The sequence below is a fragment of the Burkholderia sp. LA-2-3-30-S1-D2 genome (assembly GCF_001523915.2).
GTDB lineage: Bacteria > Pseudomonadota > Gammaproteobacteria > Burkholderiales > Burkholderiaceae > Burkholderia > Burkholderia diffusa.
This window is the reverse complement of record NZ_CP013384.1, coordinates 1,719,720-1,775,012: the sequence shown is the minus strand read 5'-3', so window position 1 is coordinate 1,775,012 and position 55,293 is coordinate 1,719,720. Positions and strand designations below refer to the sequence as shown.

General features: G+C 68.6%; 57 protein-coding genes and 1 riboswitch (1 of these 58 cut by a window edge). Of the genes, 36 read left to right on the top strand and 21 right to left on the bottom strand.

Translation table 11 applies throughout. The annotated features are described in order from the left end of the window. Window positions 1-9 precede the first annotated feature (9 nt). Both WS66_RS21020 and WS66_RS21015 read left to right on the top strand, forming a co-directional pair. Window positions 10-591 (top strand): DUF1993 domain-containing protein, encoded by a 582-nt coding sequence (locus WS66_RS21020; protein ID WP_059606762.1) that lies wholly within the window; start codon window positions 10-12, stop codon window positions 589-591. Between the two features lie 36 nt (window positions 592-627). Next, window positions 628-954 carry a low molecular weight protein tyrosine phosphatase family protein gene (locus WS66_RS21015; protein WP_059606764.1) on the top strand — a complete coding sequence of 109 codons (327 nt, stop codon included), beginning with the start codon at window positions 628-630 and terminating at the stop codon, window positions 952-954. Between the two features lie 15 nt (window positions 955-969). Here the strand turns inward: WS66_RS21015 and WS66_RS21010 are convergent, their stop codons facing one another. Next, entirely contained in the window at window positions 970-1,398 is a 429-nt protein-coding gene (locus WS66_RS21010) for an NUDIX hydrolase (RefSeq protein ID WP_059606765.1), read from the bottom strand. Window positions 1,399-1,558: 160 nt separating this feature from the next. After that, entirely contained in the window at window positions 1,559-1,804 is a 246-nt protein-coding gene (locus tag WS66_RS21005) for a hypothetical protein (protein ID WP_059606767.1), read from the bottom strand. A gap of 270 nt (window positions 1,805-2,074) precedes the next feature. On the opposite strand from WS66_RS21005, the gene WS66_RS21000 reads away from it, so the two are divergent. From WS66_RS21000 to WS66_RS20985, 4 genes are all read left to right on the top strand, one after another. Beyond that, window positions 2,075-3,241: a CaiB/BaiF CoA transferase family protein gene (locus tag WS66_RS21000; protein WP_059606769.1), complete on the top strand. Its 1,167-nt coding sequence runs from the start codon at window positions 2,075-2,077 to the stop codon at window positions 3,239-3,241. 102 nt (window positions 3,242-3,343) lie between these two features. After that, window positions 3,344-4,645, top strand: coding sequence for a CitMHS family transporter (locus tag WS66_RS20995; RefSeq protein WP_059606771.1), 1,302 nt, complete (start codon window positions 3,344-3,346; stop codon window positions 4,643-4,645). Between the two features lie 104 nt (window positions 4,646-4,749). After that, window positions 4,750-5,916: an acyl-CoA dehydrogenase family protein gene (locus WS66_RS20990; protein ID WP_059606773.1), complete on the top strand. Its 1,167-nt coding sequence runs from the start codon at window positions 4,750-4,752 to the stop codon at window positions 5,914-5,916. A 53-nt stretch (window positions 5,917-5,969) separates the two neighbouring features. Continuing rightward, complete coding sequence (locus WS66_RS20985) at window positions 5,970-6,713, top strand: IclR family transcriptional regulator (protein WP_059606775.1); 744 nt, start codon at window positions 5,970-5,972, stop codon at window positions 6,711-6,713. A gap of 109 nt (window positions 6,714-6,822) precedes the next feature. Here the strand turns inward: WS66_RS20985 and WS66_RS20980 are convergent, their stop codons facing one another. From WS66_RS20980 to cobG, 5 genes are all read right to left on the bottom strand, one after another. Next, window positions 6,823-8,178, bottom strand: a complete 1,356-nt coding sequence (locus WS66_RS20980; protein WP_059606777.1) for a chitinase — start codon at window positions 8,176-8,178, stop codon at window positions 6,823-6,825. A gap of 252 nt (window positions 8,179-8,430) precedes the next feature. After that, window positions 8,431-10,155: a precorrin-3B C(17)-methyltransferase gene (gene cobJ, locus WS66_RS20975; protein ID WP_059606779.1), complete on the bottom strand. Its 1,725-nt coding sequence runs from the start codon at window positions 10,153-10,155 to the stop codon at window positions 8,431-8,433. After that, window positions 10,152-10,886, bottom strand: a complete 735-nt coding sequence (locus WS66_RS20970; protein WP_059606781.1) for a precorrin-2 C(20)-methyltransferase — start codon at window positions 10,884-10,886, stop codon at window positions 10,152-10,154. Before WS66_RS20970 ends, cobJ begins: the two co-directional genes overlap by 4 nt. Next, window positions 10,883-11,509, bottom strand: coding sequence for a precorrin-8X methylmutase (locus WS66_RS20965; protein ID WP_059606783.1), 627 nt, complete (start codon window positions 11,507-11,509; stop codon window positions 10,883-10,885). The genes WS66_RS20970 and WS66_RS20965 overlap by 4 nt, the downstream gene beginning before the upstream one ends. Further along, a complete protein-coding gene (gene cobG / locus WS66_RS20960) occupies window positions 11,502-12,902 on the bottom strand; it encodes a precorrin-3B synthase (RefSeq protein WP_236872939.1) in 1,401 nt (466 codons plus the stop codon). The genes WS66_RS20965 and cobG overlap by 8 nt, the downstream gene beginning before the upstream one ends. A 68-nt stretch (window positions 12,903-12,970) precedes the next feature. Next, a riboswitch (cobalamin riboswitch) is annotated at window positions 12,971-13,162 on the bottom strand. Between the two features lie 204 nt (window positions 13,163-13,366). Between cobG and WS66_RS20955 the strand changes: the two genes are divergently transcribed. Genes WS66_RS20955 through cobM form a run of 4 tightly spaced genes read left to right on the top strand, consistent with a single transcriptional unit; the run spans window position 13,367 to window position 17,190 of the window. Continuing rightward, window positions 13,367-14,602, top strand: a complete 1,236-nt coding sequence (locus tag WS66_RS20955; RefSeq protein WP_059606954.1) for a bifunctional cobalt-precorrin-7 (C(5))-methyltransferase/cobalt-precorrin-6B (C(15))-methyltransferase — start codon at window positions 13,367-13,369, stop codon at window positions 14,600-14,602. Next, the gene (locus WS66_RS20950) at window positions 14,602-15,690 is read left to right on the top strand and encodes a cobalt-precorrin-5B (C(1))-methyltransferase (RefSeq protein ID WP_059606787.1); all 1,089 of its coding nucleotides are present in this window, start codon (window positions 14,602-14,604) and stop codon (window positions 15,688-15,690) included. The genes WS66_RS20955 and WS66_RS20950 overlap by 1 nt, the downstream gene beginning before the upstream one ends. Further along, window positions 15,687-16,418 carry a cobalt-precorrin-6A reductase gene (locus WS66_RS20945; protein WP_059606790.1) on the top strand — a complete coding sequence of 244 codons (732 nt, stop codon included), beginning with the start codon at window positions 15,687-15,689 and terminating at the stop codon, window positions 16,416-16,418. Before WS66_RS20950 ends, WS66_RS20945 begins: the two co-directional genes overlap by 4 nt. Window positions 16,419-16,461: 43 nt before the next feature. Then, a complete protein-coding gene (cobM, locus tag WS66_RS20940) occupies window positions 16,462-17,190 on the top strand; it encodes a precorrin-4 C(11)-methyltransferase (protein ID WP_059606792.1) in 729 nt (242 codons plus the stop codon). 208 nt (window positions 17,191-17,398) lie between these two features. Here the strand turns inward: cobM and WS66_RS20935 are convergent, their stop codons facing one another. Beyond that, on the bottom strand, window positions 17,399-18,583 hold the full coding sequence (locus WS66_RS20935; protein ID WP_059606795.1) for an MFS transporter: 1,185 nt from the start codon (window positions 18,581-18,583) through the stop codon (window positions 17,399-17,401). Between the two features lie 131 nt (window positions 18,584-18,714). On the opposite strand from WS66_RS20935, the gene WS66_RS20930 reads away from it, so the two are divergent. Continuing rightward, window positions 18,715-19,227, top strand: coding sequence for a MarR family winged helix-turn-helix transcriptional regulator (locus WS66_RS20930; protein WP_059606796.1), 513 nt, complete (start codon window positions 18,715-18,717; stop codon window positions 19,225-19,227). 134 nt (window positions 19,228-19,361) lie between these two features. On the opposite strand, the gene WS66_RS20925 is transcribed toward WS66_RS20930, so the two are convergent. From WS66_RS20925 to WS66_RS20915, 3 genes are all read right to left on the bottom strand, one after another. Further along, the gene (locus WS66_RS20925; RefSeq protein WP_059606798.1) at window positions 19,362-20,066 is read right to left on the bottom strand and encodes a glutathione S-transferase N-terminal domain-containing protein; all 705 of its coding nucleotides are present in this window, start codon (window positions 20,064-20,066) and stop codon (window positions 19,362-19,364) included. 215 nt (window positions 20,067-20,281) lie between these two features. Further along, a complete protein-coding gene (locus WS66_RS20920; protein ID WP_059606799.1) occupies window positions 20,282-21,406 on the bottom strand; it encodes a porin in 1,125 nt (374 codons plus the stop codon). A 249-nt stretch (window positions 21,407-21,655) separates the two neighbouring features. Then, complete coding sequence (locus tag WS66_RS20915) at window positions 21,656-24,349, bottom strand: LuxR C-terminal-related transcriptional regulator (protein WP_059606801.1); 2,694 nt, start codon at window positions 24,347-24,349, stop codon at window positions 21,656-21,658. A 253-nt stretch (window positions 24,350-24,602) separates the two neighbouring features. Here WS66_RS20915 and WS66_RS20910 point away from each other — a divergent pair, with 253 nt between their 5' ends. The 13 genes from WS66_RS20910 (at window position 24,603) to WS66_RS20850 (ending at window position 37,322) form a co-directional block, all read left to right on the top strand. Further along, a complete protein-coding gene (locus tag WS66_RS20910; protein ID WP_059606803.1) occupies window positions 24,603-25,499 on the top strand; it encodes a universal stress protein in 897 nt (298 codons plus the stop codon). Window positions 25,500-25,532: 33 nt separating this feature from the next. Continuing rightward, window positions 25,533-26,513, top strand: coding sequence for a quinone oxidoreductase family protein (locus WS66_RS20905; RefSeq protein ID WP_059606806.1), 981 nt, complete (start codon window positions 25,533-25,535; stop codon window positions 26,511-26,513). A gap of 10 nt (window positions 26,514-26,523) precedes the next feature. After that, a complete protein-coding gene (locus WS66_RS20900) occupies window positions 26,524-27,372 on the top strand; it encodes a TauD/TfdA dioxygenase family protein (protein ID WP_059606808.1) in 849 nt (282 codons plus the stop codon). A gap of 119 nt (window positions 27,373-27,491) precedes the next feature. Further along, complete coding sequence (locus tag WS66_RS20895; RefSeq protein WP_059606809.1) at window positions 27,492-28,547, top strand: 3-keto-5-aminohexanoate cleavage protein; 1,056 nt, start codon at window positions 27,492-27,494, stop codon at window positions 28,545-28,547. Between the two features lie 156 nt (window positions 28,548-28,703). Further along, window positions 28,704-30,032, top strand: a complete 1,329-nt coding sequence (locus WS66_RS20890; RefSeq protein ID WP_059606811.1) for an MFS transporter — start codon at window positions 28,704-28,706, stop codon at window positions 30,030-30,032. Between the two features lie 22 nt (window positions 30,033-30,054). Continuing rightward, the gene (locus tag WS66_RS20885) at window positions 30,055-30,630 is read left to right on the top strand and encodes an RBBP9/YdeN family alpha/beta hydrolase (protein WP_059606814.1); all 576 of its coding nucleotides are present in this window, start codon (window positions 30,055-30,057) and stop codon (window positions 30,628-30,630) included. Window positions 30,631-30,892: 262 nt separating this feature from the next. Continuing rightward, window positions 30,893-32,059 (top strand): ABC transporter substrate-binding protein, encoded by a 1,167-nt coding sequence (locus WS66_RS20880; RefSeq protein ID WP_059606816.1) that lies wholly within the window; start codon window positions 30,893-30,895, stop codon window positions 32,057-32,059. Between the two features lie 49 nt (window positions 32,060-32,108). Continuing rightward, window positions 32,109-33,188: an ABC transporter ATP-binding protein gene (locus tag WS66_RS20875; protein ID WP_059606818.1), complete on the top strand. Its 1,080-nt coding sequence runs from the start codon at window positions 32,109-32,111 to the stop codon at window positions 33,186-33,188. A gap of 46 nt (window positions 33,189-33,234) precedes the next feature. Then, on the top strand, window positions 33,235-34,107 hold the full coding sequence (locus WS66_RS20870) for an ABC transporter permease (protein ID WP_059606956.1): 873 nt from the start codon (window positions 33,235-33,237) through the stop codon (window positions 34,105-34,107). After that, window positions 34,107-35,030, top strand: a complete 924-nt coding sequence (locus WS66_RS20865; RefSeq protein ID WP_059606820.1) for an ABC transporter permease — start codon at window positions 34,107-34,109, stop codon at window positions 35,028-35,030. The genes WS66_RS20870 and WS66_RS20865 overlap by 1 nt, the downstream gene beginning before the upstream one ends. Window positions 35,031-35,212: 182 nt before the next feature. Further along, a complete protein-coding gene (locus WS66_RS20860; protein WP_059606958.1) occupies window positions 35,213-35,650 on the top strand; it encodes a hypothetical protein in 438 nt (145 codons plus the stop codon). 250 nt (window positions 35,651-35,900) lie between these two features. Continuing rightward, entirely contained in the window at window positions 35,901-36,113 is a 213-nt protein-coding gene (locus WS66_RS20855) for a hypothetical protein (protein WP_059606822.1), read from the top strand. A gap of 381 nt (window positions 36,114-36,494) precedes the next feature. Then, the gene (locus WS66_RS20850; RefSeq protein WP_059606824.1) at window positions 36,495-37,322 is read left to right on the top strand and encodes an alpha/beta hydrolase; all 828 of its coding nucleotides are present in this window, start codon (window positions 36,495-36,497) and stop codon (window positions 37,320-37,322) included. Window positions 37,323-37,392: 70 nt separating this feature from the next. Here the strand turns inward: WS66_RS20850 and WS66_RS20845 are convergent, their stop codons facing one another. Then, on the bottom strand, window positions 37,393-38,568 hold the full coding sequence (locus WS66_RS20845; protein ID WP_059606826.1) for a hypothetical protein: 1,176 nt from the start codon (window positions 38,566-38,568) through the stop codon (window positions 37,393-37,395). Window positions 38,569-38,714: 146 nt separating this feature from the next. On the opposite strand from WS66_RS20845, the gene WS66_RS20840 reads away from it, so the two are divergent. The 7 genes from WS66_RS20840 to WS66_RS20815 all read left to right on the top strand — a co-directional run bounded on the left by WS66_RS20840 (window position 38,715) and on the right by WS66_RS20815 (window position 44,839). Beyond that, window positions 38,715-39,641: a LysR family transcriptional regulator gene (locus WS66_RS20840; RefSeq protein ID WP_059606828.1), complete on the top strand. Its 927-nt coding sequence runs from the start codon at window positions 38,715-38,717 to the stop codon at window positions 39,639-39,641. Between the two features lie 118 nt (window positions 39,642-39,759). Further along, a complete protein-coding gene (locus WS66_RS20835; RefSeq protein ID WP_059606829.1) occupies window positions 39,760-40,962 on the top strand; it encodes a YbfB/YjiJ family MFS transporter in 1,203 nt (400 codons plus the stop codon). Then, window positions 40,959-42,218: an MFS transporter gene (locus WS66_RS20830; RefSeq protein ID WP_108064709.1), complete on the top strand. Its 1,260-nt coding sequence runs from the start codon at window positions 40,959-40,961 to the stop codon at window positions 42,216-42,218. Before WS66_RS20835 ends, WS66_RS20830 begins: the two co-directional genes overlap by 4 nt. A gap of 264 nt (window positions 42,219-42,482) precedes the next feature. Next, window positions 42,483-43,583, top strand: a complete 1,101-nt coding sequence (locus WS66_RS20825; RefSeq protein ID WP_059606831.1) for an NAD(P)H-dependent flavin oxidoreductase — start codon at window positions 42,483-42,485, stop codon at window positions 43,581-43,583. 168 nt (window positions 43,584-43,751) lie between these two features. Beyond that, complete coding sequence (locus tag WS66_RS20820; RefSeq protein ID WP_059606833.1) at window positions 43,752-44,123, top strand: GFA family protein; 372 nt, start codon at window positions 43,752-43,754, stop codon at window positions 44,121-44,123. After that, entirely contained in the window at window positions 44,120-44,263 is a 144-nt protein-coding gene (locus WS66_RS34100) for a hypothetical protein (RefSeq protein ID WP_170296424.1), read from the top strand. The genes WS66_RS20820 and WS66_RS34100 overlap by 4 nt, the downstream gene beginning before the upstream one ends. Before the next feature lie 120 nt (window positions 44,264-44,383). Continuing rightward, complete coding sequence (locus tag WS66_RS20815; protein WP_059606835.1) at window positions 44,384-44,839, top strand: MarR family winged helix-turn-helix transcriptional regulator; 456 nt, start codon at window positions 44,384-44,386, stop codon at window positions 44,837-44,839. Between the two features lie 111 nt (window positions 44,840-44,950). Here WS66_RS20815 and WS66_RS20810 read toward each other — a convergent pair whose 3' ends face one another. The 5 genes from WS66_RS20810 to WS66_RS20790 all read right to left on the bottom strand — a co-directional run bounded on the left by WS66_RS20810 (window position 44,951) and on the right by WS66_RS20790 (window position 47,797). Continuing rightward, window positions 44,951-45,694: a GNAT family N-acetyltransferase gene (locus WS66_RS20810; protein ID WP_059606962.1), complete on the bottom strand. Its 744-nt coding sequence runs from the start codon at window positions 45,692-45,694 to the stop codon at window positions 44,951-44,953. A 149-nt stretch (window positions 45,695-45,843) separates the two neighbouring features. Continuing rightward, the gene (locus tag WS66_RS20805) at window positions 45,844-46,173 is read right to left on the bottom strand and encodes a DUF4148 domain-containing protein (RefSeq protein ID WP_059606837.1); all 330 of its coding nucleotides are present in this window, start codon (window positions 46,171-46,173) and stop codon (window positions 45,844-45,846) included. Between the two features lie 72 nt (window positions 46,174-46,245). Further along, entirely contained in the window at window positions 46,246-46,572 is a 327-nt protein-coding gene (locus tag WS66_RS20800; RefSeq protein ID WP_059606964.1) for a DUF4148 domain-containing protein, read from the bottom strand. Between the two features lie 66 nt (window positions 46,573-46,638). Continuing rightward, window positions 46,639-47,058 carry an organic hydroperoxide resistance protein gene (locus WS66_RS20795; protein ID WP_059606839.1) on the bottom strand — a complete coding sequence of 140 codons (420 nt, stop codon included), beginning with the start codon at window positions 47,056-47,058 and terminating at the stop codon, window positions 46,639-46,641. Window positions 47,059-47,332: 274 nt separating this feature from the next. Next, entirely contained in the window at window positions 47,333-47,797 is a 465-nt protein-coding gene (locus WS66_RS20790) for a RidA family protein (RefSeq protein WP_059606840.1), read from the bottom strand. A gap of 354 nt (window positions 47,798-48,151) precedes the next feature. On the opposite strand from WS66_RS20790, the gene WS66_RS20785 reads away from it, so the two are divergent. After that, window positions 48,152-49,084: a LysR family transcriptional regulator gene (locus WS66_RS20785; RefSeq protein WP_059606842.1), complete on the top strand. Its 933-nt coding sequence runs from the start codon at window positions 48,152-48,154 to the stop codon at window positions 49,082-49,084. A 111-nt stretch (window positions 49,085-49,195) separates the two neighbouring features. Here WS66_RS20785 and WS66_RS20780 read toward each other — a convergent pair whose 3' ends face one another. After that, window positions 49,196-49,909 (bottom strand): SDR family NAD(P)-dependent oxidoreductase, encoded by a 714-nt coding sequence (locus WS66_RS20780; RefSeq protein ID WP_059606843.1) that lies wholly within the window; start codon window positions 49,907-49,909, stop codon window positions 49,196-49,198. Window positions 49,910-50,475: 566 nt separating this feature from the next. On the opposite strand from WS66_RS20780, the gene WS66_RS20775 reads away from it, so the two are divergent. Continuing rightward, a complete protein-coding gene (locus WS66_RS20775) occupies window positions 50,476-51,363 on the top strand; it encodes a HEAT repeat domain-containing protein (RefSeq protein ID WP_218928988.1) in 888 nt (295 codons plus the stop codon). A 345-nt stretch (window positions 51,364-51,708) separates the two neighbouring features. Here WS66_RS20775 and WS66_RS20770 read toward each other — a convergent pair whose 3' ends face one another. Next, a complete protein-coding gene (locus WS66_RS20770) occupies window positions 51,709-52,197 on the bottom strand; it encodes an aminoacyl-tRNA deacylase (RefSeq protein WP_044848239.1) in 489 nt (162 codons plus the stop codon). A gap of 452 nt (window positions 52,198-52,649) precedes the next feature. Between WS66_RS20770 and WS66_RS20765 the strand changes: the two genes are divergently transcribed. Next, window positions 52,650-52,937: a YciI-like protein gene (locus WS66_RS20765; RefSeq protein WP_059606847.1), complete on the top strand. Its 288-nt coding sequence runs from the start codon at window positions 52,650-52,652 to the stop codon at window positions 52,935-52,937. Window positions 52,938-52,949: 12 nt separating this feature from the next. Here WS66_RS20765 and corA read toward each other — a convergent pair whose 3' ends face one another. Continuing rightward, window positions 52,950-53,927 carry a magnesium/cobalt transporter CorA gene (corA, locus tag WS66_RS20760; RefSeq protein WP_059606849.1) on the bottom strand — a complete coding sequence of 326 codons (978 nt, stop codon included), beginning with the start codon at window positions 53,925-53,927 and terminating at the stop codon, window positions 52,950-52,952. Window positions 53,928-54,106: 179 nt separating this feature from the next. Between corA and cydX the strand changes: the two genes are divergently transcribed. Together cydX and WS66_RS20750 are read left to right on the top strand one after the other, a co-directional pair. Next, window positions 54,107-54,253 carry a cytochrome bd-I oxidase subunit CydX gene (gene cydX, locus WS66_RS20755; RefSeq protein WP_082729050.1) on the top strand — a complete coding sequence of 49 codons (147 nt, stop codon included), beginning with the start codon at window positions 54,107-54,109 and terminating at the stop codon, window positions 54,251-54,253. After that, window positions 54,250-54,867: an AAA family ATPase gene (locus tag WS66_RS20750; RefSeq protein WP_059606851.1), complete on the top strand. Its 618-nt coding sequence runs from the start codon at window positions 54,250-54,252 to the stop codon at window positions 54,865-54,867. Before cydX ends, WS66_RS20750 begins: the two co-directional genes overlap by 4 nt. 118 nt (window positions 54,868-54,985) lie before the next feature. Here the strand turns inward: WS66_RS20750 and WS66_RS20745 are convergent, their stop codons facing one another. Further along, window positions 54,986-55,293 carry the 3' end of a saccharopine dehydrogenase family protein gene (locus tag WS66_RS20745; RefSeq protein ID WP_040144221.1) on the bottom strand. The gene runs 793 nt beyond the window's last position, so only the last 308 of its 1,101 coding nucleotides appear in the window; its start codon lies off the right edge, out of view — the gene reads right to left on this strand; the stop codon is at window positions 54,986-54,988.

Below are 55,293 nucleotides of genomic sequence, written 5' to 3'. Positions count from 1 at the left end.
AGAGCATGGATGTCACCGACCCAACTTCTCGTTCCGACCTTCACCCAGATGCTGCGCGCGCAATCCGCGTGGCTCGACAAGGCCGCCGCGCACCGGCAGGCCGAGGGCAGCGCGCCCGATGCATTGCTGACGCTCAAGCTCGCGCCCGACATGTATCCGCTCGCCGCCCAGGTGAGGTTTTCGTGCTTCCAGGCAATGGAGCCGGTCTATCGTCTGCGCGGCGAACCGCTGCCGGACGCGCTGCTGGCGTTGCGGGAAGCCGGCTGGCATGCCGACGCGCAGCCCGGCACGCTGAGCGACGCGCAAGGGATCGTCGCCGGCACGATCGCATTCCTCGGGGAACTCGCGCCCGACGCACTCGACGCACTCGACGGCGGCGCCGCGCGGCCGATCGCGCTCGAAATGCCGAACGGCATCGCGTTCGACATGACGGGCGAACAGTACGCGCGCGACTGGGCGTTGCCGCAGTTCTACTTTCACGCGATCGCCGCGTACGCGATCCTGCGCCATCACGGCGTCGAGCTTGGCAAGGCCGACTACGTGCCGCACATGCTGGCCTACGTGCGGCCCGGCACGATTCCGCAGGGTTGAACGGTTGAACGGACGATCCGGCCGTCGTGCACCGGCATGACACGGGCCCTGTTCATCTGTAGCCGCAACCGGCTGCGCAGCCCCACGGCCGAGGCGGTGTTCGCCGCGTGGCCGGGCGTCGAAACCGACTCCGCGGGCCTCGCGCCCGACGCGCAGACGCGCTTGTCCGCCGAGCAACTCGAATGGGCCGAGATCGTGTTCGTGATGGAGCGTGCACACAAGACGAAGCTGTCCGCGCGATTCGGCATCCGGCTGAAGCACAAGAAGATCGTCTGCCTCGACATTCCCGACCGCTACGCGTACATGCAGCCCGAACTGGTCGCGCTGCTCGAGCGCAAGGCCGGTCCGATGCTGCGCACCTGAGTCGCGCGGGCCGGTTCAGCGCTCGCGGAGCCGCCCGTCCGCGAGCGCGGGAAAGCGGTCGAGGTGCAGCAGTTCGATGATCTTGCGGGTCGGCACGCTGGCGCGCAGCGTCTCGAGCTGTTCGACGTCGAACCACTTGCAGCGCGCAATCTCGTTGCTCGCGCGCGGCGTCAGGTGTTTCGGCACGTCGGCCACGAACACGTGATGGAGCTTCGTGAGGCCGCCGAACTGCACCGCATAGTCGAGCGCGAGCCCCTCCAGCCGCGTTTCCTCCGCCAGTTCCCGCTGCGCGGCCTCCAGCGGCGTCTCGCCGCGCCGGATCGTGCCGCCCGGCAGCGACCAGCGCGCCGCGGTGCGGGCGACCAGCAGCACGCTGCTGCGCTGGCGGCACACGATCGTGGCGCGTTCCTTGATGCTGGCGACGGTATCCGGCCCGATATTCATGTTCGGCAAAACAGGTGCTGAATCGTGGAGGAAATGTAGGTCGACCGGCGTTGCCGGCCTGTCGCCCGATCGTCGGGCACGACGGCATGCAAGCCGCCGCGCCGATCATACCGGGCGTTCGTGACAGTTCCGTGCGTTGTCGCGCGCAACGCGCATCGCATCACGCGTGCGTGTAGAGCCCCGTGCGTGCCGGTTTCCCGGACCGCCCACGACGCCGCTTGTGGATCGCACGCCGGTGCTGATGCGGTGGCGGCGTCACGTGCGGGCGCGTGGGCGCGGGCCGTGCCGTCGGCGCGGCGGCTCGCGGCTGTGATTGTCCCTCGCCAAAATGGAAGGTCTGGGTTTGCGCGCGGGCGACGCCCAGCGTCGACGCCAGCATGATGGCCGCGAGCAGCATGTGTTTCATGAAAGGTCCGCCTTTATTCAGTGAGCACCTTGCGCCAGCTTAACGAACCGCGGCTCGGCGCCGCAACCGGCCTGCGTTCGGTGTCGTCCCCACTTGCGGGCGGCCGCGTTCTTCACACGGCTGCCGGGCATATCCGGCTTGACAATAAAATTCCCGAGTGTGAATATAAATTCACACACAGGAATTATCGTTCGAGTCCGGGAACCCGTGCCGCCGCTGTCGGCCCGGCGGAACAGACGGTCCGATCAACCGGGAGCAGGAGCGAGACGCATGGCGGAGCTGGAGCAGCAGGGCGCGTTGGCGGGGTTGCGCATCATCGATCTGTCGCGGGTGCTGGGCGGCCCGTACGCGACGCAGATTCTCGCCGACCACGGCGCGGAGGTGATCAAGGTCGAACCGCCGTCGGGCGACGAGACGCGCACCTGGGGGCCGCCGTTCGACGGCGACACCGCGTCGTATTTCCTCGGCGTGAACCGCAACAAGCTCGGCATCGCGCTCGACCTGACGAAGCCGGAGGATCGCGAGCGACTGCTCGGCCTGCTCGAGCACGCCGACGCGCTGGTCGAAAACTTCAAGATCGGCACGATGGAGCGCTGGGGCCTCGGCTTCGATACGCTGCACGCACGCTTTCCGCGTCTCGTCCATTGCCGCGTGTCGGGCTTCGGCGCGGACGGCCCGCTCGGCGGGCTGCCCGGCTACGACGCGGCCGTGCAGGCACTGGCCGGGCTGATGAGCGTGAACGGCGAGGCGGGCGGGGCGCCGCTGCGCGTCGGCGTACCGATCGTCGATCTCGTCACCGGGCTGAACGCGGCGCTCGGCGTGCTGATGGCGCTGCGCGAACGCGATGCGAGCGGGCGCGGCCAATTCGTCGAATCGACGCTGTTCGACTGCGCGCTGTCGATCCTGCATCCGCATACGCCGAACTTCTTCCATTCGGGGCGGGCCCCGGTGCGCACCGGCAACGCGCATCCGAACATCACGCCTTACGACAGCTTTCCGACCGCGAGCGTCGACATCTTTCTCGCGGTCGGCAACAACGGGCAGTTCGCCGCGCTGTGCGACGTCCTCGGCACGCGCGAGTGGCCCGACGATCCGCGCTTCGTCGACAACCGCGCGCGCAGCGCGAACCGCGCCGCATTGCGCGCGCTGCTCGAAACGGCGCTGGCCGAACACGACGGCGCGGCACTGGCCGAGGCGCTGATGCGCCGCGGCGTGCCGTGCGCGCCCGTGCTCGGGTTCGACGCGGCGCTGGACCATCCGCACGTCGCGCATCGCCAGATGAAGGTCGAACTGGGTCGGCATCGCGGCATCGCGTCGCCGATCAAGCTCGGCCGCACGCCGGCCACGTACCGGCGGCCGCCGCCCGCGCTGAACGAACACGCGGCGCAGGTGTTTGCCGACGACGCACGCGACGACAACGGCCCGCGTCGCAACTGACCCGCATCGCGGCCGGCGGCGTGCGGCACCGCACGCCCGCGCCCCCTTCGCACATCACACCGCGTCGCACCGGACACGCGCCGCTGCAAGAGGAGACACATCATGCTCGCGTGGATCGGCGCGACCGCGATCGTCGCGCTGTTCGGCCTGATCATCACGAAGCGGCTGTCGCCGCTCGTCGCGCTGATCGTCGTGCCGGTGGCCGCGTCGCTCGCGGCCGGCTTCGGACTCTCGACCGGCAAGTTCATCGTGCACGGCGTGCAGAATATCGGCCCCATCGCCGGGATGTTCGTTTTTGCGATTCTTTTTTTCGGTATCCTCACCGATGCGGGGATGCTCGACCCGATCATCGCGGGCGTGCTGCGCGTGATCGGCTGCCATCCGCCGCGCATCGTGACGGGCTCGGCGCTGCTCGCGCTACTGATCCATCTGGACGGCTCGGGCGCCGTCACGTTTCTCGTCACGCTGCCCGCGATGATGCCGCTCTACACACGGCTCGGCATGGACCGGCGGATCCTCGCGTGCGTCGCGTCGATGGCGGCCGGCGTCAACTTCCTGCCGTGGGTCGGGCCGATGCTGCGCGCGTCGGCGGCCTTGCACATTCCCGGTTCGGCGATCTTCATGCCGATGATCCCGGTGCAGATCGTCGGGCTCGCGTTCGTGTTCGGCACCGCCTACGTGCTCGGCGTGCGCGAGGCGAAGCGGCTCGGGCTCGATCGCGCCGGCGCGGCATCGCTCGCGATCGCGCCGCGCGAGCTGACCGACGCCGAACGCGCGCTGCGCCGGCCCGGCCGTTTCCGGATCAACCTGGCGCTGACGCTCGTCGTGCTCGGCACGCTCGTGTCGGGCATCGTCGACCCGATGGTGATGTTCATGCTCGGCACTGTGGCCGCGCTCGTCATCAACTATCCGGACGTGCAGGCGCAGCGCGAGCGGATCGACGCGCATGCGAAGGCCGCGCTGATGATGGCGAGCGTGCTGCTCGCGGCCGGCGCGTTCACCGGGATCATGTCCGGCACCGGGATGCTCAAGGCAATGGCCGAGGTCGTCGTCGCGCACGTTCCGGTCGAGCATGCGCACCACATGCCGTTCGTGCTCGGCCTGCTGTCGATGCCGCTCAGCCTGCTGTTCGATCCCGACTCGTTCTACTTCGGCGTGCTGCCGGTGCTCGCGGAAAGCGCGAAGCTGCTCGGCGTGCCGCCGATCCAGATGGCGCAGGCCGCGCTGCTCGGCCAGATGACGACCGGTTTTCCGGTCAGTCCGCTCACGCCAGCGACGTTCCTGATCGTCGGCCTGACCGGCGTCGAGCTGGCCGAGCACCAGAAATTCACGATTCCGTTCCTGTTCGCCGCCACCGTGCTGATGGTCTTCGCCGCGGTCGCGACGGGCGTGTTTCCGTTGTGAGCGTACGCGTATCCGTCGCGCCGGCCTCCACCAAGAAGACCGCTCCGAAACCCGGCGTTGTCTCGCGCGCGGCGCGCCGCTCACGTTTTCCTGGAGGGCAATCCATGCAGTTCGACCTGACCGACGACCGGCGCGCGATCGAAAGCGCGATCGAGAAAATCTGCGAGCGCTTCGGCGACGACTACTGGCTCGAACGCGATCGCGCGGGCGGGTTTCCGTCCGACTTTCACGCGGCGCTCGCCGAGGCCGGCTGGCTCGGCATCGCGATGGACCCGGCCCACGGCGGCGCCGGGCTCGGGATGACCGAGGCTGCGCTCATGATGCGCACGATCAGCGCGTCGGGTGCCGGCCTGTCGGGCGCATCGGCTGTCCACATGAACATCTTCGGGCTGAACCCGGTGCAGGTGTTCGGCAACGACGCGCAGAAGGCGCGCTTCCTGCCGCCGCTGATCGCCGGACGCGACAAGGCCTGCTTCGCGGTGACCGAGCCCGATGCCGGACTCGACACGACGCATCTGACCACGCAGGCGCGTCGCGACGGCGACCACTACGTGCTGAGCGGCCGCAAGATCTGGATTTCGACCGCGCAGGTCGCGAACAAGATGCTGATCATCGCGCGCACGACGCCGCTCGACCAGGTCGCGAAGCCAACCGACGGCTTGAGCCTCTTCTACACCGACCTCGACCGTTCGCGCGTCGAGGTGCGCGAGATCGAGAAAATGGGCCGCAAGGCCGTCGATTCGAACATGCTGTTCATCGACAACCTGCGCGTGCCGCGCGACGACCTGATCGGCAACGAGGGCGACGGTTTCCGCTACCTGCTGCACGGGCTGAACCCCGAGCGGATCCTGATCGCCGCCGAGGCGATCGGCCTCGGTCAGGCCGCGCTGCGGCGCGCAACGCAGTATGCGTGCGAACGCGTCGTATTCGGCCGGCCGATCGGGCAGAACCAGTCGATCCAGCATCCGCTCGCGCAGGCATGGATGCAGCTCGAGGCCGCGTGGCTGATGGTGATGAAAGCCGCGACGCGCTACGACGCGGGGCAGTCGTGCGGCGCGGAGGCGAACGCCGCGAAGTACCTCGGCGCGGAAGCCGCGTTCCAGGCGTGCCAGACGGCGATCGCGACGCACGGCGGGATGGGCTATGCGAAGGAATACCACGTCGAGCGCTACCTGCGCGAGTGTATGATTCCGAGGCTCGCGCCCGTGAGTCCGCAACTGATCCTGTGCTACATCGCGGAGAAGGTGCTCGGGCTGCCGAAGTCGTACTGACGCGCGGCGGCCCGCCCGGCGCGCGATTTCCCGTTCCGAATCAAGCGCTCGTCATGGACGTCAAACTCGTTGCCCGCACGCTCGACCTGTTCGAGCTGTTCGCCGCCGAACGGCGGCCGCTGCCGCTCACCGAACTCGCGCGCCTGCTCAACGTGCCGGCGTCGAGCTGCCTGGCGATGGCGCGCACGCTCGTGAGCCGCGGCTATCTGTACGAGGTGCGCAAGCGCGGCGGCTACTATCCGACGCGACGCCTGCAGACGATCGCCGCCGCGATCGATGCGCCCGATCCCGTCGTCGACATCGTGCATCCGCATCTCGTCGCGCTGCGCGACGCGAGCCGCGAGACGGCCGTGCTCGGCAAGATCCAGGGCGCGTCGGTGACGTATCTCGACGTCGTCGAGTCCGAGCAGGCGATCCGCTACACGCGCCAGCCGGGCGAGCTGCGTCCGCTGCATGCGAACTCGATCGGCAAGGCGATCTTCGCGGAGCTCGCGAGCGACGCGCAGCAGGCGCTCGGCGCGCAGCTGTCGTTCGAACGCTTCACCGATGCGACGGTGGCCGACCTGCCGGCGCTCGTCGCGCAGACGGCACGGTTTCGCGAACTCGGCTGGGCCGAGAACCTCGGCGAGAGCGCGCCCGAGCTGTCGGCGATCGCGGTAGCGCTGACGCTCGACGGCGACTGGTACGGGCTGTCGGTGGTCGGGCCGACCGAGCGGATCCGCCAGCATCGCGACATGCATGCGGCACTGCTGGTCGACGCAAAGGCGCGGCTGCTGGTGGAGCAGGGGCGGGGCTAGCAAAAAACGCGAAGCAGGGCGGAGACGGTTTCGGCGGCCGTTCGCCGCGATGCCGGGCGGCATCCGGGAACGGCCGTGGCGCGTCACGCGCCGGTGGTGCGCCGCGGCGTCATGACTTCACCCACACGCCGCCCGCGCTCGGGTTATCGCCCTGCGTCCACCATTTCGCGCAGTATTTCGCGCCCTGGTACGTGACGCACGTGCCGCCCTGGTACGCGGTCGTTGCCGACCACACGGGCGTGCCGCCGCCGACCGGCTTCCATACCGCTGCCTGGCCGGGCACGTCGCCCTGCGTCCACCATTGCGCCTGGTACGTCGTTCCCTGGTAGGTCACCGTCGCGCCTGCCGTATAGACCTGGCCGGCCGACCAAGGCGCGCCGGGTTGCGGCGTTCCGCCATTCGAGCCGCCGCCGTAGTTCGGATCCTGCGTGACGCCCGTGCCCCACTTGCCGTCGAGTTTCCGGAAGATCGATGCGAACGCGTACGGCTGTTGCGCGATACCCGAGCAGGTCGGCGCCACATATGCGCCGTTGTTCGGGCAAGGCTGATCGCGGCCGACCGACCAGTTGCCGAAGAAACCGTAGCCGTTGCCGATCGCCGCATTCAACACGCTCTGCGCATTCGCGAGCGTGAAGGTTTCGCCCTGCACGTCGTTCATCCCGATCATCGGCGTGACGCCCACCATCTGCCACAGTTGCGCGCCCGTTTTCGGCTGGCCCGCCGACTTGAACGCCGTATCGAGCTGCGTATAGAGCGCTTGCGCGGCGCTGATCGCGGCCGCGCCCATGTCGATGTTCGCGGGGCCGTAGTCCATCGTCATCAGGTTCACCGCGTCGAACGCAACCTTGTTCGCGATTGCCGCGGTGACGACGTTCACGCCATCCTGCGTGAGCCCGGTCGGCATCGTCGGCAGCGTCAGCGTGACGTGCAGCGGCTTGCCTTTCGCCGCGAAGTCGGACTGCAGTTGCGCGACGGCCTGGAAGTTGCGGGCAACGGCAGCGCTGTCCTGCTGCGATGCGCCCTCGATGTCGAAATCGACATGCGTGAGGCCGTAGGTGTCGATCACGGTCTGATAGGCCGTCTTCAGCGCGGGGACGCTCGAGCATGCCTGCATCAGCGGTGTGCCGTTCGCGCCGCCGAACGAGACGGCAATCTCGCCGCCTTTCGCGCGATAGCTCGCGATCGACGCCGACAGCGACGCGAGCAGGTCGCCGCTCGCGCCGTTGCCGATCGGCTGCACGCCGCCCCAGGATGGCACGCAGCCGCTGCCCGCGACCACGAACGCGAGCGTAAACTGCTGGATGCCTTGCTGGACGCCGATCCGGTCGACGAGCGGCGTCGGGTAGAGCGTCACGTCGACGAAGGGCGCATAGACGCCGGCGCCGTGGGACACGCTCGCCATGGCGAGCAGGCAGCCCGCGGCGAGCGCGCGCGGGTTGAATCGCGGCAACACGTTGTTGTTCATTGTGTTCTCCAAGTGGAAGAGGGATACGCTGGCCCGCGTATCGCCGCCGGGCGGGCGATCGGGTATGCCCGCCCGGCGGCGTGCTCATCTTGGAGGATTCGTGCCGAATCGTGAATACTTAGGTGTTCTTTTCGTTATTCGATTCTCGACACGTAACGATCTTGCCGATTCGATCGCATATCGAAACGCGAGGCGGGCGATTTTTCCGCCTGGTTTCGGCCGGATGGTCAACCGCGCGTTGCGCAGCGACGCTCAACGATACCAGCGCGGCGTGTAGACCCACTCACGCCCGTCGCCGATGGCGAAACGCCGCGTCGTCGACGAGCCGACGATCACCATCGTGCGCATGTCCACCTGATCGCTGCGCAGCGCGCCGAGCGTCGTCGTCGTGAGCGTCGCGCCGGGCCGGCCGATATCGCGACCGAGCACGACGACCGTGTCGGCCGCGCGATGCGCGCGCACCGCATCGAGCGCACGGTCGAGCTGCCACGGCCGTGCACGCGAGATCGGGTTGTAGAACGCCATCACGAGATCGGCTTGCGCCGCGTGCCGCAGGCGCGTCTCGATCACGTCCCACGGCTTCAGGTTGTCCGACAGCGAGATCGCGCAGAAATCGTGGCCGAGCGGCGCGCCGGCCTGCGCGGCGGTCGCGAGGGATGCCGATACGCCGGGTTCGACGCGCAGTTCGACCGCGGCCCATCGCGGGTCGCGTGCTTCGTCGAGCGCTTCGAGCACGGCCGCGGCCATCGCGAACACACCCGGGTCACCCGACGAGACGACCGCGACGCGCCGGCCTTGGGCCGCCAGTTCGAACGCATGGCGCGCGCGCTGCATTTCCTCGCGATTGTCCGTGCCGTGGACGCGCTGGTCCGTGCGGAACGGGCCGGCCATCGTCACGTAGGTCGTATAGCCGAGGATGTCGGTGGCTTGCGCGAGCGCGGTGCGCGCGGCGGGCGTGAGCCACGCCGCATCGCCCGGGCCGAGGCCGAGCACCGTCAGGCGGCCGCGTGCACGGCCGAGCGTCGCGGGATCGACGGGTTGCGTCGCGACCGCGCACGCGAGGCCGTCGGACGTTGCGCGCAGCGTGTGCGCCACGCGCAACGTCGAACCCAGCAGGGCAGCAGCATCGGCGCATTCGTCGCCTTCGTCGCCGTCGACATCGGCGAAGCGCAACGGCACGCCCAGCGTACGTGCTGCCGCTTCGACGCACGCATCGCCGAGCAACGACGCCGGGGCGACCAATGCGGCGAGCGCCAGCCGCGCGAGTCCGTGCGTATCGAGCAGCGCGTCGATGCGCCCGGCAAGCGATGGCGACGCATCGGCCTGCACGCCGCGTGCCGCGATGCCGACCACCACGCTGCGCGGATGGATCACGAGTTCGTCGCACGCGCCGCGCCACGCATCGGGCGTCACGCGGATCGCATGCGCGGCCGCGTCGTCACGCGGCAGCGCGACGTCGTCGAGCCAGGGCGCCGCGCCGTCGATGCGCGTCGCCGCACCCGCGAGCAAATCGGACACGAAACGCTTGCCTTGCTGGAGATCGGCGAGCGCATAGCCGTCGGGCGGGTTGAGCACGCACGCGCCGAAGCGCAGCTCGCCGCTCGTCGTGATCGCGGGCGCGACGCCGAGGCATTCGGCGATTTCGCGCGCGATCACGTTGACGCCCGTCAGCCCGCCGAGCAGCGGCACGACGGCCGAACCGTCTTCCGCGACCGCGAGCACCGGCGGCTCGACACCCTTGTCGGCCAGCGCCGGCGCGACGCAACGGATCACGATGCCGGCCGCGCACAGCGCGACGATCGGCAGGCCGCGCGCGTAAAGCTCGCGCAGGTGCGCGCCGAGTTCGTCGAACGGCACGTCGGCCTCGACGCGCGACGCGAGCCCGTGCACGACTGCGCCCGGATAACGCGCCTGGATGCGCCGCGCGGTATCGAATGCGCCCGCGCCGAGAATCACGATTGCGGGCGGAGTCGTCATCCTTGCCATTTTTCCCCCGGCACGACGAGCAGCGAGAAGTACGGTGACGCCATCGGATCGACTTCGTCGAGCGGCACGATGCGCTGCGCCGCCATCGTCGCGCGCTCGACGTACAGCGCGCGCTTCGCGAGCCCCAGTTCGTCGAGCACGCGCCGCACCTTGTCGAAGTTGCGGCCGAGCTTCATCACGACGGCTGCGTCGGCCTGCGCGAGCCGCGCGCGCAATTCGTCCGCCGGCAGCACGCCGGACAGCACCGACAGGCTCTGGTTGCGATAGACGAGCGGCTGGCCGAGCACGGCCGTGCCGCCGAGCATGGCGCACACGCCGGGGATCACTTCGGTGTCGTAGCGCGGCGCGAGGCGATCGTGCAGGTACATGTACGACCCGTAGAAGAACGGATCGCCTTCGCAGATCACCGCGACGTCGCGCCCGGCGTCGAGATGCGACGCGACGATCTCGGCGGCGGTGTCGTAGAAATCGGCGATCACGGTCTCGTAGCAGAGCGGCGGCGGCAGCGCCTCGGTCGTCACCGGATAGACGAGCGGCAGTTGAGTCTGCGCTTCGAGCAGGTGCGCCTCGACGATCCCGTAGGCATTGCCTTTCTTGCCCTTCGCGACGAAATACGCGACCACCGGCGCGGCCTGCAGCACGCGCAGCGCCTTGATCGTCATCAGTTCGGGGTCGCCGGGGCCGACGCCGACCCCGAACAGGCGTCCGCGCGGGGCCGTCATTCTGCCTCCGTCGCGAGTGCGTTGACGGCGGCTGCGGCCATCGCGCTGCCGCCGCGGCGGCCGAGCAGCGCGACGTACGGCACGCCGCGGCTGTCGGCGTCGAGTGCCGCCTTGGATTCGGCGGCGCCGATGAAGCCGACCGGAAAGCCGAGGATCAACGCGGGGCGCGGCGCACCGGCGTCGATCATGTCGAGCAGGTGGAACAGCGCGGTCGGCGCATTGCCGATCACGACGACGCTGCCGGCCAGATGCGGGCGCCACAGTTCGAGCGCCGCGGCCGAGCGCGTGTTGCCGAGATGCCGCGCAAGGTCGGGGACTTCCGGTTCACCGAGCGTGCAGATCACGCGATTGCCGGCCGGCAGCCGCGCGCGCGTGATGCCTTCGGCGACCATGCGCGCGTCGCACAGGATCGGCGCGCCGGCCGTGAGCGCCGCGCGGCCCGCCGTGCCGGCGCCGGCCGAGAAGCGCAGGTCGTAGGCCACGTCGACCATCCCGCACGCGTGGATCACGCGCACTGCAAGCTTCTCGAGATCGGGCGGAATCTGCGACAGGTCGGCCTCGGCGCGGATCGTCGCGAACGACTGGCGGTAGATTTCCTGCCCGTCGCGAATATAGTCAAGCATCGGTGGTGTCCTGGCTGTGCCGCGCGCCCGTCAGTCGGTCCGCGGCCTGGTCAATCGTCAGATGGCGCGCGAGCGGGGCGCCGAGGCCCGCGGCGGCGTCGCGCCGGTAAAGGTCGTAGCGTCCGGGCGCGACCGCGACGAGGGTATGCATCGCGGGATGCGGCAGCGCGCAGTGGCGCTCGCAGCCGGTCAGGTGCACGTCGACCGGATGGCCGACGCGCGCGGCCAGCGCCAGCGCATCGTGCTTCGTATCGGCGCGCGACTTCGCGCAGCCCGCGCTGCCGGTGCAGGCGACCAGCGCCGCCAGCGGGTCGGACGTCGTGCACACGAGGCCGATCGACGCGAGCGCGTCGAGCACGGCTGGCGCGCGTTCGTGCCGCACGCCGTGCACGAACACGCCTTGCCATGGGGTCATCGACAGCGTGCCGTCGCCTTCCGCGTCGGCGAGTGCCGCAAGCTGTTCCAGTTGTGTTGCGTCGAACCGGCCAAGCACGAACTGCGCGCCGACGCTGCAGCGATTCGCATCGCGCGACGGCCTTGCACCGAAACGCAGCGCGGCGTCCGCCTGCTTGCGCCGCCAGCCGGCCAGTGCCGGATCGGCTTCGAGCGGGAAGGGCGCGTAATCCTGCGCGCGCGCGCGCAATGCGCATGCGCCGCCGGCCGCGAGCAAAGCGCGCATCCGCGTGACGTCGGCCGGTGCGAGATCGAGGAACGCGAGCAGCAGTGCGCGAACGAGCGCGACGGTCTGGTCCGGCGCGACGTCGAACGAAGCGGACGGATCACCGGGCGCGACCGGCGGGCAGCCTGCCAGGCCCGCCGCGATGCGGACCGCACCGTCGCCTCGACGCCACGCGGCGAGCCAGATGTCGTGCGGATGATCGACCGCCGCGACCGATTCGCCGCCGTCGAGCTGGATCGAGAATTTCGGCGACACCTCGCCGCGACGCGGCTCGTGCGTCAGCATGTCGAGCAACGGCAGCGCGAGAGCGCGGCTGTCGAGCAGTGCGTCGGGATCGCGCCCCGCGAGCGGGCTGAGCATCAGGTTGCGGACGTCGTCGCGCGCGGCGAGCGCGGCCCGGTCGTCGGCGGCATCGGCGGCGCTCGCGCGCGGGCCCAGGCCCGCATCGAGCAATGCGTCGGCCAGCGTATCGGCCGCGCCGTCGCGGATGCCGCGCAACTGGAGATTCGCGCGATTGGTCGCGTCGATCGCGCCGGAGCCGCAGGCGCGCGCGGCGGCGGCGATCGCACGCGCCTGCCGCGCGTCGAGCCGGCCGCCCGGCAGCTTGATCCGGCACAGCCCGCCGTCGGCGGCCGCGACGACGCGCACGAGCCCCGGGCAGGCCGACGGGCGCACGACGGGCGACGCAGAAATGGAATCGGGGGCGGAACTCAACGGGATACCGGGGCAGTGTCGGGCCGCGGCCAACGTATCGGTACACCCCGCCCGACGCCGACTGGCACGCACGCACTTTCATGCCGGCAGGTCTCCTGGCTGACAGGTCGGCGCCGGCTCCCGGCCTTCCCGGTGAAACCAGTGGCATGAGGGGGGAGATCGGCTCGCTGTCTACAGTTGCGGGGGCAGCCACAGCGGCGCGGTGCGCGCCCTGTGTTCCCTCTTCGGCCCCGAAGGGCACCGGCGAACGAACGGCCGTAGGATACCCGATTTCACCGGCGCTTCGCGACCGCCGAGCGGGCTTCGTGGCCGAAGCGAAATGCGGCCCGGCGTCGGCGGCCCCGCAGATGAAACGCGCGGTGGAACACGGTACCATGCCGACTTTCGCAATGCGGACAGCTGCACTGGCGCCATCACGGCCGCCGTGCGGCGACTCGATGGAACCGGACGATGGGGAAGGGTGCATGACGGCGTGGCTGACGGTAGTGGGCATCGGCGACGACGGCTACGCGGGGCTCGGGCGTAGCGCGCGGCGCGCGCTGCTCGAGGCGACGCAGGTCGTCGGCGCGAAGCGGCACCTCGACATGCTGCCCGCGCGGCTGCGGGCCGAACGCACCGCGTGGCCGTCGCCGTTCGACCTGTCGGGCCTGCTCGCGCGGCGCGGTTCGCCCGTCTGCGTGCTGGCGAGCGGCGACCCGATGCTGTTCGGCGTCGGCGCGACACTCGCGCGCGAACTATCTCCCGACGAATGGCGCGTGCTGCCCGCACCGTCATCGCTGTCGCTGGCGGCCGCGCGGCTCGGCTGGGCGTTGCAGGACGTCGGCGCGGTGTCGCTCGTCGGCCGGCCGCTCGCGACGCTCGCGCGCCATCTGCTGCCGGGCCGGCGCCTGTTCGTGCTGAGCGCCGACGGCCGCACGCCGGCCACGGTCGCGGCCGAACTCGCCGCGCGCGGCTTCGGTCCGACGCGCATCAGCGTGTTCGAACACGTCGGCGGGCCGCTCGAACGGCGCATCGACGGTCTCGCGCAAGACTGGAACATCGACGAAACCGCCGCGCTCAATCTCATCGCGCTCGACTGCCAGGCCGGCCCCGATGCGCCGCGCCGAGCACTCACGCCGGGCCTGCCCGACGACGCGTACCGCCACGACGGCCAGCTCACCAAGCGCGACATGCGCGCGCTGACGCTCGGACGCCTCGCGCCCGCACCCGGCGAACTGCTGTGGGACGTCGGCGCGGGTAGCGGCTCGATCGGCATCGAGTGGATGCGCGCGCATCCGTCGTGCCAGTCGATCGCGATCGAGTCGCATGCGGAGCGGCAGCGCTTCATCGAGCACAATCGCGACGCGCTCGGCGTGCCGGGCCTGCAACTCGTCGCGGGGCGCGCGCCCGCAGCGCTTGCCGGGCTTGCGACGCCCGACGCGATCTTCATCGGCGGTGGCGCGACCGCGCCCGGCGTGCTCGCCGCGTGCTGGTCGGCGCTGAAGCCCGGTGGCCGGCTCGTCGCGAACGCGGTCACGCTGCAGGGCGAGCTGGCGCTCGCCGCGTGGCGCGATATTCACGGCGGCACGCTCACGCGCGTGTCGCTCGCGCACGCCGAACCACTCGGCCGCTTCGACACGTGGCGGCAGCCGTTGCCCGTCACGCTGTACGACGTGCGCAAACCCGATTCCACGGCAACGGACCTCGCGGACCCCACGTGATGCGCGACGAAACCCCCGAACAACCGGCGCCGCTGCGCTTCGGCTATACAACCGGCAGTTGCGCGACCGCGACGTCGCTCGCGGCCGCGCGCCTGCTGCTCGCGGGGGGCGCGATCGACGCCGTCGAAATCGTGCTGCCGAAGGGGCAGCACGTGATGATGCGACTTGCGTTCTGCAGGACGACCGCAGACGGCGCGGAAGCCGGCACGATCAAGGATGCCGGCGACGATCCGGACGTCACGCACGGTGCGCTGGTCTTCGCGCGCGTCGCGCTCGCGGCGGTGCCCGGCGTGCGCTTTCACGCGGGGCCGGGTGTCGGCACCGTCACGCGCGCCGGACTCACGCTGCCGGTCGGCGAACCGGCGATCAATCCCGTGCCGCGCCAGATGATGACCACGCACCTCGACGCGCTCGCGGCCGAATTCGCCTACGCAGGCGGCTTCGACGTGACGATCGGCGTCGAGGGCGGCGAGGCGCTCGCGCTGAAGACGATGAACCCGCGTCTGGGCATCGTCGGCGGATTGTCGATCCTCGGCACGACCGGCATCGTGCGGCCGTTCTCGTGCTCGGCGTACATCGCGTCGATCCACCAGGGCATCGACGTCGCGCGCGCGAACGGGATCGCGCACATCGCCGCGTGCACCGGCAACGCGAGCGAGGATGCGATGCGCGCGCACTACGGCCTGCCCGACATGGCGCTGATCGAAATGGGCGATTTCGCCGGCGCGGTGCTCAAGCACCTGCGCCGCGCGCCGGTCGCCCGCCTGTCGATGTGCGGCGGGTTCGGCAAGCTCAGCAAGCTTGCGGCAGGCCATCTCGACCTGCACAGCCGCCATTCGAGCATCGACCTGCCACTGCTTGCGCAGTGGGCGGCCGAGGCGGGCGCGAATGCAGCGCTGCAGGCCGCGATGCGCGCGGCGAACACCAGCCAGGAAGCGCTGAAGCTCGCGCAGGCCGACGGCGTGCCGCTCGGCGACATCGTCTGCGCGCATGCGCTGCGGGTCGCGCGCGACATCGTGCCGCCGTCGGTCTCGGTCGAGATGTTCGCGATCGACCGGCAGGGCCGCTTCGTCGGGACTGCACGATGAGCGCGCGCATCCTGCTGCTCGGCGGCACGGGCGACGCGCTGAAGATCGCACGCGCGCTCGGCCCGCGGCACGTCTACAGCCTCGCGGGCCTCGGCAAGGTGCCCGACGACTTGCGCTGTGAAGTGCGCGTCGGCGGCTTCGGCGGAGCGGCTGGGCTCGCCGCGTACCTGCATGGCGCCGGCATCGGCCTCGTGATCGACGCGACGCATCCGTATGCCGCGCGAATCAGCGCGAACGCGGCGGCGGCCGCGCGCGACGCGGGCGTGCAGGTGTGGGCGCTGCGACGCGCGCCGTGGGCGCCGCAACCCGGCGACGACTGGAGGATGGTCGACGACTGGGCCGGCATCGAGGCCGCGCTCGCGCCGTTCCGGCGGCCGCTGTTCACGCTCGGCCGCGAACCGCTCGCGCATCTCGACGAGATTCCTCCGCACCAGTTCTGGCTGGTGCGCTGCCTCGATGCGCATCCCGGCAACGCGCGCGCGCAGGTCCTCGCCGCGCGCGGGCCGTTCACGCTCGACGGCGAGCGCGCGCTGTTCGCGCTCGCGGGCATCGACGTCGTCGTCAGCAAAAACAGCGGCGGCGCCGCGACCGAGGCCAAGCTCGACGTCGCGCGTGAACGCAGGCTTCCGGTCGTGATGCTGCGCCGGCCGACGCTGCCCGACGCCGATCGCGTGTTCGACTCGGCCGCCGCGCTGCTCGATGCGCTCGACCCGGCCGCGCGCGCGTGATGCCGCGCGACCGGCTGCCCCATGAATTGACGGAGATTTTTCGATGACGGTGTATTTCATCGGCGCGGGCCCCGGCGACCCGGAGCTGATCACGGTGAAGGGCCAGCGTCTCGTGCGCACGTGCCCGGTGATTCTGTACGCAGGCTCGCTCGTGCCGCCGGCCGTGCTCGACGGTCATCGCGCGGAGCAGGTCATCAATACGGCCGAGCTCGACCTCGATGCGATCGTCGCGCTGCTCGCCGATGCGCATGCGAAAGGCCAGGACGTCGCGCGCGTGCATTCGGGCGATCCGTCGCTGTACGGCGCGATCGGGGAACAGATCCGCCGGCTGAAAGCGCTCGGGATTCCGTATGAAATCGTGCCCGGCGTGACGGCCACGGCCGCGTGCGCGGCGACGCTCGGCGTCGAGCTGACGCTGCCCGGTGTCGCGCAGACGGTGATCCTCACGCGCTTCGCGGGCAAGACGACGATGCCGGAAGGCGAAGCGCTCGGCGCGCTCGCCGCGCATCGCGCGACGCTCGCGATCCATCTCGGCGTGCGGCATCTCGCGCGGATCGTCGACGAAGTGCTGCCGCATTACGGGCCCGCGTGCCCGGTCGCGGTGATCTACCGTGCGAGCTGGCCCGACGAGGAACGCGTGACCGGCACGCTGGCCGACATCGTCGGCAAGGTGCAGGGCACGCGGATCGAGCGCACCGCGCTGATCCTGATCGGGCGCGTGCTCGATGCGGAAGGGTTTGCGGATTCGACGCTGTATGCGAGCGGCAGTTGATTGCGCGCGCACGGAACGCAAGGCACTTCGCATTTCGCGGCATCGCGACGACGGCTTTTCTCGCGAGCCGGCCCGCTGATCAACGCCCTCGGTCGAACGGCGTCAACCATGCAATCCGGCGTGACTGAGCAACAACGGGCAACCGCGCGGAGGCCACGATCCGGGTCAACGCCTTCACGCGCAGCGTCCGACCCGCGCCAAGTCTGCGCTAAGCCCGCGCAACACGCCGCGCAAACTGCGGCGCGAACCCCGCCGCCAGCGCGAACAGCACGACGCACAGGCAAGCCATCGCGAGCCACGCGGGCGACAGATCCGCGAGATGCTGGCGCACGATGCCCGCCGCGAACGGAAACAACCCAGCGATCAGATAGCCGACGCCCTGCACGAACCCCGTCAACGACGCCGCATCGGCCGGGGTCGCCGCATGATCGACCGTGACGATCAGCGACAACGGAAACAGCGCGCCGATACCGGCACCCATCAGCAGCGCAGCCGGCAACGCAAGTGCCTCCGGCGCGGCCAGCATCACCAGCAGCCCCGCGAGCAGCGACGCGATCGCCGCGTGCAGCGCGGGCCGGCGATCGGGCAGTCGGTCGATCGTCGCCGAGATCGCCAGCCCCGCGACGACTTCGGCGAGCGTCACGCCGCCGAGCAGGCTGCCGGCCGCGGTCGGCGACCAGCCGAGCCGCATGTAGTATGGCGGCAGCCATGCCAGCACGAGGGTATAGGCGCCCGTCGCGATCCCGAAGAACATCGCGAGTCGCCACGCGCGCGGCGAGCGCGACGGCCGCGCCTGCACCATCGACCCCGACGTCGGCCCGGACACCAGCGCGTCGCCGCCACGGCTGGCCAGCGGCCACGCGAGCGCCGCGACCGCGGCCGGCAGCGCCCAGCCCGCGAGCGCGACCAGCCAGCCCCAGCGGGCCGCGGCCAACGGCGCGACGACGCTCGCGAGCACCGCACCGCCCATGATCGACGTCGAATAGACGCCCATCGCGCCGCCGATCCGCGTCGCGAAATGCGCCTTCACGAATCCCGGCAGCAACGCCTGCACCATCGCGATTCCGAGGCCCGCGCAGCATGCACTCGCGAGCAGCAGCCACGCGTGCTGCGCGCCGATTCGCGACGCGCACGCGAAGCCGATCAGCGCGACGCCCAGCCAGACGCCGCCCGTGATCCCCGTCACGCGCTGCAGCCGGCGCGCGCTCAGCGCGCCCAGCCCCATCAGCAGGATCGGGATCGTGGTCAGCAGGCTCGCCGCGCCGTCGCCGATGCCGGTCGCGCGCTGGATCATGTCGAGCAGCGGACCGATCGCGGCCAGCGCCGGCCGCAGGTTCAGTCCGACCAGCACGATCGCGGCGAGCCGCCATCCGGGGGAAGTGAAGCGATTCATGGAGTGGCCCTCATTATCGGTGCACGACACCTCCGTCAGAGGGCCGCGTGTTTTCATGTAAAGTATCTCGATATCAAGATAAATGCGGATTTATCTCGACGTCAAGATAACTGGTGAGCCGAGGAGGGTTAATGGATCGAGCCGCGCATGCGCTCGCGCAATGGCGCATCGAGCGTCCGGATCTGGATGCGTCGTCGATGCTCGTGATGGGACGGCTGCAGGAGGCCGCGCTGGTGGTCGCACGCGACGGCCTCAATCCGTTGTTCGCGCGCTACGGGATGCAGCCGGGCGAATTCGACGTGCTGGCGACGCTGCGGCGCAGCGGCGCGCCGTTCGCGCTGACGCCGACCGCGCTGTACGACGCGCTGATGATGTCGTCGGGCGGGATGACCGCGCGCATCGACCGGCTGCAGAAGGCCGGTTGGGTCGAGCGCCGGCCGAACCCGGCTGACGGTCGCGGCACGCTCGTCGCGCTGACCGACGCCGGCCGCGCGCTGATCGACGATGCGGTGGCCGCGCACGTCGACAATCAGCGCGCGATGCTGGCCGCGCTGTCGGAGGCCGAGCAGGCGCAACTTTCGGCGTTGCTGGAAAAGCTGCTGGCGGGATTGGGGGAAGCGGCGTCGGCGTCGGCCAAAAAATAGCGCCGCCGAATCGTCACGTCGAATGAACGCAGCGGGCGGAAAACGAAAACACCGAAAGGAAGCGGAAGAATTGCCCGCCGCGCGATGCGGCGGGCCACGCAGAGCGCGGCCGCAGGGCGCGCCCGCTGCGCGGCTCAGCCGCGTGCCGGGATGTTGAGCCCGCGCGCGACGGCCGGACGCGCGACGAACGCATCGAGCGCTCGCGCGACATGCTTGAATTCGGCGAAGCCGACCAGGTCGCCCGCTTCGTAGAAGCCGACGAGGTTACGCACCCACGGGAAGATCGCGATGTCGGCGATCGTGTACGTGTCGCCCATCATCCACTTGCGGTTCGCGAGATGCGCGTCGAGCACGGCGAGCAGACGCTTCGATTCGGCGACGTAGCGGTCGCGCGGACGCTTGTCTTCGTAATCGCGGCCCGCGAACTTGTGGAAGAAGCCCACCTGCCCGAACATCGGGCCGATGCCACCCATCTGGAACATCACCCACTGGATCGTCTCGTACCGGCCCGCGGGATCCTTCGGGATCAACTGGCCCGTCTTGTCCGCGAGATAGATCAGGATCGCGCCGGATTCGAACAGCGGCAGCGGCCGGCCGTCGGGGCCGTTCGGATCGATGATCGCCGGGATCTTGTTGTTCGGGTTCAGCGACAGGAATTCGGGCGACAGCTGGTCGTCGGTGTCGAAGCGCACGAGGTGCGGCTCGTACGGCAGGCCGGTTTCCTCGAGCATGATTGACACCTTGACGCCGTTCGGCGTCGGCAGCGAATACAGCTGCAGACGGTCGGGATGCTGGGCAGGCCATTTCTTCGTGATCGGGAAGGCTGACAGATCGGGCATGGAGATTCGCTCGTCAATGTGGAGGATCCGCGCTCCGCCGTCCTGCCGCGCATCGCTTACCGCCCGTGCCACCGCGGCAGCAACGGGACGAGCACTTCGACAGGCGGGCGGGGCGCGCCGAAAACGCCCACTGTAGCCGATCCCCGCGATCGCTGCAGACGGCGGCCGCGAGCCGTGCCCGGGCGCCGCCGCACGCGCATCGCGTCGCTGCGTCGTCAGAAGTTGTGCCTCAGCCCGAGCATCGCGGCGGTCGTGCCGACGCCGGGAGCGACCGGCTGCCCGTACACGAGCATCTGGTCCATCGTGCCGCGGTTGTTCACGTGGCCGACCTGCGCATACACCATCGTCCGCTTCGACAGGCTGTAGTCGGCCGTGAGCACGACGGCCGTCGACCGGTTCTCGGCGCGGTTGCGGTCCTTCAGGTAGTACACGGCCGAGGCGACCTGCAGCGCGGGCGTGAAGCGATAGCCGACGCCGGCCGACAGCATGTCGAGGTTCACCTTGTCCGCATGCGACGGATTCCGGCCGTTGCCGTACGACGCCGACACCGAGAAATCGCGGATCGTGTATCTCGCGCCGACGTAGACGAAGCGGTTGTTGTCGACGCCGGTCGGCGCGACACCCGGCGCAGGATTCGTGTCGTGGCCGTTGTAGTACACGGCCGACGCATTGAGCCCGTCGTTCGAATACCGCAGCACGACCGACTCGCGCGTGCCGCCCTGGAACTGCCCGGCGACGCCGCCGGGCGCGTATTCGAGCGCGATCGACGCGCCCGCGAACGTCGGCGACTGATAGACGAGCGCGTTGCTGTCGTACAGCGCGCCGATCGCGCCGTTGGTGCTCGTCCCGGGCCAGCCGGCCGCGGTGTTCAGGCCGAGCCACGCGGTCAGCACGCTGCCGAAGAACTGCGCGTTGCGCACGTCGGTGTCGGCCATCGCGTAGATCATCGGCACGATCTGGCGGCCGGCCGTGAATGTGCCGAACGGCCCCGACACGCCGAGCGACGCAACCTGGTTGAAGATCGCGGTGGCGCCCGGCGTGTCGCTCAGCTGCATCCTGCCGGTGCCGCTGTCGAACGAACCCTGCAGCTTGAAGTTGACCTTGTAGCCGCCGCCGAGGTCCTCGCTGCCCTTGATGCCCCAGAAGCTCGAATAGATGCCGCCGTCCTTCATGCGGAACACCTTGCCGGTGTTCGGCGCATTCGGGCTGAACGACGCGGCCGACGTGCTCTGGTACAGCAGGCCCGTGTCGACCACGCCGTACAGCGTGACGGAGGATTGCGCATGCGCGAGCGCCGAACAGCCGGCAAGCGCCGCGAGCGCGGCCAGTTTCGTCTTCATCGAAGTCTCCAGGATCGTAATGGACCGCACGGGATCGAGCCCGGGCGGGTGAAGCGGGGGAAGCATCGAGGCAGGCGGGAAGGCGCATGATGCGACGCCGGTGCGAGCCGTGCGGAAAGGTTACGCAACGGCGCGCGGCCGCTCCCCCCCACGCGCGGGGGGCAGGGTTGCGGAGAATCGAAGGGCGGCCGGCAGCGAGGCTGCTGTCAACGGCAGGGCCAGGCCGCTACAGAGGTGTTCAGGCGGCGTTCAAGGCGCGCTTTCGAGCAATCCGAGCACCAGCGCGCGGCGCACCGCGTGCTTGCGCGAACTGGCGTCGAGCTTGCCGAACAGGTTCTTCAGGTGCCACTTCACGGTTTCCTCGCCGACGGCGAGCGCCACCGCGATCTCCTTGTTCGAGAGGTTGCGCGCGAGCAGTTCGAGAATCGCGCGCTCCTTGGGCGTCAGCACGACGCTCGGCACCGCGCGCGGGCTTGCCGGGCTGCGCGGCGCGGGCGGCACGATGCGCGGCTGCGGCTGCGCGGGCCGCACGGGCCCATCGCCGGCGGGCGCCTCGTCGCCGATGCGGCGCGCCCAGTCGGCGACGGCCGGATGCAAGTCGGCGAGCGTGCGCGTGAGGCCGAACATGTCCGCGAGGTTCATCGCCTCGTCGAGCAGCGCCCGGCCGCCGTGCCCGGACTGGTCGAGCGCGAACGCGCTGAGCGCCATGATCTCGATGCGCTCGCGTCCCATGCTCATCTCGCGCGCCAGCACGGCGGCTTCGTCGAGCGCCGCGCACGCATCGTCCCAGCGGCGCGCGGCCAGCGCGGCACCCGCGTGCGCCGTCGCCTGCAGCAGCACGACGGGACGCCGCCACAGCGGCCCGTGCGACGGAAATTCGGCCGCGGCGATCGCGTCGATGCGCTCGACGAGCGCATGGCAGGTCGCCTCGCGATAGCGCGCCGCGTGAATGCGCACCTGCTCGGCGAGACTCGCGACCGACAGGCGCGGCAGCCGGCGCGCGACACCCATCGCGTCGAGCGTCTCGAGCAGGTCGATCGCGCGATGCTCGACGCCGCGCAGCAGCGCGATGCGCGCGGCGGTGCGATAGCCGAGCAGCACGGTATCGGGCGTGCCCGTGTGTTCGAGCACGTCGAGCCGGTTCGCGAGCAGCGCGGCGGCGTGATCGACGCGATCGGCCTCGTACGCGATCGCCGCGCACATCGCCGCGAGCATGCAGGTCAGCGGATGGCGGCGCCCGAGATCGGCTTCCGCGCGCGCCAGCGCCGGCGACAGTGCATCGTCCGCGAGCCGGATCTGGCCTTCGCGCAGGTAGCTCAGGCCCGTGATCAGCTCGCCCCAGCGCGCGACGTAACCGAACCCGGCCGCCGTCTCGCCGCGCGGCGCGGCCTGCTGGAAGCGGCGCGCCTGCGCCGGTTCGCCGACGATGATCGCGCGCGCCGACAGCCGGTTCGCGTGCATCTGCGCGAGCCACGTCGCCGCCGGCGGCGTGAAGTCGGCCCACGGTTCGAACAGTTCGACGAAGCGATCGATTTCATCGGCGTAATACGCGGCCGCGCTGAGGATCAGCGCGCATTCGTAGCGCATCGCGGCCGGCGTGCCGGGGTCGGCCAGGATGCCCGCGATCTGGCGCTGCGCCTCGACATGGCGCTCGCCGAGCGCCAGCGCCCAGGCGACCGCGATCCGCAGCGTCGGACGCTTGTCGAGTTCCGCGTCGGGCAGCAGCGCAAGCCAGTCGAGCACGTCGTTGATGCGGCCCTGCTTGATCGCGTCCTCGAGGCAGCGCTGCGCAAGCGCGTATGCCGTGTCGAACTGGCCGGCCGCATACGCGTGGCGCGCGGCTTCCTCCGTCATCCCGTGCGCGTCGAGCCACGCGGCCGCGCGTGCGTGCAGCGCGCTGCGCTCGGCGTCCGGGCTCGCCGCGAGGCGGTCGCGCAACGTATCGCGCACGAGCGGATGCAGCCGGCACCAGTCGGAATCGTCCGACGCGATGAACAGCGGCGTGTCGCGCGCGAGCCGCGCGAGACGGTCGGGGGCGTTTGCGTCGTCGAGCAGCGCGGCGCACAGCGACGGATGCAGGCGGTCGGCGACGCTCGTGCGCGTGAGGAACGCGGTGTCGTCGGCCGACAAATTCGCGAGTAGCAGCTCGACGAGCCGGTCGCGGGTGCCGTCCATCCGCGCGGCAAGCGCGTCGACGGCCTGTCGCGGATCGGCCGAGCGTGCCATCGCGGCCATCGCGAGCTGCAGCCCGAGCGGCCAGCCGTCGACACGTTCGAACAGGCGCGCGCACGCGTCGGCGTCGACCCGCTGCGCAAAGCGCGCGCCGACCAGCGCGATCGTCTCGTCGAGCGTGAAGCGCAGCCAGTCGGGGCCCGCGAGCGTGCATTGCCCGCCGGCGAGCAGGTCGCCGGCCGCACGATCGAGCCCGCGCCGGGCCGCGACGACCACCCGCAGGTTCTGCGGCGCGTTGTGCAGCACGTAGGTCAGCGCATCGAGGCCGGCGGGCGGCAGCCGCTCCGCGTCGTCGACGATCAGCAGCGCGTCGATCGACAGTTGCGCGACTTCGGCCAGCCACGCGGTCAGCCCCTCCAGCGCGCGGGCGGTACCGTCCGGAATCAGGCGCCCGAAGCCGGGCCGCGCGCAACCGGTGCGCACCGCCTGCACGAGCCCCTGCAGCAGGCGCGGTGCGTCGTCGCGCTCGTCGGCGGACAGCCACACGACGGCACGGCCCAGTGCAAGGGATTCGCGGCGCCATTGCGCGAGCAGCGAGGTCTTGCCGTAGCCGGCCGGCGCCTGCACGAGCGTGACGGGCCGCGCGTCGAACGCCGGCGCGGCAAGGCTCAGCCGCGCACGCGCGAGCAACTGCGCCGGCACGCGCGGCGCGGTCGTCTTCAGCACGAGTTCGGTGGGGGGCGCGTCGGCGCGATCGGGTGGGTGGGCCATCGGGGCAGGAGTGGGAATCCGGCGATGCCGTGCGGGCCAGCGTCCGGGGTGGGCGTGGGGGAAGGATCGACCGAACCGCGTTCGCGCGTCAATCCCCCCCGCGACGAGTGGGGCCGCACCGCCGTCCGGTCGATAGCATGGGTTCCGATGCGTGATGAACGCAACCGACGAATGCAACGAGGAGGGACCATGAACATCGTATCGACCGGCGCGCGACGCAGCGCACCGAGCGCCGGATAAGCGGAGCGGCACGATGTATCGCCATCTGCTCGTGACGGTCGACGGCGTGCCCGGCGGCATCGATGCGATCGGCCATGCGCTCGAACTGGCGCGTGCGGTCGGTGCGCGGGTCACGTTCGTGCTGTCCGCCGCCGCGCCGGACTCGCGTTTATCCGGAGCGCGGATGCCGGAACACGGTGCGAAAGTGGAAGCCGCCGCACGGGCGCAGGGCCTGTCCCATGCGATCGCGGTGGCCGGCGACACCTCACCCGCCACGCTCGCCGGCGAGCTCGGCTGCGACCTGATCGGCGTCGCGGCGCTGCCGCATGATTGCGGCGCCGCCGCAGCCGCGCAACGGCGGGTGCTGCTGGCGACGAGCGGCGTACCGGTGCTCGTGTGCCCGGCGCGGCGTGCGCCGGCCGAGGCACGCGTGATGGCCCGCTGTCTCGCGGCGCATCGCGCGCTCGGCGAGCGGCTGCAGGCACTGACGATGGCGAGCGAGGACCCGGACGCGGCCAGGCGGCCGACCGCCGACGCGCACGGCCCGCTGGCGGCGCTGGCATCCCTCGCGGCGCTGCAGAACGCGCGCTTCGGCGCGTCCGCCGAAGCACGACTGTTCGCGGCATTGCGCATGCGGGCGGAGAGCACCGCGGCCGAACTCGACGAGCTCGACCGCCAGCGGCGCCGCGATGCGCACGCTCTCGACGCGCTGGCGCGGCTCGCCGCCGACGGGTTGCCGTCGGCCGCGTTCGATGCCGCGCTCGCCGACTACGCGCGCGGCGCGTTCGAGCAGATGGGGCGCATGGAAGGCGTGATTTTCCCGGCCGCGCGGCGCTACCTGGGCGACGCCGACTGGAACGAACTGGACACGCCCCCGGCGAGCGGCGCAGCCGCGACGACGCCGGGCGCGGACGAACCCGACGATGCGTGACGCGCATCCGACTGAATACTTACGGAGAACAAGATGGCACATGCAGTGCGATTCCACGAAACCGGCGGCCCCGACGTGCTGCGCTGGGAAGCGGTCGAAGTCGGCGAGCCGGGTGCTGGGCAGGTTCGCCTGCGGCACGAGGCCGTCGGCCTGAATTTCGCCGACACGTATTTCCGCAGCGGCCTGTACCCGGTTCCGCTGCCGGCGGGCATCGGCGTCGAGGCGGCCGGTGTTGTCGAGGCCGTCGGCCCCGGCGTGACGAACGTCGCCGTCGGCGATCGCGTGACCTACACGGGCTTCCTCAACACGCTCGGCGCGTACAGCACCGAACGGCTGATTCCGGCCGCGCCCCTCGTGAAGCTGCCCGCCGGCATCGCATGCGAAACGGCCGCCGCGATGACGATGCGCGGGCTGACGTCGGCCTACCTGCTGCGCCGCATCCACGCGTTCGCGCCGGGCGACACGATCCTGCTGCATGCGGCCGCGGGCGGCGTCGGGCTGATCGTGTCGCAATGGGCGAAGCTGCTCGGGCTCACGGTGATCGGCACCGTGTCGAGCGAACACAAGGCCGCGGTCGCCCGCGCACACGGCTGCGACCACACGATCGACTACAGCCGCGAGGACGTCGCGAAACGCGTGCGCGAACTGACGGACGGCGTCGGCGTCGACGTCGTGTTCGACAGCGTCGGCCGCGACACCTTCGAAGGCTCGCTCGATTCGCTGAAGCGGCGCGGGCTGATGGTCTGCGTCGGCACCGCGTCGGGCCCGATCCCGCCGTTCGACCCGCAGCGCCTCGCGATGAAGGGCTCGCTGTACCTGACGCGCCCGGCGCTGGCCGACTACATTGCCGATCCAGCCGAAAAGAACGACCTGGCCGGCGAACTGTTCGCGCACGTCGCAGCCGGCCGCATCAAGATCGAGATCAACCAGCGCTATGCGCTGCAGGACGCCGCGCAGGCGCACCGCGATCTCGAATCACGCAAGACGACCGGTTCGTCGGTGTTCATCGTCTGAGGAGACGCGCATGCGAGTCGAACCCCTGACCTGCGCGATCGGCGCGGAACTGCTGGACGTGAGCCTCGCCGACGCCGTGCACGACGACGGCCTGTTCGCCGAGATCCGCGCGCAGCTGCTGCGTCATCGCGTGCTGTTCCTGCGCGACCAGGACATCACGCGCGCCGAGCACGTCGCGTTCGCGCGGCGTTTCGGCGAGCTCGAGGATCATCCGGTCGCCGGCAGCGATCCCGAGCACCCGGGGCTCGTGCGGATCTACAAGTCGCCCGACCAGCCGAACGACCGCTACGAGAATGCGTGGCACAGCGATGCGAGCTGGCGCGTGGCGCCGCCGCTCGGCTGCGTGCTGCGTTGCGTCGAGGGTCCGCCGGTTGGCGGCGACACGATGTGGGCGAACATGGTGCTCGCATACGAACGCCTGCCGGAGTATGTGAAGCAGCAGATCGACGACTTGCGCGCGCGCCACAGCATCGAGGCGACCTTCGGCGCGGCGATGCCGATCGACAAGCGCCTCGCGCTGAAGGCGCAGTACCCGGACGCCGAGCATCCGGTCGTGCGCACGCATCCCGAAACCGGCGAGAAGGTGCTGTACGTGAACGCGTTCACGACGCATTTCACGAACTTCCACACACCCGCTCGCGTGCGTGTCGGGCAGGACGCGAATCCCGGCGCTGGCCAGCTGCTGCAGTACCTGATCAGCCAGGCCTATATCCCCGAATACCAGGTGCGCTGGCGCTGGAAGAAGAACAGCGTCGCGATCTGGGACAACCGCAGCACGCAGCATTACGCGGTGATGGACTACCCGCCGTGCGTGCGCAGGATGGAGCGCGCGGGCATCGTCGGCGACGTGCCGTTCTGAGCGCGCCCGCACCGTAACCGATCCGCAACGACGCAACAACGCGCCGGGCCGCCCGCCCGGCGCGACGGGATACGCACGCCCGTACACCCCGAACACAACGATTCCATCTGGAGGACGACATGCAATTTCTCGACGATTCGCTGCACCCGGAAAACCAGGACAAGGTAGTCATCACGGTCGCGCCGTACGGCCCCGAATGGATGCCCGCGGACTTTCCGGAAGACATTCCGGTGACGATGGACGAGCACGTGCAGAAGGCCGTCGACTGCTACAACGCGGGCGCGACGGTGCTGCACCTGCATGTGCGCGAGCTCGACGGCAAGGGCAGCAAGCGGCTGTCGAAATTCAACGAGCTGCTCGGCCGGCTGCGCGAGGCGGTGCCCGACATGATCCTGCAGGTCGGCGGCTCGATCTCGTTCGCGCCGGAAGGCGACGGCGCGGAAGCGAAATGGCTGTCCGACGACACGCGCCACATGCTCGCCGAGCTGACGCCGAAGCCCGACCAGGTGACGGTCGCGATCAACACCGTGCAGATGAACATCACCGAGCTGATGAACCGCAAGGACATCGCCGGCACGTCGCTGAACGAAGCCGCGTTGTGGGACGCGTACCGCGAGATGACCGTGCCGGCCGGCCCCGGCTGGGTCGACGAGCACCTGCGCCGGCTGCAGGCGGCCGGCATCCAGCCGCATTTCCAGCTCACCGGCATGCACGCGCTGGAAACGCTCGAACGGATCATCCGCCGCGGCGTCTATCGCGGCCCGCTGAACGTCACGTGGGTCGGCATCGGTGGCGGTTTCGACGGCCCGAACCCGTACAACTTCATGGAATTCGTGCGGCGCTGCCCGGACGGCGCGTGCATCACGCTCGAATCGCTGATGAAGAACGTGCTGCCGATCAACACGGTCGCGATGGCGCTGGGGCTGCATCCGCGCTGCGGGATCGAGGACACGATCATCGACCAGAAGGGCAACCGGATGACGTCGGTGCAGCAGGTCGAGCAGTGCGTGCGGATCGCGCGCGAACTCGGCCGCGACATCGCGACCGGCAAGGAGGCGAAGGCGATCTACCGGATCGGCGTGCAGTACGACGGCGTCGACGAGACGCTCGCGCAGCTCGGGATGGCGCCGAACCGCCGGCCGGGCCAGGTGAACGTGCCGCTGCGCGCGGCCTGACGCACCGCGCATCCGGGTGGCGCGCCAGCGCCGCCCGCCGATCGATGTGGCGCGGCACCCACCCTCGCGCGGTGCGCGAGGCAAGCTCCGACGAACGGAGCGGGGCCGCGCAAGCCGCGCCGGCGCATTGCCGCACCGGTGCCGGAGGAGACACGCATGCTGATTCATCACGTCGAGCCGTCGCTGCAGGACGTGGCGGCCACCGGGCGGCGCGCGCCGGCCTATGCCTGGCTCGTGTTCGGGCTGACCGTCGGTCTGCTGCTGTCGGACTACATGTCGCGGCAGGTGCTCAATGCCGTGTTTCCGCTGCTGAAGCACGCGTGGGGACTGTCGGACACGCAGCTCGGTTCGCTGTCGGGCGTCGTCGCGCTGCTCGTCGGGCTGTTGACGTTTCCGCTGTCGGTGCTCGCCGACCGCTTCGGCCGCGTACGCAGCATCGTGCTGATGGCCGCGCTGTGGAGCGTCGCGACGCTCGGATGCGCACTGTCGACCAACTACGCCGAAATGCTCGTGGCGCGCGGGCTCGTCGGCCTCGGCGAAGCCGCGTACGGCAGCGTCGGCGTCGCGCTGATCCTCAGCATCTTTCCGGCGCGCCTACGCGCGACGCTGACCGGCGCGTTCATGGCCGGCGGCGCGTTCGGCTCCGTGTTCGGGATGGCGCTCGGCGGGCTCGTCGGCGCGCATCTCGGCTGGCGCTGGTCGTTCGGCGTGATGGCGGCGCTCGGCATCGTGCTGCTCGTCGCGTATCGCTGCGTCGTGACCGAACGGCGGCTCGCCGCTTATCGCATCGAACCGTGCCGGCGCGACGCCAGCGCGCCGCGCGACCTGCGCGGCAGCGTGCGCGCGCTGATGTCGGGGTTGTTCGCATCCCGTTCGGTGATCTGCGCGTACGTCGGCAGCGGGCTGCACCTGTTCGTGCCCGGCGCGCTGTTCGCCTGGTTGCCGAGCTACCTGAACCGCTATTACGCGATGGCGCCGGACCGCGCCGCCGTGCTTGCGGCCGGCTTCGTGCTGCTGTCGGGCGTCGGGATGGTCGGCTGCGGGATCGTCACCGACCGCGTCGGCAAGACCGAAGGCAAGCGCAAGTGGCTGACCGCGATCGCGTATTGCGTGCTGACGGGAGTGTGCCTCGCGGTCGCGTTCCGGCTGCCGCCCGGGCCGCTGCAACTCGCACTGATCTGCGCGGGCATGCTGGTCGGCGCGGGTGCGTCGGGCGCATCGGGCGCGATGGTCGCGAACCTCACGCCGGCCGCGATCCACGCATCGGCTTTCGCGACGCTCACGCTCGCCAACAACCTGCTCGGCATGGCGCCGGGCCCGCTGCTGACGGGGTGGGTTGCCGATCGCACCGGCCTCGTCGGCGCATTGCAATGGATTCCCGCCGTGCCGCTCGCGGCCGCCGTGCTGTTCGCGATCGGACGCGCGAGCTACGCGGCCGATATCGCGCGCGTCGAACGCGAACGGCGCGCGTCACACCTTTCCTGAACCGAACCCTCCCGGAGGCAGCATGACCCTGGCGACCGCGCCCACCATCCTGATCGTGCCCGGCTTGCGCGATCACGTCGAAGATCATTGGCAGACGCATCTGCAACGGCGCCTGCCGAACGCTCGCGCCGTCGCGCCGCTCGAAGCCGACAAGCTGAGCCGCGCCGCGCGCGTCGCGGCGCTCGATGCGGCTTTGGCCGCGATCGACGGCCCCGTGATCCTCGTCGCACACAGCGCGGGTGTCACGATCGCCGTGCATTGGGCATTGCAGGCCACGCGTGCCATCGATGGCGCGCTGCTCGCCGCGCCGGCCGATCTCGATACGCCGATGCCCGCAGGCTATCCGACACCGGATGCGCTCGACGCGCACGGCTGGACGCCGGTGCCGACCCGGCCGCTGCCGTTTCCGAGCATCGTGGCCGCGAGCCGCAACGATCCGCTCGCGCGATTCGAACGAACGCAGGCGCTGGCGGCAGGATGGGGCAGCCGGCTCGTCGATCTCGGCGAAGTCGGACACCTGAACCCGGCGTCCGGGTACGGCGAGTGGCGGGATGCGGAGCGGCTGATCGGGGAGGTGATCGCACTCCGTGCGGCCTGAGCGGTGTCTGCAACGCGCCGCGCACGATTTCACGCCGGCGCGTCCGTCGGAACCGATTTCGGTTCAGCGTCCGTTGATATACGACGTCCTAACATGCTACCTATCCGTCGCAACGGCCAATAAGCAAATCCTCGACAAACGGAAGGTGTTTGTTAGGGAAATTCCCGCCCCGCGCGTGTCGGTTTTTTGTTGACCGACATCGTATAACGCCGTCATGATTTCCCGAAAGAACGGTCCCATCCACCGACCGAAGCGAGGAGACATGAACACCACCACGATCGCGCGCCGTGTTCGCCGGATCGCCCTGGCGCTGGGCCTGACGCTGTCGGCCGCGGCCGCCGTCGCGGCTCCCGTATCGCTGAATGTCGTCGACGTCGCGGGCAACCTGCAGCTCACGCAGAAGGCCATCGAGGCGTTCAAGGAGAAGAACCCGAATCTCGTCTCGAACGTGACGTTCACGAACGCGCCCGCGCCGCAGTTGCCGGGCAAGATCAAGGCGATGCAGGCGGCGGGACGCGCCGACATCGACCTCGTGCTGACGGGCACCGACGCGCTGGCCGCCGGCATCGAGCAGAACCTGTGGCTGAAGCTGCTGCCCGACAACGCGGGCGCGTTTCCCGGCGTGCTCGACAGATACGCGCCCGGCCCGCGCAAGATGCAGGACCTCGCGCAGGGCTTCGGTCTCGAAGTGACCTACATGCCGGCCGGCCCGCTGCTCGAATACAACCCGGCCAAGGTCAGCGATCCGCCGAAGACGCCCGACCAGCTGCTCGCGTGGTGCAAGGCGCATCCGAACAAGCTGATCTACGCGCGCCCGGCGAACTCGGGCCCCGGCCGCACCTTCCTGATGGGGCTGCCGTACGTGCTCGGCGACAAGAACCCGCAGGACCCGATCAACGGCTGGGACAAGACCTGGGCGTTCCTGAAGCAGCTCAACGACTGCGTGCCGTACTACCCGGGCGGCACGTCGGCCGTGATGAAGGAGCTCGGAGAAGGCACGCGCGACATGACGGTGACCGTCACCGGCTGGGACCTCAACCCGCGCGCGCTCGGCATCGTGCCGGCCGAGTTCAGGATCCAGGCATTCGACAACATGACGTGGGTCAACGATGCGCACTTCATGGTGATTCCGAAGGGCGTGGCGAAGGACAAGCTCGACGTGCTGTTCAAGCTGATGAACTTCCTGCTCGAACCGGCGCAGCAGGCGATGACCTACGACGACGGCTACTTCTATCCGGGCCCGGCGGTGAAGGGCGTGACGCTCGAGATGGCGCCCGCGCACAGCCAGGAGGTGATCAGGAAGTTCGGCCGCCCCGAATACGCGAAGCTGCTCGCGGATCGCCCGCACGTGCAGCCGCTCAACGCCCAGGCGATGGTCGCCGCGTTCCAGAAGTGGGACCGCGAGATCGGTTCGCAGAAGTCGAAATGACGCATGAACCCGCGGGCGCCGCGGCGCCCGCGCCGACGGAGTTCGCGTAATGAAGCACAGTTTCGAACGGTTGCGGCTCGACGGCGTGTGCCGCAGCTTCACCAATGCGGAGGGCGCGCAGGTCGCCGCACTGAACGGGCTCGATCTCGACATCAGGCGCGGCGAGTTCATCGCGCTGCTCGGCCCGTCGGGCTGCGGCAAGTCGACCGCGCTGAACTGCATCGCCGGGCTGCAGCCGCTCACGAGCGGCGGCATCTGGCTCGACGACACGCGCATCGACGTGTTGCCGCCCGAGCGCCGCGGCTTCGGCATGGTGTTCCAGAACTACGCGCTGTTTCCGCACATGTCGGTGCTCGAGAACGTCGGCTTCGGGCTGAAGATGCGCGGCGTGCCGAAGCAGGAAGCGCGGCGGCGCGCGCAGCAGGCACTCGAACTCGTGCAGCTCGTCGGCCACGAGGGCAAGCTGCCCGGGCAACTGTCGGGCGGGCAGCAGCAGCGCGTCGCGATCGCGCGCGCGATCGTCATCGAGCCGCCGCTCGTGCTGATGGACGAGCCGCTGTCGAACCTCGACACGAAGCTGCGCATCGAGATGCGTGCCGAGATCCGCCGCATCCACACGCAGCTCGAACGCGCGACGATCTACGTGACGCACGACCAGGACGAAGCGCTGTCGATGGCCGACCGGATCGTCGTGATGAAGGAGGGCGTCGTGCAGCAGGTGGCGTCGCCGAAAGACGTGTACACGCGCCCGCACAACCTGCACGTCGCACGCTTCATGGGCTATCGCAACGTGCTGCCGTTCACGCTCGAAGGGATGGCCGGCGACTACGTGCACGTCACCGCGGCCGGCGTGCGCATCACCGGTGTGCCGATGGCCGGTTTCGACGGCAAGGACGTCGTGGTCGCGCTGCGCCCCGACGACATCGAGCGTGCGGAAGAGGGCGCCGACAACGCATTCGACGCGACCGTCGAAACGGTCGAATACGGCGGCCGCGACTCACTCATCCGCGTGATCACGCCGTTCGGCCCGATCTGGGCGCGGGTCGCCGGCGAATTCGCCGAGGGCGAGCGGTTGCGGTTGCGCGTGGCGCCGGCGCGCACGCTCGTCTATGCGGGCGACGCACCATGAACGGCCGCTGCGCCGCGTGCACGGCAGCGCGCTGCCCGGAGGCCGCATGAGCACGCTCGCGACAGGCGGCGCGCCGCGTGACGCGAAGGCGTGGCTCGTCACGCCGGCGATCGCGTTCATCGTCGCGCTGTTCATCTATCCGTTCGCGTACGGCCTCGTGCTGTCGTTCCAGCCGATGAACGGCGGCGGCGCGCTCGCAAACTACGTGCAGTTCTTCACCGACACCGCGATGTGGCCGACCGTGCTCGTCACGCTGAAGCTCGCGGTGCCGGCGACGCTGATCAACGTCGGCATCTCGGTGCCCGTCGCGTTCGCGCTGCGCCGCAACTCGCCGTACCAGAAGCTCGTCACGACGCTGCTCGTGATTCCGGTCACGCTCGGCACGGTGCTGGTCGCCGACGGGATGCTCACGTATTTCGGACCGAACGGCTGGTTTCCGCAGGCGCTTCAGGGGCTGCACCTGTACACGGACGAAGTGCGCCTCACGCACAATTATTGGGGCGTCCTGCTGTCGCTGATCGTGTCGGGCTTTCCGTTCGCGTTCCTGCTGATGCTGTCGTACATCAGCGGCATCGACCCGACGCTCGCGCGCGCCGCGGCCACGCTCGGCGCGAACCCGTGGCAGCAGTTCCGGCGGATCTACCTGCCGCTGCTCGTGCCGGGGCTGACGATGGCCGCGTGCCTGTCGTTCGTGCAGGCGTTCTCGGTATTCCCGTCGGCCGTGCTCCTCGGCGCGCCGGCCGGGCCGACGCGCGTGATCTCGATCGCGGCCGCCGAAGCCGCGTTCGAGAGCTACGACTATTCGCTCGCATCGGCGATCGCGATCGTGATGGGCTTCGTGCAGTTGCTGGTGGTCGCGTCGATGCTCGGCGCGCGCCGCTTCTTCTATACCGGTCCGGTCACGGGGGGCAAGGGCTGATGGCGACCGACAATCATGCGGCGCCGGCGTGGCCGCCGAAGCATAGCCCGCCCGGCGCGCAGCCCGTCAACGCGATGAAGCCGCGGAAACTACGCGACAGCCTCGCCGGCCGCGCGTGGAAGGCGCTCGTATGGGGGCTGATGGCGTTCTTCCTGCTGAACGTGATGCTGCTGATCGCGACGGTCGCGGTGAACTCGGTCGCGACACGCTGGTTCGGCACGCCGCTGCCGCAGGGCTTCACGCTGCACTGGTATGCGAAGGCGTGGGAAGACTTCCAGCTCGCCAGCGTGCTGTGGGTGACCGTCGAAGTCGTCGGCGCGGTCGTGCTGCTGTCGGTCGCGCTCGGCGTGCCAGCCGCCTACGCGCTCGCGCGCGTGCAGTTCCGCGGCAAGCGCTTCGCGCTGCTGGTGTTCCTGCTGCCGCTGATGGTGCCGCCCGTCACGTACGGGATCCCGATGGCGACCGTGATGTACAAGGTCGGGCTCGCGGGCACGCTGCCAGGCGTGATCCTCGCGAACCTCGTGCCGGCGCTGCCGTTCGTGATCCTCGTGATGACGCCGTTCATCGAGCAGATCGATCCGAATCTCGAAGCCGCCGCGCGCATCTTCGGCGCGAACACGTGGCGCTATTTCCGCTACGTTCTGCTGCCGCTGCTGGTGCCCGGCATGCTCGCGGCGGGGCTGCTCGTGCTGGTGCGCACGATCGGGATGTTCGAGCTGACCTTCTTCACCGCGGGCCCCAGCACGCAGACGCTCGTCGTCGCGCTGTATTACGCGGTGTTCTCGACGGGCGTGCGCGCGCCGCAGTCGATCGACGCGATGGCGATGATCTACATGGCCATTACGCTCGTGTGGGTCGTGATCGCGCTGCAGTTCGTGAGCCCGACGCAGCTCGTGAGTCGCGTGAAGCAGGAGCGGCAGTAGGCGCGCACGAAAGCGGCGGGACAGCGGGGCGTTCGCATCATTCACGCCGTCCGTGCAATTGGTTACAAATGGATACCGCGAACGACGCGCGGACGTTGCAGACTACGCGGCATACCGGCTCGGCGATGCGCTCACTGGCATCGCTGCGTGCCACCCGACGTTCACCCGATTCGCGGAGTTCCATGAAGTTTCCCACGCTGCTGACGCTCGGCTGTGCCGCCACGCTGCTCGCCGCCTGCCACCTGCTCCACGACGGCCCCGGATCGAGCGACGTCAATGCCGCGGTGCGCCGCGCGCTCGAAGCGGAAAACCACGGCGGCCTGAACGCGCTGTTCGGCCAGCCGCTGCCCGTGTCGGCCGACGTGATCTCGGCGAAGCCCGCCGGCGACTGCAGGAAGGCCGGCGAACGCACCTACGCGTGCGACGTCGTGATCACCTGGCGCAACAGCGATTACACGCCGTCGCGCGCGAACCTGACCTTCGTGCAGGCCGCCGACGGTTCGTGGCAGACCTCGGGCGTCGACGCCGCCATCGCGACCGGCGCCGCCAAGTCGCTGATCGACAAGATCGGCAAGGCATGGCCTGGCAATGCGGCCAGCGGCGCGTCGGCACCGCAATGACGCGCCGGCGACGGGCTTCGTCACCGCTGCTGCCGAAATGCCGTGCGGACGATGCGTGTGGCACCGTCGCCTGCCTTCCTTTGAAGGCAACCGTTATCCCGTCTTGTCCGATGCATGAACCCTGCGTAACGGGGAAAAAGGGCGCAAACACGGCCTGCCATCGGTCGAAGCCATCCTCGGTATGCGGACTGGAATATAGGGAAAACCCTTAATTCGAGATATAATCGCGGGCTAGAAGAAAGGTCGAACCATGCCCGAACGTTTCCAATCTCTCGAAAAATTTCTGTTCTCCCTGGTCGTGATGTCCGCGGTCTTCTGCTCCGCATTCCTCGCGTACGAGCGTCACCCCGAGATCAAGATCGCGCTGCACGAAGGCGAAGCGCTGATGCGCGAAAGCGCCAAGTATTCGGTGATCTGCTCGCCGTCCAAGGTCGATCCTTGCGTCGAGATGTCCGCTTACTGAGCCTCGTCTCCCGCTGACGCACCGCGCTGCTTCCCGCCGACACGCGTCGGCGGCGCGCATCGCGCACCCGCGCGCACCGGTTCCGGTCGCGCATCGCCTGAACTGAACCCCGCTTCACCGATTCCCGGATTCCGCTGCGGCGAGCGTCATGCCGCTTCATCACGCCGGTGCGCTCGTTCGCGCATGCGCCGGCACGATGTGCGTGCTGCTCGACAGTCCTTCGCCGAAAGCGGACAGGCGCACGCCGCCCCCGCCGATTCCGGATAGCCGGCGCCTGTTGCGCTGCGCATAATGGTGCAACGGCGTCGGCCCGCCTGGCGCCTTCGTAGCGTGGCACCGCGACTGTCCCGCGCATCCGCAATCCGACCCGGCGCTTCCCGAATGACGATCCTCTATCGCGGCATGGACCGCGCGGCGCTCGACGCCGCCTACCTGAACACGAAGGCCATTCCCGATTTCCCCGCGGTGCTCGCGTCCTGCCAGGCACGCAGCGCAGCGCTTTACGATGCGACGCCCGGGCAGCGCGACCTGCGTTACGGTGCGCGTCCTGCGCAGCGCTTCGACTGGTTGCGGTGCTGCCGGCCCGACGCGCCGCTGTTCGTGTTCATTCACGGCGGCTACTGGCAGCACTGCGCGAAAGAGGATTTCGCGTACGCGGCCGCCGGGCCGCTCGCACGCGGCTTCGACGTCGTGCTCGCCGAATACACGCTCGCACCGACCGCATCGATGACCGACATCGTCGGCGAGATCGGCGCGTTGCTCGACCATCTCGCGGCCGACCCCGACGGCATCGGCACCGCAGGACGACCGATCCACCTGAGCGGTCACTCGGCCGGCGGCCACCTGACGGCCATGCATCGCGCGCATCCGGCCGTCGTGTCTGCGCTCGCGATCAGCCCGCTCGTCGATCTCGAACCGATCTCGCTGTGCGTGCTCGACGACAAGCTGAAGCTCACCGCGCAGGAGATCACCGCATACAGTCCACTGCTTCACATCGGGCCCGGCGCACCGACCGTCGTCGCGGTCGGCGCGGCCGAGCTGCCGGAACTCGTGCGCCACGCGCACGAATACGCGGACGCATGCGAAGCGGCCGGCGAACGGATCGCACGGGCATGGCTACCCGGCATGCAGCACTTCACGGTGCTCGACGATCTCGCGAAACCGGGGAGCGCGATGCTCGCTGCGTTGCAGGCGGTCGCGCCGCATTGACCGCGCCGTATTGCGTCGCGTCGCGTGATTTCGCGCCGCGCGCGGCCGGGTAGGGCCGCCGCATTGCTGCTCATTGCGACGCGCACGGATCAGGGCATCCGGCCGTCGCCGTCAGACCGGCATCGACATCGGGGGCAGGGGCGGCGTCGGCGCCTTGCTGGCGGACCGTATCCGACGCCACTGCCTGCAACCTTGCTGCCATGTCCGGCGCGATGCCGAGCTGCGCGGCCGCTTGCTCCCGCGGGCCAAACGTACGGACGTCGACACCGGCGATCTGCTGAAACAGCACGAGCGCGCTCAGGTAAGCGCCCAGCACGCCCGGATGCAGATAGTCTGGCCGCGAGATCGGCGGGTCGTTCTGCGCGCGCATGCCGTACCACAGCAGCGGCGCGCCGGACGGCGCGTACGGGTCGGGATCGGCGACGCCGGTCGTCCACGCGCGCTGCCACGCGCGGCCGACCGGCACGACGGCGGCGATGGACGGATCGCCCCGGCGCGAGCCATCGAACGCATCGCGATATGCGGCGACGAGCGCGGTGAGGCGATCGACGTAGCGCGCGTGAAAACCGACGCTATCCGGCTCGCCCGCTAGCGCTTTCGCGAGATCGGCACGTGGCCAGGTTTCATATAGATAAACACGCACTTGCGGCGCCGCCGCGCGAATGCCGCGTGCGAGCTTCGCGACGCTCGCACGGAAACCGGCCGGATCGCTGGCGCGGCTGTGCGTGAGCGCGAACGGCAGAGGCTTCGCGCTCAGTTCCTGCAGGACCACCACATCCCACGTGGGCCGGTCGATCACGTCCGATGCGACGCGGTCATGTTTCGCGAGACTCGTCGCCGACATCGCTTCCAGATGAACCTCGAAGTCGAGTCCGGCGTCGGCGGCGAAGCGCGCGAAAATCCCCGGAATCCCGCCCCACGGGCCCGGCTCGCGTTCGGCGCGGGCCCCGGTCTGCCCGAAGTTTTCGTCGACGACCCGCGCGGTGCCGCCAACCTCCTTGCTGCCGGGCCGCATCGCGCCGTACGAACGCACGGGCGTGTAACGGCCGTGCGTGAGGCTGTCGCCAACGAACAGGATGCGTTGCGGCGTGCGCATTGCCGGTACGGGCGACCCGCCCGGCAAGTGCGTGGCTTCCGTGGCCGAGGTGGCCGTCGCCGGCCCGACGACCAGCAACGCCACGACGCACGTCAGTGCGGAACGCAAGATCGGGCAACAGAACGAGGGCATGGCGGGCATTTCAGTCATCGCGGGGTTTCGGAGGACGCGTGGCCGCAGTATTTCACGAAGCGGCACGGCGAGGCCGACCACGCATCGCGGGACGCGTACGGTAGACTGCTCGCTGGCTTTTTCCCGCCGCCAATGACACGACCACTCGCGCACGCTCACACGCCATGGACCGAATCGATGCGATGAAGGTGTTCGTCGCCACGCTGGACGAGGGCAGTCTCGCTGGCGCGAGCCGCCGTCTCGGCCGCTCGCCGGCGGCAGTCAGCCGCGCGATCGCGTTTCTCGAGGAGCACACGGGCACCGCGCTGCTGTACCGGACCACCCGTACGATTCGCCTCAGCGAAGCCGGTGAACGCTACGCCGCAGCGTGCCGCCGCATCCTCGCGGATCTCGAGGAAGCGGACATGCTGATCGCCGACGAACGCTCGGCGCCGCGCGGCCTGCTGACGATCACGGCTCCGGTCGCCGCCGGCGAGGACGTGCTGCGCGCGCTCATCGACGAATTCATCGACCGCCATCCGGCCGTGTCGATTCGCCTGCAACTGCTCGACCGTCCCGTCAGCCTGATCGACGAAGGAATCGACGTCGCGCTGCGCATCGCACATCTGGCGGATTCGACGCTCGTCGCGATTCCGGTGGGCGCGGTGCGGCGCGTCGTCGTCGCGTCACCCGACTATCTGGCGAAGCATCCGCCGATCACCGCGCCGGCCGATCTCGCACGGCACCGGATCATCTCGATGACCCACTTCGGGCTCGATTCATGGAGCTTCCCGCCGTCGGGCCAGTCGGCGCTGCCGCAGGTGGTCCAGTTCGCGCCGCGCTTCATCGTCAATACGATCCGCGGCGCGCTCGCATCGGCGCTCGCCGGCCACGGCGTCACGCGCCTCTTCTCGTATCACGTCGCCGAGCAGGTTCGGGACGGTGCGCTGCGAATCGTGCTGCGCGACTGCGAACATGCGCCGCTGCCGATTCACGTCGTCACGCCTTACGGACGGCTGTCGGTGCCGAAAGTGCGGACGTTCGTCGATTTCGCCGCGCCACGATTGCGCGAGCACTTCGCACGGCTGGCCACCATCACCGACGAAGATTGAACCGATCTGCGGAAGAATGGCTTCCGCAACGCGTGGATTCTCCCGACACCCGGTTCAATCTAGACTTCCTTCAACCGACGGGCGCGTATGCGTCCGCCCAGCGAATGGAGGTCCTTCAATGCAACAAGCGCTTCTCGACCGGCAGAACGCCCCCGCGTTCAACGTGTGGCGCGGCACGGTGTCCGGTGCCAGTGCGAGCCTGATCGGCATCGGTCTGGCACGATTTGCGTATACGCCGCTGCTGCCCGCGATCATCGGCGCGCACTGGTTTCCCGCGTCGACGGCCGCCTATCTGGGTGCGGCCAACCTCGGCGGCTATCTGGCCGGTGCGCTGGTCGCCGGCGCGCTCGCGCGCCGCGCCGGCTCGACCGCCGTGCTGCGCGCGATGATGCTGCTCGCGACGCTTGCGTTCGTCGCGTGCGCGGTGCCCGTGTCGTTCCTGTGGTTCTTCGTCTGGCGCTTTGCGTCCGGCCTGTCCGGCGGCGCGCTGATGGTGCTCGCCGCGCCGGCGATCCTCACGCATGTGCCGCCGGCGCGCCGCGGTTTCGCGAGCGGCGGCATCTTCACGGGAATCGGTCTCGGCATCGCGGCGTCGGGCACGATCGTGCCGATCCTGCTGCGGCAGAGTCTCACCGCGACGTGGCTGGGGCTCGCGATCGTGTCGCTGCTGTTGACCGCCGTCGCGTGGCGCGGCTGGCCGGCTGACGATGCGCCGCCTGCGGCCGTCGCGTCGGCGGCCACGCACGCGCGCAACCTCCCGACCGGCAGCCTGCGCGCGCTGTACGTCGAATACGGGCTCAACGCGGTCGGGCTGGTCCCGCACATGATCTTCCTCGTCGACTACGTAGCGCGCGGACTCGACAAGGGCGTGGACGCGGGCGCGCAGTACTGGGTGCTGTACGGTCTCGGTGCGATCGTCGGGCCGCTCGCGTGCGGGCATCTCGCCGATCGAGCGGGATTCGGTCGCGCACTGCGTATTGCATTCGCGATCGAGGCCGTCGCCGTCGTGCTGCCGCTGCTCGGGATGGGGCCCGCCGCGCTGATCGTATCGAGCGTGCTGGTCGGCGCGTTCACGCCCGGCATCGTACCGCTCGCACTCGGCCGCGTGAATGAACTGCTCGCACATCATCCGTCGGTTGCGAAACGCGCATGGCGCAGTGCGACGACCAGCTTCGCGATCATGCAGGCGATGGCTGCCTACGGCCTGTCGTACCTGTTCGCCTCGAGCGGCGGTCGATACGAAACGCTGTTCGCCGTCGGGGCCGCCGCGCTGCTGCTGGCGCTCGCGGTCGACGTCGTCGCATCAGCGAGGGCGCGATGAGCACGACCATCCAGACACCTGACACGGCGCGCGCTGGCCGGTCCGCCGCCAGCTATGCCGAACGGAACGCGCGCTACTGGCAGCGCAATCTCGCCGTGTGCGTGTTCGGCTCGTTCACGACGCTCGTCAGCCTGAGCATGCTGCTGCCGTTCCTGCCGCTATACGTGCGGCAGCTCGGCGTCGATGCGCAATCGGCCGTGATCGAGTGGTCCGGCGTCGCCTTCGGCGCGACGTTTCTCGGCACCGCAGTCACCGCGCCGCTGTGGGGCCGCCTCGCGGATCGCTTTGGCCGCAAACCAATGCTCGTGCGCGCTGCGCTCGGAATGGCAGTCGTGATGTCGCTGATCGGCGTTGCGCACAACGTTCAGGAACTCGTCGCACTGAGGCTCGTCGCCGGGCTCGTCGGCGGCTATGCATCGGCATCGACCGTGATGGTGGGCACGCAGGCACCGCGCGAACGCGCGGGCTGGGCACTCGGCATCCTGTCGACCGGTGCACTCGCGGGCAACCTCGTCGGGCCGCTCGTCGGCGGCTTGCTGCCGGGCTGGCTCGGCATCCGCGGGACATTTTTCGCGGGTGGGGCGATGATCGCCGTCGCCGCGCTGCTGACGATCCTGCTCGTGAAGGAGGACTTTCACGCGGACACCGACGCACTGACGCGACACGCCCGCGCAACGACCGCGGACACGGCACGGCGCACCGATCTTGCGGCGGTCGCCGCGCTCCTGGTGACGGCAATGATGGTCCTGCTCGCGAACATGTCGATCGAGCCGATCATCACGGTCTATATCGGCGGGCTCGGCGTCGACGGCAGTCACCTGGCGCGCGTCGCCGGCGTCGTGATGGCCTGTTCCGCGCTGGGCAGCATGCTGACCGCCGCGCGGCTCGGCGCGCTCGCCGACCGGATCGGCAGCTGGAATGTCATCGTCGGCTGCCTGCTGCTGACCGCGCTCGCAATGGTGCCGCAGGCATTCGTCTCGCACTGGTGGCAACTCGCGGCACTGCGCGTGCTGATGGGGATGACGCTCGCCGGGCTGCTGCCGTCGATCGGCAAGCTGGTCCGGCAGTCCGTCGACGAGCGCGCGACGGGCCAGATGCTCGGCTACCTGCAATCCGCGCAGTTCGGCGGGCAGGTGATCGGCCCCGTGATCGGCGGACAGATCGGCGTCGCGCTCGGCCTGCATGCGGTGTTCTTCGTGACAGCCGCGCTACTGACGGCCTGCGCGGGGCTCGCCTATCGGGTACGCAGGCGATAGAAGCAAGTTGGGCTGGCGCGTGGGCGGCAGGCCGGCGTAGCATGGGCGCGGTTGCCGGGGGCTGTTTCGCGCACCGTTCGGATGCGCCTCGCGCCGCGCGACGGCCGCGTCATTGCCCGATCGGCCGCCGAGTTCGACACCGCTTTCCCGTGACCGGCTCCGCGCGACGCGCCGTGAACATGCCGTATACCGGACCCGACCCAGCAGCTTCGGCCCGCATCTGGCCGCAGCATTCCGATCCCGGACGTTGCAGGAGGCAACGACATGAATCGACCGACCGACAACCGGACGCTGTTGCGCACGCTCGGCATCCGCACCCCGATCATCCAGGCGCCGATGGCCGGCGTCAGCACGCCCGCGCTGGCGGCCGCCGTGTCGAATGCGGGCGGGCTCGGCTCGCTGGGCGTCGGCGCGACGAACGCCGACGGCGCGCGCACGATGATCCGCGACACGCGCGCGCTCACCGACCGGCCGTTCAATATCAATCTGTTCTGCCACCGGCCGGCCCGCGCCGACGCCGCCGTCGAACGCGCGTGGCTTGAGTGGCTCGCACCCGCGTTCCGCGAACAGGGCGCGACGCCGCCGGCGTCGTTGTCGGAGATCTACACGAGCTTCGTCGCGGACGATGCAATGCTCGCGATGCTGGTCGAAGAAAAACCTGCGGTCGTCAGCTTTCATTTCGGGTTGCCGTCCGATGAGGCCATCGCCGTGCTGAAGCGCGCGGGCATCACGCTGTTCGCGTCCGCGACGAATCCCGACGAAGCCCGGCAGATCGCCGCGGCCGGCATCGACGCGATCGTTGCGCAGGGCATCGAAGCCGGCGGGCACCGCGGCATATTCGACTCGACGCCGCACGACGACCGGCTCGGCACGTTCGCCCTGACGCGACTGCTGGTGCGCGAATGTGCGTTGCCGGTGATCGCCGCGGGCGGCATCATGGACGGCGACGGCATCGCCGCGGCGCTCGCGCTCGGTGCGCAGGCCGCGCAGCTCGGCACCGCCTTCGTCGCGTGCCCGGAGACGTCGATCGACGACGGTTATCGCCGCGCGATCCTCGGCGACGCAGCGCGCCGCACGACATTGACGACCGCGATCTCCGGACGGATCGCGCGTGGCATCGCGAACCGGCTGACCGCGCTCGGCGACGATCCGCACGCACCGGCCACGCCCGCCTATCCGATCGCATACGACGCGGGCAAGGCACTGCATGCGGCTGCGAAGGCGAACGGCGAGTTCGGCTACGGCGCGCAATGGGCCGGGCAAGCGGCGCCGCTCGTCCGGTCGCTGCCGGCGACCGAACTATTCGCGACGCTCGAGCGCGAGACACGGGTGGCCATCGCACGGTTACAGCACGCACTTGACTGATTTCGCGGCCGCACGCGGTGCGCCGGCGTTCGGCGAATGCGCCGCAATGCGAATGGCCGGGTACAGAATTGCAACGTTCTGTATCCGCGCACGGCGTGGATACAGCGTGATACACGGCGTCGGCGAAGGCCCGTTATAAAGCGGACATGACTTCTTGAGGAGCACGACATGTCTGCTACATGGTTCAACGGATCCTGCCACTGCGGCGCCGTGAAATTCCAGGTCCGGACCGCGCTTGCGCCGGCGGCTCGCTGCAACTGCAGCCTCTGCCGCCGTCGCGGCGCGCTGATGAGCCCGATGTTCGCCGCGGCCGACCTGAAGATCGTCGAAGGCGAGGGCGCGCTGACGCTCTACCGCTTCAACACGCACACGGCCCGTCACTATTTCTGCAGCCGCTGCGGCGTCTATCCGTTCCATCAGACGCGCAAGGATCCCGCGTGCTGGCGCGTCAATCTCGGCTGCCTCGACGGCGTCGATCCGTATGCGCTCGATGCGACCGTCGCCGACGGCGCAAGCCTTTCCGTCGTGGAGGACGCATGAAGCGCTGGCTGATGATCCTGCTGTTTGCCACGGGCGGCCTTGCGACCGAGATCGCGCACCCGGTGCAGTGTTCGCTGCTGTCGATCAGCCGCCAGCGGACCGGCGACCGACGGGGTCGGAACGACAGCGGACGAGATTGAGCAGGCGCCGCGGGTGTCGCGTCGTGTTGATCGGAAGCGATAATCAAGCCTCCGATAAGATCGCACGCGATATATAATGCGTTCGTCTGCGACACGAACCGCTGTCGCTGGAGAACGCTCATGAAACCGACCGAAGCACAATCGCCCGCCACACCGAAGCTGTCCGAGTTCCTGTGTTTTGCGATCTACTCGACGAATCTCGCGTTCGGCAAGGCATACAAACCGATCCTCGAAGAGCTCGGCCTCACGTACACGCAATACATCACGATCATCGCGCTGTGGGAGGAGGGCAACCAGACGGTCGGACAGCTCGGCGAAAAGCTGTTCCTCGAATCGAACACGCTGACGCCGATCCTGAAGAAGCTCGAGGCGATGGGCTATCTGGAGCGGCACCGCGATCCGTCGGACGAGCGCCAGGTACTCGTGAGCCTGACGAAAAGCGGCCGCCGCGTGCGCGAGAAGGGGCTCGACATGAACCTGGTCGAAGCCACTGGCCTGAAACCCGACGAATTCGCGAAGATGCAGAAGGCCATCGTCACGCTGCGCGGCAACCTGATCGATTCGATCAACGAATAGACGATCGAACGCAGGCTCGATGTCGAGCCTGCGATGCGATTGCCGCCGGCTCCCTCCGCCATTTCAGTACATTTTCCGCAGTCGGGACCGAGGCGCCGCCGCGACCGGTCCTTATGGCCGGCGCGCCGGCTGGCCCGTCCCGGTCTCCTCGCGCCCCAGCACCAGCAAATGCATGTCGCGACGCGTCGCGAAGCCGAGTGCGCGATAGCGCTCGATCGCACCGTGATTCGACGTGAGCACGTGCAGGAACGGCGTTTCCGCCCGCGCGCGGATGGTCGCGACCAGCGACCGGATCAATCCGGCCGCGAGGCCTTGGCCCCGGAAAGCCGCATCCACGCACACGGCGCTGATCTCCGCGTGACCGCCGGCCCTCAGCCGCTGACCGGCCATCGCCACGAGCCGGCCTTGCCGGCGGACACCGATATAGCCGCCGAATTCGACCGTGCGCGTGCCGAACGGGCCTGGCTCCGTCGCCGCGATCAATTCGAGCATCTCCGGCACGTCGGCTTCGGTGAGCCGGACATGCTCCAGAGCAGGCGCGCCGTCGAGCGTTCCCTGCCAGATCATCTGATGCAGCATCGCCCGCCAGACCACGGAAAAGCCGGGCGGCGTCGGGATCTCGTCCGGCGTGACGAGTGCCGCAGGTCCATGGGCGTCGATCAGTCCACGCAGCGCGTCGAACGCCGTCGGGCTGCGGTCGGCCATGCCCGCAAACGGTGCGAGCGCAGGAGGAAATCGACGCGCAAGCAGGTCGCCGAGGGCGAAACGATGCTGCTCCCCGGTGAGCGCATGCCATACGGCATTGTCGAGCGGATGCAATCCGCCTCCTTCCTGCTCCGTCGTTCCTTCCCGCATCGCCTGCTCCTTGATCGAAGGCCGTTCGTCGCACAGCATAGACGCGATCGCCCGGGGCAGGTTGCGGACAAACGGACAAGCAAAAGCGCATGCGATTCGATCGCATGCGCTTTATTTGGCGGACGGTGTCGTCGATTTCGTCGCGACGCTCAACGACCGAAATAGATCGAGCGCTCGGCCGTGCGAATCGCCATGCGACTGCCGGATTGCGTCGCACCGTCGGCGTTGTTGCCGTAACCGGCTGTCTGGGTGTCGGCCGCCGTCGCCTCGTTGTCGCGCACGCGCTTCAGCGCTGCCTGCAGGTTGTCCGGATAGTTGGGATCGTTCGGGCGATTCGGCAGATAACCGGCCTGCTGGAGCGCGGCCAGTTCCGCCCGCACTTGCGCACGCGTCACGGTGCTTTCGGTTGCGAAGGCCGGAGCGGCAACAGAAGCCGACACGGCGACGAGCAGGGCTGCAATCAGTTGGGTCTTCATCATTTACCTCGACAGAAAAGAGTAATCGGAATGTGAACGCGGCGCGCCGGCAATCGGCGTCGATCGCGACTTCGTTCAATGGCCGAAGTAGATCGAGCGCTCGGCGACGCGCGTGACAGGACGGCTGCCCGATTGCGTGACGGCTGCGGCGTCGGCGCCATAACCGGACGTCGCCGTATCGGCTGCGACTGTGTCGTTCGCGTGGATGCGCGTCAGCGCCGCCTGCAGGTCGTCCGGGTAGTGCGGATCGTTCGCGCGGCCCGGCACATAGCCGGCCTGCTGCAGCTGGACGAGTTCGGCACGCACTTGTGCACGCGTCACAACGGCATCACGGGCAAAAGCCGGCACGGCAGCAGCAGCGGACACGGCAACGAGAAGGGCAGCGATCAGTTGGGTTTTCATCATTCACCTCGACAAGAAAATGGCAGAACATCCGGGAAGGCAGCACGTGGTCGCCCGGGGCATTGCTCAGACGATGCGGATCTCGACGTCGATGTTGCCGCGCGTCGCCTTCGAGTACGGGCACGTCTGGTGTGCAGTGTCGACAATGTGCAGCACGACGTCACGATCGAGCCCCGGCACGCTCACGTTCAGGCGAGCCTGCAGGAAGTACGCGTTGCCACCCGTGCCCAGGTCCACTTCGGCATCGACCGCGAGATCGGCAGGCAGCGTGACCTTCGCCGCGCGCGCCGCGAGCTGCATCGCGCCGATGAAGCAGGCCGACCAGCCGGCCGCGAACAGTTGTTCCGGATTCGTGCCGGTACCGGCACTGCCCGGCGACGACAGCTGGATGTCGAGGCGGCCGTCGGAACTGCGAGCCGCGCCGTCGCGGCCGCCGGAAGTCGTATGCGTCTTGCCCGTGTACAGCACTTTTTCGATCTTGCTCATCGTTCACTCCGTCAGGTAGGAAGGTTGTTGTCTGATGCGATTAAATCGCATGCGACGCAGTTTGATCGAGGCGACCAATCACGTCAAGCGCATTCGATTAACTCGTATGCGATATTTTGTATTGCAATGTATCGAGATCGTGTCGAGCCTTGCCGGACAACGCTGTTCGATGATGGATCCCTTATATTGAAAAGGCACCTCGGATCGAAAGTTTCAGCGGTGGCAGGGCAGATGGCCGCCGGATTCGCGGCCGCCCGGGCTTGCGGCAACCCGGTCATGCCGAGCGGATTTCGGCGATCACGACCAGGACCACCGTCGCGTCGGCCGGCAACTGACGTTGGGAAAAGGCCGAGCGCGCGTGTCCGGCCTTGTTGCCCAGCACCTTGGCGAACAGGTCGGAGGCGCCGTCGATCACGGCCGGCTGATCGTGGAAGCCGTCGGCCGACGCGACGTGCCCCTCGACACGCACGATGTGATGCAGGCGGTCGAACCCGCCGAGGTGCTTTCTGATCTGCGCCAGCACGTTCAACGCCGCGAGCTGCGCCGCGTGCCGACCGTCATCGACATCCCGTTGTTCGCCGACGCGGCCCGTATAAGCCACCTTGCCGTCGACGAGCGGCAATTGCCCGGAAATGAACAACAGGTTGCCGGCCTCACTGACGGCCGTGTAGCTGCCGAGCGGTTGCGGCGGTTCGGGTAGCGTGAAGCCTAGTTCGGCCAGCTTCTGTTCGATCATCATGGCATTCTCCTTCGGGGATCGTTGATGAGTTGGCCGCGGTGTGGAGCGCAACTCGCCACGGCCTCTGTCGATCACTCTAGTGACGCGGTAGGGGCCGGTAAATATCGTTCGCGCAATTGACTCGACACACGGTGTAACGAATCGCCCGCGGTGCAACGCGGCGCGAACGCGCAACTCCGGTATCGCCGATCCGCTGGTTTCCCAGCGGGGATTCATGCACACTCGGTGCTTCGGCGTCCCGCCACGAAACAACCAGCGCTGGCGGGCCGGAAGCGTGATGCCTCGTTGCAGGCGCAAGCCGAATTCGCCGTTTTGCAACCGCTCAAGGCCGCACGAGGAAGCAGGAGCCGCCCCATGCAGAGAAAATTCGATGACCTCCTGCTCGGCAGCATCGAGCTGTTCTGCCTGGCAGCCGAACTCGGCAGCTTCACGCTCGCCGCAACGGCCGCGAGCGTCACGCCGGCTGCGGTGAGCCGGTCGGTCGCGCGGCTCGAGGAGCGACTCGGTGTACGCCTGTTCATACGGACAACGCGCCAGATCCGCCTCACCGATTCCGGGCGGCGGTATTTCGAGCAGTGTCGTGATGCGCTGTCGCAGCTCGTCGACGCGGAGCGCGAAGCGACGGGGCAGCAGACAACACCGGCCGGCGTGCTGCGCATCAGCATGCCGACGCCATACGGACACTATCGCGTGCTGCCGCTGCTGCCCGCGTTTCGCGAGCGATACCCGGACGTACGCGTCGAAACGCATCTCAGCAACCGCAACATCGACTTCGCCGAGGAGGGTTTCGACCTTGCGATCCGCGGCCGCGCGCCAGCGGATTCGAGCCTGGTCGCACGCAAGCTCGAGGACGCCGAACTCGTCGTCGTCGCGACGCCCGGCTATCTGAAGCGCGCCGGCGTACCGCGCTCGGTCGACGATCTGCACGCGCACGAATGCATCCAGTTCGAGCTCCCGAGCAGCGGAAGGCCGATTCCGTGGCTGTTCAACGACGGAGCAGCGGAAGTCGACGTCGCGACGACGGGTGGCTACGGCACGTCGGGCGACGTCCTCGCCGGCGTCACCCTCGCGCGCAGCGGTGCGGGCCTGTTCCAGACCTATCGCTTCATCGTCGAACGGGATCTGCGGGAAGGCACGCTCACCGAGGTGCTGTCCGCCCAGGGCGGGCGATCGCGGCCGTTCATGCTGCTGTATCCGCATGCACGTTACCTGTCGTCGCGCGTGCGCGTCTTCGTCGACTTTCTCGTCGAACATCTCGAACAGGCACCCGGCAGGCGGACTCGCTAGCCGCGGCCAGCATGCCGGCAACCGGGCAGAGCGGGGCGCGCAAGCCTCGCCTGCGCCGGCATCGGGGCGCCGCGCACCCTCCGCGCCGGCGCATGTTCACGACGTTGCCGCTCAGTGCCCGGCGCTCTGGCCGCCGTCCACGTGCAGGATCTCGCCGGTGACGAATGGCGCGGAATCGAGATACAGGATTGCGCCGACGATGTCGCTCATCTCGCCCATCCGGCCGACCGGATGCAGCGATGCGAGCGTCGCGTGCGTGTCGGGCGCGTGCATCGGCGACTTGATGATGCCGGGCGACACGGCGTTCACGCGGATGCCGGCCTTCGCATATTCGATCGCGAGCGACTTCGTCGCCGCGTTGAGCCCGCCTTTCGTCAGCGATGCGAGTACCGACGGTACGTTGCTGTTCGCGTGGTCGACGAGGCTCGTCGTGATGCTGACCACATGACCGCCGCCGTTTCCGTTTCGCTGCATCGCCGCAATCGCGTGCTGCGTGACATGGAAGAAGCCATCCAGGTTCACGCGGGTGACAGCTGCGTAGTCGTCCGCCGTGTATTGCGTGAACGGCTTCGCAATGAAGATGCCCGCGTTGTTGACGAGCGTGTCGACCCGGCCGAAGCGCTCGATGGCGGCGTCGACCACGCGCCGCGCGACAGCCGGGTCGCCGATGTCGCCCGCGACGGTGACGAGATCGGGATCGTCCGACGGCCCGATCGAACGGGACGTCGCGACCACTCGATGGCCTTGGGCGCGGAATGCGTTGACCGTTTCGGCACCGATGCCTTGCGATGCGCCGGTGACGATGATGACTTTGGAAGTGCTCATGATATGCCTCGACAGGTGACTGGTTTTCGGCTTCAGCGCCGACCGGATTGATGAATCCGATGGACGCAACTCTAGGCGCGCCGGGCCGGAGTTCGAATACCCACCATGGACCAACAGTCTTGCGTCGCGGGAACAAATGCGGGGAAGAGCGGGGACCGACGCAGCGGCGAGGATGCCGGCGGAGATGAGTCGACGCGCCCCCAGCGCGCCGTCACTCACACAGGGCGACACGCGTCGATCGTTGCAAATTCGAAGGTTTGCGCGGCGAAATGATGTGAATGCCATATCCCGAATCTTTCGTCACGCGTCGGGCACTTCTGATTTTTATCAAAACTATCCGGATAACTTTTCTTATCACAATAGCTTTATTTTTCACCGAAACTCCCGGGTGCGAAAACGCGCCTGATCTGACCGTCACACGCTTCGTCGAACGGCTCCCCAAGCGAATCAGGGCAGGGCATGTCGTCGCACGTGGATGCTCGGTGCGCTAACCGGCACTCCGAACACGACCAAAACTGGCACAATCGTGCCCACAGCCGTAGATGCGGCCCGATATCGCCAGACGATTGCCCGACAGCGAACGCCGCCGATCCGCTTGTCCCGGACACTTGCTTCGGCCGGCGCAGCACCTGCACCAACCGCAGGATCGCGAGAGCGCCGCCCAACAGCCGGTGCGGCATGCCGGATGCGGCGCGGCAAACATGGCGAGCGGGCGGCTCGAAGCATCCGGTTTCGGGCTGCCAGGGCGACGCTCCGCGCCTGATGGCGCAGCTTCACGCCGCGTGAATCGCACGGTGAAGCAAGTCGCAATCAATACAATTTCCATGCACGCGTTGAACACACTGCACGAACAGGTCGAAAAATTCAGGGAATGGGCGGCGCTATACCCGGTCGACCAGCGAAGTACCGACTGGGAATGCGAGTACGGCCATTGGGAAGCCCTGTGGGACGCGTCGCTTGCCGTCGTCGACTCGCTTGCGCCGGACGCCTGGACCGTAACCGCGTGCGCCGATCTGCTTTACGCGATTGCCCGCGACCACGCGCTGGAACACATTTCGAGCATGCTCTGGACGCAACCCAACGCGTTGCTGGCACTTGCGCGCGCGTCGATCGACGCGTCGGAGCCGAACGCCAAATGGCAGTTGGCCGCGCGACTCGGCGGGCAGAGTTCGCATGCCGCAGAGGCCGAAACACTGCTGTTGCGCCTGGTGAACGACGAGGACGAATACGTGCGCCGGCGTGCGTTGCTTGCGTTGGGCGCACTGAAGTCCGCTTATGCCGAAACGCTCGCGGAACGCGCATGGCACACCGGACATGAATATCAGCGGATTGCCGCGTTGTGGGTGCTCAAGGACATCAAATCCGGCAAGCTGGCGCAATACGTGAAGCTGGCCGAGGAAGACGGTCGCGAATACGTCGTCCGGAACGCGCGAGACGTCATGATGACGAGTTGAACGCCGCCGCATCGTGCGCAGCCTGCGGCTGGAAACCGGGAATCCGGTGGTTGGTCGGCAGACCGGCCGCAGAAGCGTCATTTCTAAATGGCTGGAACACGACGCGTCTAAAAAGACGCCACGGATTTTTTGTTGATAACTATGATTATGTCAAATACGAAATTCACCCGACGACACCACTGAGATCCCGACGGAACGCCACCAGAATCCCGCCTCACCGGTCGCTCGCGGCACCGATTTCCGGCGTAAACGCAGCTGCGGCAAAACCGGCGAAACGCAACGTCCCTGACGGCCCGTCCGCCAGACGCCGTCTCCAACCACCGCAAACTGCCCGCAACAGGACGATCAGGACAACCACATCCCCTGCATCTTGTGCGAGAAATGCGCGCGCTCGGCCGTCTCCATCAGCGACAGGAATTCGTCCTGCATCATGTGGATCAGCGCTTCGTGGTCACCGGCCTCGAAATACACTTCCGGCTGCTGCGCGAGATGTTCCTCGAGGAACGTCTTCATCCCGTACGCCATGCACACCGGCGGCAACGCGCCGAGGTCGCAATCCTTGAACAGTTCGCGCAGTTCGATTTCCCTGGCAAGCACGAGATGACGACCGGTCTTGACCCAGAGATCCGACAGCCGCACTGCATGCGACGTCGGCAGCACGGCGGCGACGTAGCCTTCGTCGTCCTCGAGCAGTACGGTTTTCGCGAGGCGATCGCCGGGGATATGCGCGGCGGCGGCCGTCTCCATGCTGGTATGGCTATACGGGTGGTACACGACTTCGTACCGCGATGACTTCTGGCGCAGGCAATCCTGCAGGGTGGCTGACACAGGCATGGCACACCTCGTCTCGACGAATCGGGCGAACGAAGTTCGCTCCGGATTCGTTCAGCATAGGTCGCATTGCGGCCAATGGAAACGCCCTCGCACGACACCCGGACGGACGGCCCCGACACCTGGCTTCGGCCCCTTTTCCGGTCGGCGCGGCCGCCCTAGCCGCCCTTGCCGGTATGCGAAATTCGGGCCCGGAATACGCATGGAACATGCCGTCCAGATCCGTCTTTCCTGAAGACAAATCCGGCGAGAACCGGTCAAATGCGGTAACGCGAATCCATGCGACGGCGGATTCAAACTAGACCGTTAGTTGCATTTTAGGGAAGACATCGAGACCTGGAAATCATCTTCGTGGTGGCCCGAAATCGGCCGGCCACGCGCCTACAAAGACCGAACCGCGCTCTATACTGAGCCAACCGCCCGCCATCCAGCGGCAACCGATTCCGGGAGCGACCATGCATTACCAGTTGATCTACGAACTCGTCGACGATTACCTGTCCCGGCGCGAGCAGTACCGCGCCGAGCACCTCGCACTCGCGCAGGCGGCAACCGAGCGCGGCGAACTCATGCTCGCCGGCGCATTGCAGGATCCAGCCGACCGGGCCGTGCTCGTCTTCGAAGGCGACTCGCCGGAAGCCGCCGAATCGTTCGCCCGCGCCGATCCGTACGTGCAGCACGGCCTCGTCAAATCCTGGTACGTGCGTCCGTGGCGCGTCGTGGTCGGCAAGCACGCCCCGCGCTAGCAGCGCCCGAGGCTACAGCCACCCCGCCCGCTTGAAGCGCCACCACAACGCGAGATCGGCGGCGACCATCACCCCGATGCAGCCGTAGAAGCCGTACTTGAGGTGCAACTCGGGCATGTTCGCGAAGTTCATCCCGTAGATGCCGGCGATCATCGTCGGTATCGCGAACAGCGCGGCGAACGAACCGAGCCGCTTGGTCACTTCGTTCTCCGCGAGCGAAATCATCCCGAGGTTGACCTGGATCGCGGTCACGACCATCTCGCGCCGCCCTTCGATCGTCTTCACGATCCGCTGCAGGTGGTCGTACACGTCGCGGAAGTAATGCTCCATCCCGCTACAGACCTGCGGAATGCGTCCGCCGGTGAGCTTCGCGAGCGGCTCGATCAGCGGCGCCGTGTGCTGGTGCAGCGTTACGAGCCGGCGTTTCAGCGAATAGAGATCCTCGATGATGACGCGCGACGACGCGGGCGAGGCCTTCGTGAAGATGCGGTCCTCGAGTTCCTCGAGTTCGAGGCCGAGCGTCTCGAGGATCGGGAAATAGCGGTCGACGACCTGGTCCATCAGCGCATAGAACACGAACGCCGCCCCCTCCTGCAGCAGATGCGGCTCGCGCTCGCAGCGCTTGCGCACGTCGCGGAAGTCCTGCTCGGTATAGTTGCGGATCGACAGCACATAGTTCGGGCCGACGAACACGTTCAGCTCGCCAACCTTGAATTCGCCGTCGTCGTCGAGCTCGACCATATGCAGCACCGCGAACAGCGAGTCGCCGTATTCCTCGATCTTCGGCCGCTGATGCCCCTTGCGGGCATCCTCGAGCGCGAGCTCGTGCAACCCGAATTCCTCGCCCATCAGGTCGATCTCGTCCGGCGTCGGATCCTTCAGCGCGACCCACACGAAACACTCGGGCTTGGACACGTAGTCGCTGATGGCGTCGATATCGATTTCGGCCAGCTTGCGGCCGTCCTGGTATGCAGCACAATTGATCAGCATGTTGTCCGTCTTGTTGCAGTTTTCGCATCAGTTTACCGGTTTGACGCGCGGGCGGCCCGGCTTGCGCGACACGCCGATATTGGTCATGATCGGACTACGTGCGACGCGGCATGCGCACGGCATCGCTTCGACAGACGCACGGCATGGCCGTGCGGCCCAACCTTCAAGGAGACAGACCCATGTGGTATTTCTCGTGGATACTCGGCATCGGCGTGGCGCTCGGTTTCGGCATCATCAACGCGATGTGGCTGGAGGCGGAAGTCTTCTCGCGCGGCGACAAGCGCACCGACGCATCGCGCGCGGATCCGGGGAGCCGGTATTCGTGACGCACCTGGTGTTCTTCTGCGGTCATGCCGGCACCGGCAAGACCACGCTCGCGAAGCGGCTGATCGGGCCGCTGATGCGTGCGACCGGCGAAGCCTTCTGCCTGCTCGACAAGGACACGCTCTACGGCCGCTACAGTTCGGCCGCGATGGGCGCCCTCACCTCCGATCCGAACGATCGTGACAGCCCGCTCTACCTGAAGCACCTGCGCGATCCCGAATACCAGGGCCTGCTCGACACAGCCCGCGAGAACCTCGCGCTCGGCATCGGCGTGCTGGTGGTCGGCCCGCTGTCGCGCGAAGTGCGTGATCGGCGCATCCTCGACCGCACGTGGCTCGGCATCGGGCCGGACGTCGTGCTGACGGTCGTGTGGGTCCATACCGCGGAAGACGTCGCGCGCCAGCGAATCGTCGCGCGCGGCAATCCGAACGACGCGTACAAGCTCGCGCACTGGGACGAATACCGGCAACGCCGCTTCGTGCCGACCGGCCACGAATGCGACGGCATCGTGATGTTCGACAACACCGCGCCGTCCGACGCGGACATCGATGCTCTGCTGTACCGCATCGCACCGCCGGCGCCGCAGGCAACGATCGTCCCGCCGCTGCCCGCCTGAGCGGCAGGCATCGCCCTGCTCTTCCCCGCTTCGACTCGCTTCGACTCGCTCAAAAAACAACGCCGGAAGCGCTGTTGCGCTCCCGGCGTCGCACGGCCCTCGTACCGGAGACCCGTCGTCAGGCGACTTCGTGCACGCGCTCCATCGTGCCGCCTTCATACAGCTTGCCGAAGCGGTTCGCGAGGAACGCCTTCAGCGACACCTTTTCTTGCGGGATGAAACCGCTCTGCGGCAGCTTCTTCTCGCGGAACAGATCCAGCACCGCGCACATCGCGCCGGCCGTCGTGATCTGGATCGCGCTCATGTGCATCCCGCACACGTCCTTCGCGAAAATCTTGCGCGTGAACACGTCCTGCACGAGTTGACCGTCCTTCACGCCCGTCACCGTGACGAACACGAGCACGACGTCCTGCTTCGTCGACGGCA

Excerpts from the sequence above, each read along its gene's own strand:
- WS66_RS20970 (WP_059606781.1), bottom strand. The coding sequence starts at position 10,886 with ATGACGGCCCCGCGCGGACGCCTGTTCGGGGTCGGCGTCGGCCCCGGC.
- WS66_RS20945 (WP_059606790.1), top strand. The coding sequence starts at position 15,687 with ATGAGCGCGCGCATCCTGCTGCTCGGCGGCACGGGCGACGCGCTGAAG.
- WS66_RS20825 (WP_059606831.1), top strand. The coding sequence starts at position 42,483 with ATGAATCGACCGACCGACAACCGGACGCTGTTGCGCACGCTCGGCATC.
- WS66_RS20915 (WP_059606801.1), bottom strand. The coding sequence starts at position 24,349 with ATGGCCCACCCACCCGATCGCGCCGACGCGCCCCCCACCGAACTCGTG.
- WS66_RS20815 (WP_059606835.1), top strand. The coding sequence starts at position 44,384 with ATGAAACCGACCGAAGCACAATCGCCCGCCACACCGAAGCTGTCCGAG.
- WS66_RS20980 (WP_059606777.1), bottom strand. The coding sequence starts at position 8,178 with ATGAACAACAACGTGTTGCCGCGATTCAACCCGCGCGCGCTCGCCGCG.
- WS66_RS20790 (WP_059606840.1), bottom strand. The coding sequence starts at position 47,797 with ATGATGATCGAACAGAAGCTGGCCGAACTAGGCTTCACGCTACCCGAA.
- WS66_RS20920 (WP_059606799.1), bottom strand. The coding sequence starts at position 21,406 with ATGAAGACGAAACTGGCCGCGCTCGCGGCGCTTGCCGGCTGTTCGGCG.
- cobJ (WP_059606779.1), bottom strand. The coding sequence starts at position 10,155 with ATGACGACTCCGCCCGCAATCGTGATTCTCGGCGCGGGCGCATTCGAT.
- WS66_RS20930 (WP_059606796.1), top strand. The coding sequence starts at position 18,715 with ATGGATCGAGCCGCGCATGCGCTCGCGCAATGGCGCATCGAGCGTCCG.
- WS66_RS20950 (WP_059606787.1), top strand. The coding sequence starts at position 14,602 with ATGCGCGACGAAACCCCCGAACAACCGGCGCCGCTGCGCTTCGGCTAT.
- cobM (WP_059606792.1), top strand. The coding sequence starts at position 16,462 with ATGACGGTGTATTTCATCGGCGCGGGCCCCGGCGACCCGGAGCTGATC.
- WS66_RS20990 (WP_059606773.1), top strand. The coding sequence starts at position 4,750 with ATGCAGTTCGACCTGACCGACGACCGGCGCGCGATCGAAAGCGCGATC.
- WS66_RS20830 (WP_108064709.1), top strand. The coding sequence starts at position 40,959 with ATGAGCACGACCATCCAGACACCTGACACGGCGCGCGCTGGCCGGTCC.
- cydX (WP_082729050.1), top strand. The coding sequence starts at position 54,107 with ATGTGGTATTTCTCGTGGATACTCGGCATCGGCGTGGCGCTCGGTTTC.
- WS66_RS20840 (WP_059606828.1), top strand. The coding sequence starts at position 38,715 with ATGGACCGAATCGATGCGATGAAGGTGTTCGTCGCCACGCTGGACGAG.
- WS66_RS20880 (WP_059606816.1), top strand. The coding sequence starts at position 30,893 with ATGAACACCACCACGATCGCGCGCCGTGTTCGCCGGATCGCCCTGGCG.
- WS66_RS20845 (WP_059606826.1), bottom strand. The coding sequence starts at position 38,568 with ATGACTGAAATGCCCGCCATGCCCTCGTTCTGTTGCCCGATCTTGCGT.
- WS66_RS20985 (WP_059606775.1), top strand. The coding sequence starts at position 5,970 with ATGGACGTCAAACTCGTTGCCCGCACGCTCGACCTGTTCGAGCTGTTC.
- WS66_RS20850 (WP_059606824.1), top strand. The coding sequence starts at position 36,495 with ATGACGATCCTCTATCGCGGCATGGACCGCGCGGCGCTCGACGCCGCC.
- WS66_RS20785 (WP_059606842.1), top strand. The coding sequence starts at position 48,152 with ATGCAGAGAAAATTCGATGACCTCCTGCTCGGCAGCATCGAGCTGTTC.
- WS66_RS21005 (WP_059606767.1), bottom strand. The coding sequence starts at position 1,804 with ATGAAACACATGCTGCTCGCGGCCATCATGCTGGCGTCGACGCTGGGC.
- WS66_RS21000 (WP_059606769.1), top strand. The coding sequence starts at position 2,075 with ATGGCGGAGCTGGAGCAGCAGGGCGCGTTGGCGGGGTTGCGCATCATC.
- WS66_RS20995 (WP_059606771.1), top strand. The coding sequence starts at position 3,344 with ATGCTCGCGTGGATCGGCGCGACCGCGATCGTCGCGCTGTTCGGCCTG.
- WS66_RS20910 (WP_059606803.1), top strand. The coding sequence starts at position 24,603 with ATGTATCGCCATCTGCTCGTGACGGTCGACGGCGTGCCCGGCGGCATC.
- WS66_RS20820 (WP_059606833.1), top strand. The coding sequence starts at position 43,752 with ATGTCTGCTACATGGTTCAACGGATCCTGCCACTGCGGCGCCGTGAAA.
- WS66_RS20855 (WP_059606822.1), top strand. The coding sequence starts at position 35,901 with ATGCCCGAACGTTTCCAATCTCTCGAAAAATTTCTGTTCTCCCTGGTC.
- WS66_RS20765 (WP_059606847.1), top strand. The coding sequence starts at position 52,650 with ATGCATTACCAGTTGATCTACGAACTCGTCGACGATTACCTGTCCCGG.
- WS66_RS20890 (WP_059606811.1), top strand. The coding sequence starts at position 28,704 with ATGCTGATTCATCACGTCGAGCCGTCGCTGCAGGACGTGGCGGCCACC.
- WS66_RS21015 (WP_059606764.1), top strand. The coding sequence starts at position 628 with ATGACACGGGCCCTGTTCATCTGTAGCCGCAACCGGCTGCGCAGCCCC.
- WS66_RS20875 (WP_059606818.1), top strand. The coding sequence starts at position 32,109 with ATGAAGCACAGTTTCGAACGGTTGCGGCTCGACGGCGTGTGCCGCAGC.
- WS66_RS20870 (WP_059606956.1), top strand. The coding sequence starts at position 33,235 with ATGAGCACGCTCGCGACAGGCGGCGCGCCGCGTGACGCGAAGGCGTGG.
- WS66_RS20780 (WP_059606843.1), bottom strand. The coding sequence starts at position 49,909 with ATGAGCACTTCCAAAGTCATCATCGTCACCGGCGCATCGCAAGGCATC.
- WS66_RS20795 (WP_059606839.1), bottom strand. The coding sequence starts at position 47,058 with ATGAGCAAGATCGAAAAAGTGCTGTACACGGGCAAGACGCATACGACT.
- corA (WP_059606849.1), bottom strand. The coding sequence starts at position 53,927 with ATGCTGATCAATTGTGCTGCATACCAGGACGGCCGCAAGCTGGCCGAA.
- WS66_RS20900 (WP_059606808.1), top strand. The coding sequence starts at position 26,524 with ATGCGAGTCGAACCCCTGACCTGCGCGATCGGCGCGGAACTGCTGGAC.
- WS66_RS20865 (WP_059606820.1), top strand. The coding sequence starts at position 34,107 with ATGGCGACCGACAATCATGCGGCGCCGGCGTGGCCGCCGAAGCATAGC.
- WS66_RS20800 (WP_059606964.1), bottom strand. The coding sequence starts at position 46,572 with ATGAAAACCCAACTGATCGCTGCCCTTCTCGTTGCCGTGTCCGCTGCT.
- WS66_RS20860 (WP_059606958.1), top strand. The coding sequence starts at position 35,213 with ATGAAGTTTCCCACGCTGCTGACGCTCGGCTGTGCCGCCACGCTGCTC.
- WS66_RS20805 (WP_059606837.1), bottom strand. The coding sequence starts at position 46,173 with ATGATGAAGACCCAACTGATTGCAGCCCTGCTCGTCGCCGTGTCGGCT.
- WS66_RS20955 (WP_059606954.1), top strand. The coding sequence starts at position 13,367 with ATGACGGCGTGGCTGACGGTAGTGGGCATCGGCGACGACGGCTACGCG.
- WS66_RS20965 (WP_059606783.1), bottom strand. The coding sequence starts at position 11,509 with ATGCTTGACTATATTCGCGACGGGCAGGAAATCTACCGCCAGTCGTTC.
- WS66_RS20905 (WP_059606806.1), top strand. The coding sequence starts at position 25,533 with ATGGCACATGCAGTGCGATTCCACGAAACCGGCGGCCCCGACGTGCTG.
- WS66_RS20810 (WP_059606962.1), bottom strand. The coding sequence starts at position 45,694 with ATGCGGGAAGGAACGACGGAGCAGGAAGGAGGCGGATTGCATCCGCTC.
- WS66_RS34100 (WP_170296424.1), top strand. The coding sequence starts at position 44,120 with ATGAAGCGCTGGCTGATGATCCTGCTGTTTGCCACGGGCGGCCTTGCG.
- WS66_RS20895 (WP_059606809.1), top strand. The coding sequence starts at position 27,492 with ATGCAATTTCTCGACGATTCGCTGCACCCGGAAAACCAGGACAAGGTA.
- WS66_RS21020 (WP_059606762.1), top strand. The coding sequence starts at position 10 with ATGTCACCGACCCAACTTCTCGTTCCGACCTTCACCCAGATGCTGCGC.
- WS66_RS20835 (WP_059606829.1), top strand. The coding sequence starts at position 39,760 with ATGCAACAAGCGCTTCTCGACCGGCAGAACGCCCCCGCGTTCAACGTG.
- WS66_RS20925 (WP_059606798.1), bottom strand. The coding sequence starts at position 20,066 with ATGCCCGATCTGTCAGCCTTCCCGATCACGAAGAAATGGCCTGCCCAG.
- WS66_RS20935 (WP_059606795.1), bottom strand. The coding sequence starts at position 18,583 with ATGAATCGCTTCACTTCCCCCGGATGGCGGCTCGCCGCGATCGTGCTG.
- WS66_RS20770 (WP_044848239.1), bottom strand. The coding sequence starts at position 52,197 with ATGCCTGTGTCAGCCACCCTGCAGGATTGCCTGCGCCAGAAGTCATCG.
- WS66_RS21010 (WP_059606765.1), bottom strand. The coding sequence starts at position 1,398 with ATGAATATCGGGCCGGATACCGTCGCCAGCATCAAGGAACGCGCCACG.
- WS66_RS20885 (WP_059606814.1), top strand. The coding sequence starts at position 30,055 with ATGACCCTGGCGACCGCGCCCACCATCCTGATCGTGCCCGGCTTGCGC.